The 57,671-nt window shown below is 36.7% G+C and carries 55 protein-coding genes, 2 tRNA genes and 1 pseudogene (1 of these 58 running past the window's edge); 21 read left to right on the top strand and 37 right to left on the bottom strand.

Annotated features, from left to right (window positions below):
• On the bottom strand, nt 1-707 hold the 5' portion of the coding sequence (locus B0E34_RS08160) for a type III pantothenate kinase (RefSeq protein ID WP_087708562.1). The gene continues 52 nt to the left of window position 1, outside the view; 707 of the gene's 759 nt are visible here — the first part of the coding sequence; its start codon is at nt 705-707; its stop codon lies off the left edge, out of view.
• A 146-nt stretch (nt 708-853) separates the two neighbouring features.
• Here B0E34_RS08160 and B0E34_RS08155 point away from each other — a divergent pair, with 146 nt between their 5' ends.
• A complete protein-coding gene (locus B0E34_RS08155) occupies nt 854-1,456 on the top strand; it encodes a hypothetical protein (protein ID WP_087708561.1) in 603 nt (200 codons plus the stop codon).
• An 89-nt stretch (nt 1,457-1,545) separates the two neighbouring features.
• Here B0E34_RS08155 and B0E34_RS08150 read toward each other — a convergent pair whose 3' ends face one another.
• From B0E34_RS08150 to B0E34_RS08140, 3 genes are all read right to left on the bottom strand, one after another.
• Nucleotides 1,546-3,387: a M1 family metallopeptidase gene (locus tag B0E34_RS08150; protein WP_087708560.1), complete on the bottom strand. Its 1,842-nt coding sequence runs from the start codon at nt 3,385-3,387 to the stop codon at nt 1,546-1,548.
• Nucleotides 3,388-3,521: 134 nt separating this feature from the next.
• Complete coding sequence (locus B0E34_RS08145) at nt 3,522-3,986, bottom strand: DinB family protein (protein ID WP_087708558.1); 465 nt, start codon at nt 3,984-3,986, stop codon at nt 3,522-3,524.
• 625 nt (nt 3,987-4,611) lie between these two features.
• Nucleotides 4,612-6,303: a DUF6909 family protein gene (locus B0E34_RS08140; RefSeq protein WP_087708556.1), complete on the bottom strand. Its 1,692-nt coding sequence runs from the start codon at nt 6,301-6,303 to the stop codon at nt 4,612-4,614.
• 382 nt (nt 6,304-6,685) lie between these two features.
• Here B0E34_RS08140 and B0E34_RS08135 point away from each other — a divergent pair, with 382 nt between their 5' ends.
• Nucleotides 6,686-8,881 carry a glutamine synthetase III family protein gene (locus B0E34_RS08135; RefSeq protein ID WP_076391403.1) on the top strand — a complete coding sequence of 732 codons (2,196 nt, stop codon included), beginning with the start codon at nt 6,686-6,688 and terminating at the stop codon, nt 8,879-8,881.
• A gap of 441 nt (nt 8,882-9,322) precedes the next feature.
• The gene (locus tag B0E34_RS08130; RefSeq protein WP_087708554.1) at nt 9,323-10,036 is read left to right on the top strand and encodes a C40 family peptidase; all 714 of its coding nucleotides are present in this window, start codon (nt 9,323-9,325) and stop codon (nt 10,034-10,036) included.
• Between the two features lie 376 nt (nt 10,037-10,412).
• On the opposite strand, the gene B0E34_RS08125 is transcribed toward B0E34_RS08130, so the two are convergent.
• The 6 genes from B0E34_RS08125 to B0E34_RS08100 all read right to left on the bottom strand — a co-directional run bounded on the left by B0E34_RS08125 (nt 10,413) and on the right by B0E34_RS08100 (nt 16,770).
• On the bottom strand, nt 10,413-10,991 hold the full coding sequence (locus tag B0E34_RS08125) for a pentapeptide repeat-containing protein (protein ID WP_087708552.1): 579 nt from the start codon (nt 10,989-10,991) through the stop codon (nt 10,413-10,415).
• Between the two features lie 116 nt (nt 10,992-11,107).
• Nucleotides 11,108-12,337, bottom strand: a complete 1,230-nt coding sequence (gene rodA, locus B0E34_RS08120) for a rod shape-determining protein RodA (protein ID WP_087708551.1) — start codon at nt 12,335-12,337, stop codon at nt 11,108-11,110.
• A complete protein-coding gene (locus B0E34_RS08115) occupies nt 12,334-14,367 on the bottom strand; it encodes a peptidoglycan D,D-transpeptidase FtsI family protein (protein WP_087708549.1) in 2,034 nt (677 codons plus the stop codon). Before B0E34_RS08115 ends, rodA begins: the two co-directional genes overlap by 4 nt.
• Nucleotides 14,364-14,870: a rod shape-determining protein MreD gene (locus B0E34_RS08110; RefSeq protein ID WP_076391393.1), complete on the bottom strand. Its 507-nt coding sequence runs from the start codon at nt 14,868-14,870 to the stop codon at nt 14,364-14,366. Before B0E34_RS08110 ends, B0E34_RS08115 begins: the two co-directional genes overlap by 4 nt.
• Nucleotides 14,863-15,717, bottom strand: coding sequence for a rod shape-determining protein MreC (gene mreC, locus B0E34_RS08105; protein WP_076391391.1), 855 nt, complete (start codon nt 15,715-15,717; stop codon nt 14,863-14,865). The genes B0E34_RS08110 and mreC overlap by 8 nt, the downstream gene beginning before the upstream one ends.
• A 27-nt stretch (nt 15,718-15,744) precedes the next feature.
• Nucleotides 15,745-16,770 carry a rod shape-determining protein gene (locus tag B0E34_RS08100; RefSeq protein WP_027381028.1) on the bottom strand — a complete coding sequence of 342 codons (1,026 nt, stop codon included), beginning with the start codon at nt 16,768-16,770 and terminating at the stop codon, nt 15,745-15,747.
• A 394-nt stretch (nt 16,771-17,164) separates the two neighbouring features.
• Here B0E34_RS08100 and hemA point away from each other — a divergent pair, with 394 nt between their 5' ends.
• From hemA to B0E34_RS08060, 8 genes are all read left to right on the top strand, one after another.
• On the top strand, nt 17,165-18,439 hold the full coding sequence (gene hemA / locus B0E34_RS08095) for a glutamyl-tRNA reductase (protein ID WP_087708547.1): 1,275 nt from the start codon (nt 17,165-17,167) through the stop codon (nt 18,437-18,439).
• Nucleotides 18,426-19,337, top strand: a complete 912-nt coding sequence (gene hemC / locus B0E34_RS08090; RefSeq protein ID WP_087708545.1) for a hydroxymethylbilane synthase — start codon at nt 18,426-18,428, stop codon at nt 19,335-19,337. The genes hemA and hemC overlap by 14 nt, the downstream gene beginning before the upstream one ends.
• 42 nt (nt 19,338-19,379) lie before the next feature.
• Entirely contained in the window at nt 19,380-19,961 is a 582-nt protein-coding gene (locus B0E34_RS08085; protein WP_087708543.1) for a DUF1287 domain-containing protein, read from the top strand.
• Nucleotides 19,961-20,620, top strand: a complete 660-nt coding sequence (locus B0E34_RS08080) for a peptidoglycan recognition protein family protein (protein WP_087708541.1) — start codon at nt 19,961-19,963, stop codon at nt 20,618-20,620. Before B0E34_RS08085 ends, B0E34_RS08080 begins: the two co-directional genes overlap by 1 nt.
• Nucleotides 20,620-21,303, top strand: coding sequence for a uroporphyrinogen-III synthase (locus B0E34_RS08075; protein ID WP_087708540.1), 684 nt, complete (start codon nt 20,620-20,622; stop codon nt 21,301-21,303). The genes B0E34_RS08080 and B0E34_RS08075 overlap by 1 nt, the downstream gene beginning before the upstream one ends.
• 40 nt (nt 21,304-21,343) lie before the next feature.
• A complete protein-coding gene (gene hemE / locus B0E34_RS08070) occupies nt 21,344-22,381 on the top strand; it encodes a uroporphyrinogen decarboxylase (RefSeq protein WP_087708539.1) in 1,038 nt (345 codons plus the stop codon).
• A gap of 104 nt (nt 22,382-22,485) precedes the next feature.
• On the top strand, nt 22,486-22,722 hold the full coding sequence (locus B0E34_RS08065) for a hypothetical protein (RefSeq protein ID WP_087708537.1): 237 nt from the start codon (nt 22,486-22,488) through the stop codon (nt 22,720-22,722).
• The gene (locus B0E34_RS08060; protein ID WP_087708535.1) at nt 22,719-23,039 is read left to right on the top strand and encodes a type II toxin-antitoxin system RelE/ParE family toxin; all 321 of its coding nucleotides are present in this window, start codon (nt 22,719-22,721) and stop codon (nt 23,037-23,039) included. Before B0E34_RS08065 ends, B0E34_RS08060 begins: the two co-directional genes overlap by 4 nt.
• Before the next feature lie 56 nt (nt 23,040-23,095).
• On the opposite strand, the gene B0E34_RS08055 is transcribed toward B0E34_RS08060, so the two are convergent.
• The 10 genes from B0E34_RS08055 to B0E34_RS08010 form a co-directional block, all read right to left on the bottom strand.
• Nucleotides 23,096-23,728: a nitroreductase family protein gene (locus B0E34_RS08055; protein ID WP_087708533.1), complete on the bottom strand. Its 633-nt coding sequence runs from the start codon at nt 23,726-23,728 to the stop codon at nt 23,096-23,098.
• Between the two features lie 84 nt (nt 23,729-23,812).
• A complete protein-coding gene (locus tag B0E34_RS08050) occupies nt 23,813-24,544 on the bottom strand; it encodes an ABC transporter ATP-binding protein (protein ID WP_087708531.1) in 732 nt (243 codons plus the stop codon).
• Nucleotide 24,545: 1 nt separating this feature from the next.
• Nucleotides 24,546-26,012 (bottom strand): DUF5687 family protein, encoded by a 1,467-nt coding sequence (locus tag B0E34_RS08045; protein ID WP_087708788.1) that lies wholly within the window; start codon nt 26,010-26,012, stop codon nt 24,546-24,548.
• 68 nt (nt 26,013-26,080) lie between these two features.
• On the bottom strand, nt 26,081-26,521 hold the full coding sequence (locus B0E34_RS08040) for a hypothetical protein (protein ID WP_123956573.1): 441 nt from the start codon (nt 26,519-26,521) through the stop codon (nt 26,081-26,083).
• A gap of 300 nt (nt 26,522-26,821) precedes the next feature.
• Nucleotides 26,822-28,471, bottom strand: a complete 1,650-nt coding sequence (locus tag B0E34_RS08035; RefSeq protein WP_087708527.1) for a DNA repair protein RecN — start codon at nt 28,469-28,471, stop codon at nt 26,822-26,824.
• Between the two features lie 62 nt (nt 28,472-28,533).
• Nucleotides 28,534-29,442 carry a type IX secretion system protein PorD gene (porD, locus tag B0E34_RS08030; protein ID WP_087708525.1) on the bottom strand — a complete coding sequence of 303 codons (909 nt, stop codon included), beginning with the start codon at nt 29,440-29,442 and terminating at the stop codon, nt 28,534-28,536.
• Between the two features lie 36 nt (nt 29,443-29,478).
• The gene (gene coaBC / locus B0E34_RS08025; protein ID WP_087708523.1) at nt 29,479-30,681 is read right to left on the bottom strand and encodes a bifunctional phosphopantothenoylcysteine decarboxylase/phosphopantothenate--cysteine ligase CoaBC; all 1,203 of its coding nucleotides are present in this window, start codon (nt 30,679-30,681) and stop codon (nt 29,479-29,481) included.
• Nucleotides 30,682-30,803: 122 nt separating this feature from the next.
• On the bottom strand, nt 30,804-31,127 hold the full coding sequence (locus B0E34_RS08020; RefSeq protein WP_034681463.1) for a DNA-directed RNA polymerase subunit omega: 324 nt from the start codon (nt 31,125-31,127) through the stop codon (nt 30,804-30,806).
• A gap of 41 nt (nt 31,128-31,168) precedes the next feature.
• Nucleotides 31,169-32,164, bottom strand: a complete 996-nt coding sequence (locus tag B0E34_RS08015) for an outer membrane protein assembly factor BamD (protein WP_087708522.1) — start codon at nt 32,162-32,164, stop codon at nt 31,169-31,171.
• Nucleotides 32,165-32,267: 103 nt separating this feature from the next.
• Nucleotides 32,268-32,897, bottom strand: a complete 630-nt coding sequence (locus B0E34_RS08010) for a TetR/AcrR family transcriptional regulator (protein WP_087708520.1) — start codon at nt 32,895-32,897, stop codon at nt 32,268-32,270.
• Nucleotides 32,898-32,995: 98 nt separating this feature from the next.
• Here B0E34_RS08010 and B0E34_RS08005 point away from each other — a divergent pair, with 98 nt between their 5' ends.
• The 4 genes from B0E34_RS08005 to B0E34_RS07990 all read left to right on the top strand — a co-directional run bounded on the left by B0E34_RS08005 (nt 32,996) and on the right by B0E34_RS07990 (nt 35,551).
• Nucleotides 32,996-33,622 carry a TatD family hydrolase gene (locus B0E34_RS08005; RefSeq protein ID WP_087708518.1) on the top strand — a complete coding sequence of 209 codons (627 nt, stop codon included), beginning with the start codon at nt 32,996-32,998 and terminating at the stop codon, nt 33,620-33,622.
• Nucleotides 33,615-34,340 (top strand): tRNA threonylcarbamoyladenosine dehydratase, encoded by a 726-nt coding sequence (locus B0E34_RS08000; protein WP_087708516.1) that lies wholly within the window; start codon nt 33,615-33,617, stop codon nt 34,338-34,340. Before B0E34_RS08005 ends, B0E34_RS08000 begins: the two co-directional genes overlap by 8 nt.
• A gap of 100 nt (nt 34,341-34,440) precedes the next feature.
• Nucleotides 34,441-34,815 carry a ribonuclease P protein component gene (gene rnpA / locus B0E34_RS07995; RefSeq protein WP_076391353.1) on the top strand — a complete coding sequence of 125 codons (375 nt, stop codon included), beginning with the start codon at nt 34,441-34,443 and terminating at the stop codon, nt 34,813-34,815.
• Nucleotides 34,816-34,942: 127 nt separating this feature from the next.
• The gene (locus tag B0E34_RS07990) at nt 34,943-35,551 is read left to right on the top strand and encodes a DUF4126 domain-containing protein (RefSeq protein WP_087708514.1); all 609 of its coding nucleotides are present in this window, start codon (nt 34,943-34,945) and stop codon (nt 35,549-35,551) included.
• A gap of 35 nt (nt 35,552-35,586) precedes the next feature.
• Here the strand turns inward: B0E34_RS07990 and B0E34_RS07985 are convergent, their stop codons facing one another.
• From B0E34_RS07985 to B0E34_RS07915, 15 genes are all read right to left on the bottom strand, one after another.
• The gene (locus B0E34_RS07985; RefSeq protein ID WP_087708512.1) at nt 35,587-35,778 is read right to left on the bottom strand and encodes a hypothetical protein; all 192 of its coding nucleotides are present in this window, start codon (nt 35,776-35,778) and stop codon (nt 35,587-35,589) included.
• A 15-nt stretch (nt 35,779-35,793) separates the two neighbouring features.
• Nucleotides 35,794-38,136 (bottom strand): DUF8458 domain-containing protein, encoded by a 2,343-nt coding sequence (locus tag B0E34_RS07980; protein ID WP_087708510.1) that lies wholly within the window; start codon nt 38,134-38,136, stop codon nt 35,794-35,796.
• A 1-nt stretch (nt 38,137) separates the two neighbouring features.
• Nucleotides 38,138-38,686 (bottom strand): LptE family protein, encoded by a 549-nt coding sequence (locus B0E34_RS07975; protein WP_087708787.1) that lies wholly within the window; start codon nt 38,684-38,686, stop codon nt 38,138-38,140.
• Entirely contained in the window at nt 38,676-39,365 is a 690-nt protein-coding gene (locus tag B0E34_RS07970; protein WP_087708508.1) for a hypothetical protein, read from the bottom strand. Before B0E34_RS07970 ends, B0E34_RS07975 begins: the two co-directional genes overlap by 11 nt.
• Before the next feature lie 18 nt (nt 39,366-39,383).
• Nucleotides 39,384-40,676, bottom strand: a complete 1,293-nt coding sequence (locus B0E34_RS07965; protein WP_087708506.1) for a sigma-54 interaction domain-containing protein — start codon at nt 40,674-40,676, stop codon at nt 39,384-39,386.
• A gap of 89 nt (nt 40,677-40,765) precedes the next feature.
• Complete coding sequence (locus tag B0E34_RS07960) at nt 40,766-41,197, bottom strand: hypothetical protein (protein WP_087708504.1); 432 nt, start codon at nt 41,195-41,197, stop codon at nt 40,766-40,768.
• A complete protein-coding gene (locus B0E34_RS07955) occupies nt 41,181-42,290 on the bottom strand; it encodes a PDDEXK nuclease domain-containing protein (protein WP_087708502.1) in 1,110 nt (369 codons plus the stop codon). Before B0E34_RS07955 ends, B0E34_RS07960 begins: the two co-directional genes overlap by 17 nt.
• A 3-nt stretch (nt 42,291-42,293) precedes the next feature.
• Nucleotides 42,294-43,733, bottom strand: a complete 1,440-nt coding sequence (miaB, locus tag B0E34_RS07950; RefSeq protein WP_087708500.1) for a tRNA (N6-isopentenyl adenosine(37)-C2)-methylthiotransferase MiaB — start codon at nt 43,731-43,733, stop codon at nt 42,294-42,296.
• 127 nt (nt 43,734-43,860) lie between these two features.
• Nucleotides 43,861-44,589: a hypothetical protein gene (locus B0E34_RS07945; RefSeq protein ID WP_087708498.1), complete on the bottom strand. Its 729-nt coding sequence runs from the start codon at nt 44,587-44,589 to the stop codon at nt 43,861-43,863.
• Nucleotides 44,582-44,998 (bottom strand): energy transducer TonB, encoded by a 417-nt coding sequence (locus tag B0E34_RS07940; protein WP_087708496.1) that lies wholly within the window; start codon nt 44,996-44,998, stop codon nt 44,582-44,584. The genes B0E34_RS07945 and B0E34_RS07940 overlap by 8 nt, the downstream gene beginning before the upstream one ends.
• Before the next feature lie 17 nt (nt 44,999-45,015).
• Nucleotides 45,016-45,504, bottom strand: a complete 489-nt coding sequence (locus tag B0E34_RS07935; protein WP_087708785.1) for a hypothetical protein — start codon at nt 45,502-45,504, stop codon at nt 45,016-45,018.
• Between the two features lie 83 nt (nt 45,505-45,587).
• Nucleotides 45,588-47,321 carry a thiamine pyrophosphate-dependent enzyme gene (locus B0E34_RS07930; RefSeq protein ID WP_087708495.1) on the bottom strand — a complete coding sequence of 578 codons (1,734 nt, stop codon included), beginning with the start codon at nt 47,319-47,321 and terminating at the stop codon, nt 45,588-45,590.
• A 160-nt stretch (nt 47,322-47,481) separates the two neighbouring features.
• Nucleotides 47,482-48,681 carry a diaminopimelate decarboxylase gene (gene lysA, locus B0E34_RS07925; RefSeq protein ID WP_185117447.1) on the bottom strand — a complete coding sequence of 400 codons (1,200 nt, stop codon included), beginning with the start codon at nt 48,679-48,681 and terminating at the stop codon, nt 47,482-47,484.
• A gap of 248 nt (nt 48,682-48,929) precedes the next feature.
• Nucleotides 48,930-50,153, bottom strand: a complete 1,224-nt coding sequence (locus B0E34_RS07920) for a 3'-5' exonuclease (protein WP_087708492.1) — start codon at nt 50,151-50,153, stop codon at nt 48,930-48,932.
• Between the two features lie 116 nt (nt 50,154-50,269).
• A complete protein-coding gene (locus tag B0E34_RS07915; RefSeq protein ID WP_087708490.1) occupies nt 50,270-51,802 on the bottom strand; it encodes a helicase HerA-like domain-containing protein in 1,533 nt (510 codons plus the stop codon).
• Between the two features lie 271 nt (nt 51,803-52,073).
• Between B0E34_RS07915 and B0E34_RS07910 the strand changes: the two genes are divergently transcribed.
• Nucleotides 52,074-53,483, top strand: a complete 1,410-nt coding sequence (locus B0E34_RS07910) for an MBL fold metallo-hydrolase (protein WP_076391316.1) — start codon at nt 52,074-52,076, stop codon at nt 53,481-53,483.
• 190 nt (nt 53,484-53,673) lie between these two features.
• Complete coding sequence (locus B0E34_RS07905; protein WP_087708488.1) at nt 53,674-53,973, top strand: thioredoxin family protein; 300 nt, start codon at nt 53,674-53,676, stop codon at nt 53,971-53,973.
• 58 nt (nt 53,974-54,031) lie between these two features.
• Here B0E34_RS07905 and B0E34_RS07900 read toward each other — a convergent pair whose 3' ends face one another.
• The gene (locus B0E34_RS07900; RefSeq protein WP_087708486.1) at nt 54,032-54,784 is read right to left on the bottom strand and encodes a nitrilase family protein; all 753 of its coding nucleotides are present in this window, start codon (nt 54,782-54,784) and stop codon (nt 54,032-54,034) included.
• A gap of 294 nt (nt 54,785-55,078) precedes the next feature.
• On the opposite strand from B0E34_RS07900, the gene B0E34_RS07895 reads away from it, so the two are divergent.
• From B0E34_RS07895 to B0E34_RS07880, 4 genes are all read left to right on the top strand, one after another.
• A complete protein-coding gene (locus tag B0E34_RS07895; RefSeq protein WP_076391310.1) occupies nt 55,079-55,519 on the top strand; it encodes a DUF6646 family protein in 441 nt (146 codons plus the stop codon).
• 104 nt (nt 55,520-55,623) lie between these two features.
• Complete coding sequence (gene rseP, locus B0E34_RS07890) at nt 55,624-56,973, top strand: RIP metalloprotease RseP (protein WP_087708484.1); 1,350 nt, start codon at nt 55,624-55,626, stop codon at nt 56,971-56,973.
• Nucleotides 56,974-57,052: 79 nt separating this feature from the next.
• Nucleotides 57,053-57,126 (top strand) — tRNA-Asn (locus tag B0E34_RS07885).
• Nucleotides 57,127-57,334: 208 nt separating this feature from the next.
• Nucleotides 57,335-57,408, top strand: a tRNA-Asn gene (locus tag B0E34_RS07880).
• 164 nt (nt 57,409-57,572) lie between these two features.
• On the opposite strand, the pseudogene B0E34_RS07875 reads toward B0E34_RS07880, so the two are convergent.
• A pseudogene (locus tag B0E34_RS07875) lies at nt 57,573-57,671 on the bottom strand (transposase); the annotation flags it as partial.

Raw genomic sequence — 57,671 nt, 5'->3', positions numbered from 1 at the left:
ATCACGTGAATCTTATCCGTTAGAGGTTTGTAGACATGAGAGACTCCGCCGGTTGCCACCACAAAACAATCATCGTTTACCTCATCGTTTATTCTGTCTATGAATCCTTCCACCATTCCCAGAAATCCATAGACCATTCCGCTCTGCATACAGGTTACGGTATCTAAACCCAAAACGGTTTTTGGCTTTACCAGCTCTATCTCAGGAAGCTGAGCGGTCTGACTAATCAGAGAATTAAGTGCAGTAACGATTCCCGGGGCGATAATTACTCCCAAAGTTTCTCCGCTTTCTGCAACACAGCTCGCCGTGAGTGCAGTTCCGAAATCCAGTACAATTTTTTTTCTGTCGGGATACATATTATGAGCCGCAACAAGATTTGCATAAATATCTGTTCCCATCTGTTTAGATTTTGCCTGAACTTCGGAAGGCGTATTTCTGTCAACAATCACAGGATGAATATTGTGGATCTTTTTTATTGCTGCACTCATCACTTTTGTAAGCTGAGGTACAACAGATCCGATAATGACTTTACTGATTTCTGCAGGCTCAATTTTATAGGTCTGATACAGCATCAGCATTTGTACGTATAATTCGTCTGCCGTTCTGTATGGTTTTGTATTAATTACCCAGGAAATATCACAGTTGTCTTCGTTAAAAAGTCCGAATCTGATATTGCTGTTTCCTATGTTTATTACAATTGACTTCATTTATTTATTTTCAAAAAGATGGAAATCTCCGATTAATTTTAAGGCACTAAATTTACTGATTTTAGTAAAACTACGGTTTAGATTTTCTTGTATTTAAGAAACTATTATTTATATTTAAACCTAAAATCACTTCAACTCAAATTTTCATGAAAAAACTGATTCTGCTATTTTTATTTCTTTCGGGAATTAACGCTTTCTCACAAACTGCCGCCGGCGCAAAAGAAGTATTTGAAAAGCTTAAAAAAGAATCAAAAACCGATGGAACCGACAAAACGGTGTATAATATTCTGGATGAGTTTTACAATAAAACTTTGCAGGCGGAAAATGATGAAATGACGGATGAAACTATAGGAAACATCCAGAATTTAATGTCCGATCCCGATACTAAAAATATCCACATTCTTATGCTTTTTTTGATGTATCAGCAGCACATCAGCCAGACTGCCGCTGTCGGGAAAAAATCTAATCCCGAATTTCAGATCGAAACAATGAGGCTGCTGGAAGAAGAAACAAAAAAAATCTATGGAAAAATCCCTGCCATCATTTATATCTACAAATACGAATCATTCGACAGTGGCGATAAAAAAGAAGAAGCCAAAGCTGCAGTTTTTCAGGGATTAAAAGAATATCCTGATTCTGTTCCTTTAAAAGTTTATAGTTATCTCAATACCAATGATGAAGCCCTAAAAAATGATTTGGTTAAAAATCATTCTAACCACTGGATGGTAAAGCAATTTGGAATTCAATAAAAATTCACTTTCAATTATCACGTAATATCATATAAAAAAATCCCTGAAAAAACTCTTCAGGGATTTATTATGCTTCATTAAATTTAATTTTATTTCACCTCAACGAAATTATCCGCCATATTCACATCAGCAAGTCTTTGGCTGAAATCTATTCCTAAAACCGATAACTGTGATTTTGTATAAGGAATGGTGATGGAGTATTCTTTCTGCGTCCAAGGCCAGTAAGGCATTGTTTTGAATTCTCCGTAAGCGTCTTTTTCCTTCCACGTACGAGTCATGTTCATAGGAATCTGATAATTGATTACTTTCTTATCGGTCGTCATTACACTGAAATCAATCGGCATCGGAACTTGTCCGTTATTCACCAAAGTAATGGTAGTGGATTTTGCATCATATTTTACGTCTTTGATTCCGTAATCTATTGTTTTTGTGGTATTGATCCAATAATTCTGAAACCATTTCAGATCCATTCCGGATACTTTCTGGGCAATGTGTAAAAAGTCTCTGTCTGAAGGATGTTTCAGCGCCCATTGATCGTAATACTGCTTCAATGTTTCCGCAAGATTCTGTTCGCCCATAATGTAGCCTAACTCAACCAGATACAATTCTCCTTTTACATAAGAAGCGTATGTATAGGAAGTTCCGTTATCATGATGATCTCCTAACCAGATTGCCGGTTCTTCGATACCTTTTTTTACAAAATTTCTGTAAGCATTCAAAGAATTGGCAAAAGGATTCGGAAGTTCTTTTGCAGGAGGAAATAACTGATTCATTACATATCCTTCCGCATAACTTGTAAATCCTTCATCCATCCACGGACGCATCGGTTCATTGGTCGCAAGAATTTGCTGATACCACGAATGCGCTCCTTCGTGAGCCATTAATCCCATCAATCCTTCAATATCATTTGCTTCACCTAAAATCATGGTACACATTCCGTATTCCATGCCTCCATCTCCTCCCTGAATGAAAGAATATGTCGGATACACATATTTCCCGAAATGGGAATTCATCAACTGATAATATTTTGTGATGTAAGGCTGTGCTTCTTCCCAGACTTTTGTTTTATCGTTATTCTGATATACTAAGAAAACTTTCGGACCTTGCGGAACGTCAAAACTTTTTACGATATAGTCTTTATCTGCAGCCCATGCAAAATCGAGGATATTTTTAGCGCTCCATTTCCATGTTGCTTTATTTTTATCTGCTTTAATTTTAGCATTAGCATCATACCCTTTTACTTCAGAAGGATTTTCCAGAATTCCTCCCGCTCCGATGACATACTCTTTATTGATTTTAATGGTTACATCAAAATCCGAGAACGGCGCGTGAAATTCTCTTCCGATATAATCAAATGTTGCCCAACCATCGTAATCGTATTCTGCGATTTTCGGATACCATTGCGTCATCGTCATATCAACTCCTTCCCTGTTATTTCTTCCGCTTCTTCTGATTTGCTGCGGAATTACCGCATCCCATTCTAAAGTAAATGTAGTGGACGAATTAGGTTTAATCGGTTCTGCAAGGTAAACTTTCATTACCGTCTCCTGAATCTCAAACTTCAGTATTTTCCCGTTCTGTTTGATCCAATGGATATTTTGCGCTCCTTCCTGATCTTTCGGGATCGAAGCTAATCTTGAAACACCGTCTTTCTGCAGTCTGGAATCTCCGTTTTTCCCTTGTCCTGCAACTCTCTGATCCATCATCGAATTGGGTTTAAAAGCATTCCAGTACAAATGGAAATAGACAACATTCAGTTCGTCCGGAGAATTATTCTTGTAATCTAAGGTCTGTTTTCCTTCGTAGGTAAACTTTTCAGCATTTACATCAATATCCATCTTGTATTTCGCACTCTGCTGATAATAAGCTCCCTGCTGAGCATGAAACTGTGAAATGATAAATGCAAACAGGATTGCAACCGATTTTTTCATTTAAAATTTTATTTTTTCTAAAGATAAGTATTTAAAAATAATAATCTATTTAAACACGAATATCACTAATATTCACACAATTTTAAACACAAATAAAATTCGTGTGATTCGTGAAAAATTAGCGTCATTTGTGTTTAATTCAAAAGTTTTTTAATCAAAGTAATCTGTCCCAGATGATAATAGCAATGCTCAATCATGCCATCTATATTTCTGAGATAGGTTCCGTACTTTTCGTCTACAAAACCCTCGTTCATTTTCGAATCGGGCATTTTTTCCAATAAATCTGCGAACTTTTTGGCATCGCTTAAAAATTTACTTTTCAGGTTCTCCCACTGTTCCGGAGATTCAATCGGAGGTAGGTCGAAGCTGAATTGATCCCTGATTTCTAAATCGCCACCTTCAAAAACGTTAATTAAACCGGCAATATAATAATCAATATGAAAAGTAAGCATTGCGATGGTATTTAAGGAACCTACTTTAGCTGTTGCCTTTTCCCAAGAAACATTGGAAAGCTGATCTTTAAAGTTGGTATTGGCAATCCATAAACCATCTAATGTAACCTCCCGGAATCTTTTGGCTAATTGTGCTGCTGAACTCATTTGTTTTAATTTTTCTTAAAGATATGTTCTTAACCACAAATTTCACAAATAAAAAACACAATTTTAGGCACAAATAAACTTAGTAAAATTCGTGTGCAAAATTCGCGCGGCTGAGTTTAGTTTCTTTAAAGCAAATGTCTTAAACACAAATTCCACAAATAAAAAACACAATTTTAGACACAAATAAACTTAGTGAAATTTCTGTAGAAAATTCGCGACGTTGAGTTTACTTTCTTTAGACAAATGTTCTTAAACACAAATTCCACAAATAAAAACCACAATTTTAGGCACAAATAAATTTAGTGAAATTCGTATGGAAAATTTGCGAGACTGAGTTTACTTTCTTTAAAGTAAATTTTCTTAAACACAAATTCCACAAATAATAAGCACAATTTCAGGCACAAATAAACTTAGTGAAATTTGCGACGTTGATTTTACTTTCTTTATAATAATGTCTTAAACACAAATTCCACAAACAACAAGCATAATTTTAGACACCAATAAATTTAGTGAAATTCGTGTAGAAAATTTGCGTCATTCGTGTTTGAATAAGCTGAATTCATGTTCCAACAAAAAACCTCAAATGAAAACATCCGAGGTTTATATTTACTTGAAATTAATCAAATTATTTTTTCGCTGAAGATTCTTTCTTTCCGCTCTGTAAGATCTTTTCTAAGATTCTTAAGGTGATAAGATACGTCGGTTTTACTCCTGTTAATCCTAAACCTCCCGAAGAAAGTGTACTTCCGGTTTCCAAAGGATTATCGGATGCGTAATAGGCATACATCACGAATAAATCCGGAGTAATGTGATGTCTGATCTTCGAAGCCACCTGAATGGCTTTCTGGTAATGCGCCCCTTCCATCTCAAGACCGATCGCTTTCCATGAAGTATTCATAAAATATGAAAGAATATCCCTGTTCTGAAGCGAAGTTCCCAAAACGGTAATCATCGGACCTTCGAAAGCTTTTAATTCATCATCTTTGAAATCGTCTAGTTTCAGGGCATTTTCGAACGGATAATTGTCTGCTGTTCCTTCAAAAATATGTGAAGTCGGGATCATGATGTCTCCTTTTCCACCGGCAAGAATTCCCGCTTTACCCATGATGGAAACAGATTTTACCTTCATCATGTACACTTCCCCTTTATGTTCGTAAGGTCTCAGCAATTCGTCCATTATTTCGTAAGCCTGTTCTCCGAATGCATAATCAAAAACCATTACGACATCATCTCCTGCAAATTTAATATCCTGAAAAGGCGTATTTCTGAGATCTGTTTTGCTGAGGTCGATGATCTGCACATCGATATTACTTCCGCTTTTGTCATTAATGTAGATCATTCCCTGTTCCAAAGCGTATTTGGAAACTTTATCGCGAAGTTCTTTTTTGTCGGAAATTTCTCCGTACATTTTGTAATCTACTTCTTTATGATCTTTTTTCTTCAATGCTTCGTTGGCATACAGCATATTTTTCACAGAGTGCATATTGGCAGAAATGATGTGAAGCGGTCTCATGTGAAGATTATTTTCAAACAAAACTTCTTTTACTTTATTCGCCCACTTTTCACCAAAATAGTGATGTCCTACCCTTTCCTTTAAGATAGCACTGAAATGAATTTCCCTTTCTCTGGTCTGTTTTGCATCTTCCAGACTTACTTTCGCAAGGTTGTAGATGATTTTGAATAAACGGTCAGGATTTTCATCATCCCCGAAAGTATTATAAGCCTTTAAAGTTTCATCAAACGTTCTTCCTATTAAAGAAGATAAATGAATAAGGGCAACTTCTTTTTCTCTTCTGCTGAATTTTTTCTCTCCTTTCACCACTTCTTCAATAATTTTGAAGGCTCTTGTCGGTTTCCAGTTTTCATCCTGAATGAAAGCCAGATTGCGAACTTTATCTGCCTCAATGAATAAAAAGGTAAGGTGGGTAAGAATATCATAAATTTCCGAACGCCCCAAAAGAACTTCAATGTTCATCTGGTGTTCATCGATTCTGTAACAGTTTCTTCTTCTTTTTTTAGGAACGATCGGTTCGAAACTTCCTTTATCAAAACCTTCGTCTGATGTAAGATGAATGAAAGCGCATTCTTCGATTCCTTCTGGAAGTCTGTCTAAAACATACATCAAACCATCGAGTTCCACTTTACTGGGTATACTCATGGTACCGTAAATTTCCGGATTGATCGTCTTCAACAAACTTCTAATGCTTTCTCCTGAAACTCCGCTCGGCTTGAAAAAACCTCTATAAAACAGGTGTCTCATAGATATGTATAGTCTTTCAATTGCCTCGGTGGTTTCTCTTGCTCTAGAATTTGTCATATATTTAAAATTTTTATAAAAAGTCTGCTAAGTTACGAAAAATATTTTAAATGATATTATTAATTTGCTAACCAGCATTTTAACACAATTGACGTAACAAACAAAAATTATTTTTCTGTCTTAAAATTAAGATTTTTGAGGTGTTCTTTTTTAAAGTATCAGCAATAAATTTTCTTAATATTAAAAGTTACAGTTTAAAGTTCGATTCATTTTCTCATATATTAATAGGTATAAAAATTTCAATTTGGGAATTCAAGCCCCTTTAAAAACTCATTATATTTTAAAATTATATTAAATTTCAAAAGCACCCCTTAAATTTTTAGGGTAAAATATTTTTCAATTCAATTTTTTTGTAAATTTGCCCCGTAAAAATTAACCTAATATGTCAACTTTAAGATTCAAAGCGTTAGAAACTTTACCATTCAAGGACTTCAGAAGAGATAATTCTGTAGAAGTTCCTGTAAAATTATCAGAATTATTCTGTCAGAATGTTTTCTCTGAGGAAACAATGAGAGAATATTTAACGAAAGAAGCATTCCAGTCTATTATGGATGCAGTAAAAAAAGGAAGCAAAATCCAGAGACACATTGCAGATCAGGTTGCGGTAGCCATGAAAGACTGGGCAATGAGCAAAGGTGTAACACACTACACACACTGGTTTCAGCCTTTAACAGGTTCTACAGCAGAAAAGCACGATTCTTTCTTCACTCCGATTGAAGGAGGAAGAGCGATCGAAAGATTCAGCGGAAATTTATTGATACAGCAGGAACCGGATGCATCTTCTTTCCCGAATGGAGGTATCAGAAACACTTTTGAAGCGAGAGGTTATACCGCATGGGATCCTACATCTCCTGCGTTCATCATGGGAACTACTCTATGTATTCCTTCGATCTTCATTTCTTACACAGGAGAAACTTTAGATTACAAAGCTCCTCTTCTAAGAGCTTTGAACGCGGTAGACGAAGCTGCAACCAATGTAATGCAGTATTTCGACAAAAATGTAACAAAAGTAACCCCAACTTTAGGTTGGGAGCAGGAATATTTCTTGGTAGATTCTGCTTTATATCAATCTCGTCCTGATTTGGTTTTAACAGGGAAAACTTTGTTAGGACACTCTCCTGCAAAAGGACAGCAGTTGGATGACCACTATTTCGGTTCAATTCCTACAAGAGTCATGAATTTCATGAAAGAGCTGGAAATCGAATGTATGAAATTAGGAATCCCTGTAACAACGAGACACAACGAGGTAGCTCCGAATCAATTCGAGCTTGCTCCGATGTTTGAAGAAGTAAACGTTGCTGTTGACCACAACTCTTTGTTGATGGACGTTATGGCAAGAATCGCTCACAGACATCATTTCCATATTTTATTCCACGAAAAGCCTTTCGCTGGCGTAAACGGAAGCGGAAAGCACAATAACTGGTCTTTGGCAACCGATACAGGTGAAAACCTTTTAAGCCCGGGAAAAAACCCTAAGAAAAACCTACAGTTCTTAACGTTCTTCGTCAACACAATTAAAGCAGTTCACGAATATGCAGATCTTTTAAGAGCAAGTATTGCTTCTGCAAGCAACGACCACAGATTGGGTGCAAACGAGGCTCCGCCGGCAATTATTTCCGTATTCATCGGAAGCCAGTTGTTCAGAGTTTTGGAAGAGCTTGAAAAAGTAACGGAAGGAAAACTTTCTCCGGACGAAAAAACAGATTTAAAACTAAATGTAGTTGGAAAAATTCCTGAAATCCTGTTGGATAACACAGACAGAAACAGAACTTCTCCATTTGCATTTACAGGAAATAAATTCGAGATCAGAGCGGTAGGTTCTTCTGCAAACTGTGCAGAATCTATGACGGTAATGAACACGATTGCCGCAAAACAATTAAACGACTTTAAAAAAGAAGTAGATGCTTTAATTGAAACAGGTCTTAAGAAAGATGAAGCAATCTTCAATGTATTAAGAGAATACATCAAGCAGTGTAAAAACATTATGTTTGAAGGAGATGGATATTCTGATGACTGGGCTAAAGAAGCGGAAAAGAGAGGTTTAAACAACTTAAAAACAACTCCGGAAGCTCTTAAGCAGGAAATGGATGAGAAATTCTTAGCGCTTTACGAAGAGATGGGAATTTTCACGCACAGAGAAGTTGAAGCAAGAAACGAAATCAAATTAGAAAAATATTCTACGGTTATTGATATCGAAGCAAGAGTGTTAAGTGACATCGCAAGAAACCACATTATCCCTTCCGCGTTAAATTATCAGAACAGACTGATCGAGAACGTAAAAGGGTTAAAAGAAATCTTCGGAGACAAAGAATTCAAATCTTTGGCAAAAGAACAGATGAGCTTAATTACAAGCATTTCCGAGAATGTTTCTAAAATTAAAGTAGGCGTTGAAGATCTTATTAAAGCAAGAGAAGCGGCAAAAGCAGTTACCGAGAGCCAAAAACAGGCTGAAGAATACTGTAATAAGGTAAAACCTTTATTCGACACCATCAGAGATGCATCAGACGATCTTGAAATGATGGTAGACGATGAGCTTTGGCCAATGACGAAATACAGAGAAATGTTATTTACAAAGTAACATTTGTAAAGTTCCATATTAGTGAAACTCTCCGATTGATCGGGGAGTTTTTTTATGAGGTATGAATGCTTTGTTAAAACGAAAACAACAGCCGTTATAAAAGCATTAAAAAGTAGAGTTAAAAACCTGAAACAACCGAAAAACCAATCATTTATTAACAAAATTTATAATGGGGTATTTTGAATTAATTTGATTGCCTATCCTTTATTTTACAATAATCCGCAATATTTTTGTTAAAGAATCTTAATAAAAAAAACCGCACACCTACCCAAAACAGGCGGTTGCGGTTTATTTTTTTTTAACATACGTAAAAATTATGTTAAAATGTGTTAAATAAAGAACCTGACAATTGTCATATCGGGGCTCTTTTACTTGGATTCTATATTTTTGTATTGCTTTTGAAAATATACTATCCTTTTTTAACACGGTAATCAAATATATATGAAGAAAAGAGTTTTGTTTTATCTAGTTGCTTTCGTCTCTACTGTATCGTTACAATCGTGTGTTACAAACTACGTAGTTTCAAAACCAGCAACTTACGCTAAAGAATACAAAACAGATGCCAAACTTGCCTCTCTTGAAACAAACAAAATGGAGCAGGATAAGCAGAAATTAATCAACTCATTTCTTGCAGAAAAGGCAGCTACTTTAGCCAACGCAAAAAATTCTATCAAAAATTCTGAGATTGCAAAAGCAATCAAACATAGCGCAACAATCGATAACATCTTAAACGAAGCACAGACTTATCTTGGAACGCCTTACCGTTACGGAGGAATGACAAGAAACGGGATTGACTGTTCAGCTTTTGTACTTTCAGTTTTCGGTGCTGCAGCAGGTCTTAGCTTACCAAGAGTAGCTGCTTCACAATCTGAAGAAGGTGAAAGAATAGAAAAAGAAAACCTTCAGAAAGGAGATTTGATTTTCTTTTCTCACGGAAGAAGAATTTCTCACGTAGGAATCGTAGAAAGCGTAACAGAAGACGGAGAAGTGAAGTTTATTCACGCCGCAACTTCAAAAGGAGTCATGATTTCTTCATTAAATGATTCTTATTGGGGTCCAAAATACAGATTCGGAAAGAGAATCATCAACGAAAACGGAGAAGCTTACAATAATCTTGCAACAACAACTCCGGCAGCAAACGCAGCAAGTTTTTAATTTTAAATAATTGATTTAAATAATGAAACCATCAAAAATTTTGATGGTTTTTTTATTGTTCCGTTTTTGACTACACCGTCTTTTGCTTCGCAAAATCCACCCCTTCAGAGAAGGGGAATTGCTTTTTTCTAATACTAAGATAAATAATTTGCTTTTAGTTTCACAGAGCCGTTTCACTCATAAAAGAGCTTAGATAATTTTTATCTCATTTTGTTATTAAAATTACTGTGAAATTGAACTCCTGCGGAGTTCTGATTCTACATTCTTCATTTATACTACACAGATACAATTCCTACGGAATATTTATGTACAGAAAATCCAAAGATAAAATGGTATTAGACAGCAAAACGATCAACGATTAACCATCAACAGTAACCTATCCGTTTTTATCAATTTCAATATCGAATTGATGAAGGAGTCCATGAATTTCAGAAAGCGAAAATTTAGCCTGTTTAAGCCTGTTTAAAGCCGGATTGATGGAATAACTGAACGATGTACGGAAATCCGCTTTTTCGAGGTTGGTATGGTCGAAAACAGCTCCTGAGAGATCGCATCCGGCAAATATTGCGTTCGATAAATCACATTCGGAAAAATCGACCTCAATTAATTTTGAATTTCTGAATAGTGTTTTTTTGATTGATGTTTTATAAAATATGGAATTGTTGAGAAGACAGCTTTCAAATGTAAACGATAATCCGAATTCATTGCAGTCGTTGAAATGCAGTCCAAACATTTTACACTCTTTAAAAACCACCTCGCGAAAAGCTGTTGAAACCAGATTCATCATGCTGAGGTTGCAGTCAATAAATTCGCAGTCGTTAAAATTGAATCCTGAAAGATTCGCGTATTCTAAATTACAGTTTCGGAAAGTACAGTTTTCGTATTCGCCTTTGTCTAAAGGCTGTGTGAAATTTCTGTTCTCGAAATGCTGATCGGAAAAATAGGATTCTTTCATAAACTTTGTTGAGAGTTATTTTATCTCACGAATTTGGCAGGTTACGCAGATCTCAATTATGAAAATTAAAACATACTATTTTGAACTTCCATCATCCAACTTCTATCCTCCAGCTTTTAAACCAGACTATTCTTATCCGAATAATTTAATTTAAAGAAAATAAAAGTCATCATTGAGAACGCCAGTAAAGAACTTCCTCCATAACTGAAATACGGCAACGGAATACCAACGGTTGGGAATAGCCCCATTACCATTCCTAAATTGATGGTAAAGTGCATTAAAAGAATCGAGGCAAAGCAATATCCGAAAACGCGGTTAAAGCCCGATTTCTGCTGCTCGGCGAGATAATAAATCCTTCCGATATACACCATATAACAGAGAATAAGAACAGCGCTTCCTACAAATCCCCATTCTTCACCTACCGTACAAAAAATATAGTCGGTTTCCTGCTCCGGAACAAATTTCCCCTGCGTAACGGAACCTTCACGGTATCCTTTTCCCCAAAGACCTCCGGAACCGATAGCCGTTTTAGAATACAACAAATTATATCCGGAAGTATCCCTGAATGCTTTTTCACCTTTAAAAAGAACCTCAATTCTTTCTCTCTGGTGTTTCGGAAGTTTTTCTAAAATATAAGGCGCACCGAAAGCCAGACCACATAAAAGCAGCACCGAACCTGCAATACTTGAAATGGAAATAATATTCCACGACATTTTGTAATAATTCATTGCAATGTACCCTCCGATAATCAGGATGATGGTAATCGCAACCCAGATCGGATCTATCGCCAAAGAGACGAGGAAAACCCCTGCAAAAAGAAATCCTACTCCAAACAGAACTCCGCTCAATCCTTCACGATACAAGGCAATAAAAAAGGCGATAAAAACCAACATGGAACCAACATCGGGAATGGCGAGAACCACAACAGCCGGAATTCCGACAATAGCCAAAGTGGTTAGTAATGACTTTCTGTTTTTCAGATTAAATTCCGGTCCGGAGACATAATTTGCGAGCATTAAAGCGGTTCCAATCTTTGCAAACTCAACGGGCTGCATGGTAAAACTTCCGAATTTATACCAGTTTTTCTGCCCGAGGATTTCTTTACCAAAAGGGAAAAGTCCTACGAGAAGCAATACTCCACCGATGTAAATAATTCCTGACATATTTTCGAAGAACTTGCTTCGTCCCACGAAAATCACCAATCCGACGAACAGGGAAATGCAGAAGAAAATAAGCTGTTTTTCTCCTAACTTTTGGTCTACACTATAAATATTTGCGATGGCAAAAGCACAAAGCAGGAAATATAAGCCAAGACCTAATTTATCTATTCCTTCTGCCCATTTCATTGTTTAGCAGGTTTTGTTTTATTATTTTTCGTTTCGATGTCTATCTGTTTCTGCAGTTTTGCTTTCTGCTCTTTTACAAATTTCAGGCTGTCCTGTATTCTTTTCTGCTTGAGAGAATCTACCGGTTCTTTGTACAATCCTTTACGCTTCAGATCGGCAATCCACTGTCTTTTATATTCAGGCATAAAGCTTGAGGAAGTCATTTTTTTGTAGAGATTTTCACGCTTCAGATCACCTGTAATAAATTTTTCGGCGATTACCGTTGAGGCTGGACCAGCCCAAGTCGCTCCAAATCCGGCGTGTTCCATTACCGCCGCAACTACAATCTTAGGTTTATCAGCCGGAGCAATCAAAACAAAAATGGAATTATCTTTTCCCTGCGGAACCTGTGCAGTCCCTGTTTTTGCCAACTGGGTAAAATCGTTGGATTTTAAGCCATGTGCCGTACCTCTTAAAACCACCGCTTCCATTCCTTTCAGCACCGGTTCAAAATGTTTTTTATCAACTAAAGTCTGATGCTTCTTTTTGAATCTCGGATCCGGATTGGGCTTTCCGTCGATCGATTTTACGATATGCGGAGTGTAATACCATCCTTTATTGGCAATTGCAGCCACATAATTGGCAAGCTGAAGCGGAGTTACCAATACGTCTCCCTGTCCCATTCCGTTGAAAACAGCCCCGGTTGCCAAAGGATCCCAATTTTTAGGATCTTTTTTAGAACCACTTGCTTTATAAATAGAAGCCATTCTTTTCTCATAAAATTCTCCGGTTGGAATTCTTCCTTTTGCACCTACCGCAAAATCATTATTTAAAAATTCCCCTACTCCGAAACTGCTCATGATCTTTTTCCATTCGTCAACCCCTTTCGAAGGATTTCCGGGATATTTATTAACGATCGCCAAATACGCGTAGGAAAAGTAACAGTTACTCGAAACCTGAATAGCAGGAATCAGCGGATCTGCGCCACCGTGACCTTTAATTCTCAACCCTCTGTAATTAAATCCGCCTCCACAAGGAAACACTGTATTTTCGTCCATTACACCCATCTGCATCGCAGACAAAGCGGTTAACAATTTAAATGTGGAACCGGGAGGATAAGCTGCCTGTAAAGACCGGTCGAAAGTCGGTTTGTTCTCGTAGATTGTATCTTTGGATAAAGCGTAGAGGTTTTTAGATTTATTTGGTCCGGTAAAAAGATTCGGATCGATATCCGGTCCGGTTGCAGCCACCAGAACTTCTCCGTTATTGGGATCAATCGCCACAATCGCACCGTGCTTATTAACAAGCATTTCTTCAGCAATTCTCTGCAGATCGTAGTCTATGGTAAGTGTAATGTCTTTTCCTGTGATAACGTCTTTGTCTAAAGATCCGTTTTTGTAAGGTCCTACATTTCTCAGTTTGATGTCCTTCTGAATGTATTTCATTCCTTTCACTCCTCGAAGTTCTTTTTCGTAGGCTTTTTCAACTCCTGTTTTTCCGATGAAATCGCCCGGTAAATAATAGGCAGAGTCTTTTTTAATTTCTCTTTCGTTAACTTCACTGGTATATCCCAAAAGATTTCCCGACGTAGAAACTTCATATTGTCGCTGAGGTCTTGAAACGATGCTGAAAGCGGGATATTTGAATATGATTTCCTGAACTCTCGCAATGTCTTCACGGCTTAGATTTTTCATGAAGGTCATGGGAGTCAGCTTGGAATAATATTTTTCTTTTTTAATATTTTCAATGGTTCTTACGAAATCATTTTTGGAAATCTTCATCAGGTTGCAGAATCCCACCGTATCAAAGTCAGGACGCATTAAAGCCTGAGTGAAGGAAATTTCATAAGCAGGCTGGTTTCCCACCAGAATTTTGCCGTTGCGGTCAAAAATGACTCCTCTTTGCGGAATAACGTATTCAATTTTAATGGAAGTATTCGCTGCATTTAAAGCATAACGATCCGTAAACAACTGTAAATAAGCAATTCTCGCCACAAAAATCAGAGCGATAACGATAAGAACGGAAAAGATTTTTAAATAACGTGTGTTCAAACTTTTTGTTTGATTTTAAAGATTAATGCGTAAATAACTATAAATATAAATGAAATTAAACTAGTTACCAATACATTAAGCAATATTTCAAAAAATCTGCTCAACTTGAAGAATTCAATGTACTGTACTAAAAGCTGATGCAAAAAGATACTTGAAAATAAAAACAGTAAAAACTGCGCCCACTGCAGGGACTGAAAAGAGAAAAAATCTGTAGAAGTATCTGTAGAAGTTCTGAAAATCAAAGTCCTGAAATAAGCAATCAAAGTGGTTGCAAATGCATTCATTCCCCAGGTTCCGAGAAATGCATCTACGGAAAGCCCGATAAGAAAACTTAGTGCTAAAAACTGAAATTTATTTCTGAAAAAAGGATAAAACATCACGAATACCGGATAGAGCACCGGAGTGTACTTTCCGAAAATGGTGATCCTGTTCAGTACAAAAACCTGTAATGCAACCAGAAAAATCATAATCAATATATCCGTAAATAATGTTCTGCTAATCATTTTCCTTTTTTATTACAGCCTGCATGGTGTCCTGAATCTTCTGAACTTCAGCTTTCTTGAGGTTTTTCACCACATAAACTTTGCTTAAAGCTCCCATTTTTTCACTTAGTTCCACCGAAATATCCCAGAATCCGGTTTTATTATCCACAGAATATCCTGCAATGGTTCCGATCTGTACGCCTTTAGGGAAAATCGCTGATTTTCCGTCGGTAACCACAGTATCGCCAATTTTCAGGGCAACATATTTTGGAATATCCGCCAAATGCATTACTCTGGAGTTGTCTCCGTTCCATGTTAAGGTTCCGAAATATCCTGAGTTTTTTAAAGCAGCATTGATTCTGATTTTATTAACACTTAAAACCGACTGAACCAAAGCATAGCTGTCTGTAGAGTTAATAACGATTCCGGCGATTCCTTTCGGAGCCATCACGCCCATTTGCGGAAAAACACCGTCTCTGCGACCTCTGTTGATGGTAAAGTAGTTATTTCTTCTGTTGATGCTGTTGAAAACAATCTCTCCGTCTACAAAAGTATAAATTTGTCCGCCTCCGATCGTATCATGAACTTTTCTGAACATTGGATTTTTCGCTCCCTGTTTTCCGTAAAGTTCAACCATCAAGGCTTTATTTTGTGCCACAAGATCTTCGTTGATCTGTTTCAGCTTAAGATACGAAACTCCTTCATCAATATATCCCGAAACCCAGGAATTGAAAGCAGCAGACTGCCCTGCAATCCATGATTGCTGCATGGCGTTTTTAGAGAATATCAGAACAAGAGCAATGATTTGCAGAAATATAAAGAAGACAAATAGCGCATTCTTTGAAAATAATCTCAGCAAAAATCCCATTCAGATGTGTTTCGTAAAAAGTTAGAATTATTTAATTAAGAAATTGAATTTATCCATATTCTTAAGAGCAATACCAGTTCCGCGAACAACCGCTCTCAACGGATCTTCTGCTACAAATACAGGAAGACCTGTCTTTTTGTGCAATCTGTCTGCAAGACCTCTTAATAATGCACCGCCACCGGCAAGATAAATTCCTGTCTTATAAATATCTGCCGCCAATTCCGGAGGAGTAAGAGAAAGAGTTTCCATTACCGCATCTTCAATTCTGATGATTGATTTGTCCAATGCTCTTGCAATCTCTTTGTAACCCACCATAATTTCTTTAGGCTTTCCTGTAATAAGGTCTCTTCCCTGTACCGGAATATCTTCGATATCTACGTCTAAGTCTTCAACGGCAGAACCAACTTCGATTTTAATTCTCTCCGCTGTTCTTTCTCCGATATATAAGTTGTGATGCGTTCTTAAGTAATAGGCAATGTCATTCGTAAATACATCTCCCGCAATTTTTACAGATTTATCGCAAACGATACCTCCTAAAGCTACAACAGCAATTTCTGTAGTACCGCCACCTATGTCGATGATCATGTTTCCTTCAGGTTTCTGTACGTCGATTCCAACCCCTATTGCTGCAGCCATTGGTTCGTATATTAAACGAACTTCTTTAGCGTTTACTTTCTGGGCAGAATCTCTTACCGCTCTTTTTTCAACCTCCGTAATTCCGGAAGGAATACAGATAACGATTCTTAACGCAGGCTGAATAAATTTCCCTTTAATTCCAGGAATTTTTTTGATGAATTCCTTAATCATGTGTTCAGAAGCGTGGAAATCGGCAATTACCCCGTCTTTCAACGGACGGATTGTTTTGATGTCCTCATGAGTTTTCCCCTGCATGTGTTTCGCCTGTTCACCCACGGCAATCGGTCTGCCTGTCGAACGCTCGATCGCGACAATAGACGGCTGGTCTATAACAATTTTATTATTATGGATGATAAGGGTGTTGGCAGTACCAAGGTCTATCGCAATTTCTTGCGTAAACATATCGAATAAACTCATACTTTTACTTCTGATTTTTTAAAGAGTTACAAAGATATAAATTTAAGACTATCAAAGAAATTCCGCGGGCATATAATTTGGTTAAATTTTTATTAAAATTTGCAATCGCCTATTAACTTTTGCCCTAAGCATTTACATAATTTATTTTAAGCTGGATTTAAGAGAAACACAGGCGCAATGCAGGTAAATGGACTGTCTTCACTTTTTCATTTTTTGTGAAATATTTTTGTGAAATAATTAAATGAAGAAAATCTGTGTTTTTCAACAATTATTTTTAACGTTTATTAACAACAAAACATTGTCATTGGTCATCTCCGAAATAGTTTTTTACGATAATTATCATATACATTATCAAGGAATGTTTTGCTAAAAAAAACGTAAATTTGCCACGCTTATGTTACAATATTCAAACATACATCAGACGTCTAATTTTGCTGTGCTTTCCGTTAGTTTCGAAAAAGCTGACGCAGAAACAAGGGGTAAATTTGCATTTTTTGATGAAAACATTAAGAATTTTGTTACCCGAATCCATAATGAAGATTTAGGGGATTCCTTTGTCGTTTCGACTTGTAACAGAACCGAAATTTACACCACTTCTCCCAACTATCTTTTGGTTGCGGAAGAATATTGTAAAACAATTGGGGTTAATCTGATGGATTTTCTTCAATTTGCCAATATTTTAACGAAGGAAGAAGCTTTAACTCACCTTTTCAGAGTTGCAGCCGGACTTGAAAGCCAGATTATCGGGGATTTTGAGATCATCGGACAGATTAAAAAAGCCTACAACCGTTTCAAAAAAGAAAGACAGAACTCCAATCCTTATCTGGAAAGAGCCATCAATTCCGCCATTCAGATTTCGAAAAGAATAAAAAATGAGACCGGAATTTCCAACGGAGCAGCTTCTGTTTCTTATGCGGCGGTTCATTATATTTTAAACAGCCAGAAAAGAATTACCGAAAAAAATATTCTTCTGCTTGGTGTAGGAGAAATCGGGCAGAATACAGTTGAAAATCTGGTAAAACACGTTTACCAGCCGAAAATAAAAATTGCCAACAGAACTCAGGAAACGGCAGCTAAGATTTCCGAGAAGTATAATATTCCGCATATTGATTACGCCGATTTTGATAAAGAATTGGGCAATACAGATATTCTTATCGTTGCTACCGGCGCAAGACATCCCATCGTGAACAGGTCTCATTTCCCGAACGGAAAAGAAACTTTGGTAATCGATTTATCCATCCCGAATAATGTGGATAAAAACGTAAAGGAGAATGAAAATGTAACGCTGATTGACGTGGATGAACTTTCCAAACAGATTCAGGAAACTATTCAGCAGAGAGAAAAAGAGATCCCGAAAGCCGAAAAAATCATCAAGGAAATGACGAAAGACTTCCTTGAGTGGGAAAAAAAGAGAAAACTCGCACCCAATATCCATCATTTCAAAGCGGTTCTTAAGAACATGGAACGCAATGAAATGCATAATTTTTACAAAAAAAATAAATACATAAACATCACGGATATGGAACTTTCTGATAAAATGATCCAGAAAATTACCAACCGTTTTGCAAAATATATCATCGATAATCCTTTAAAAGCCGAAGAAATTAGTAAATTAATGCACGAAATATTAGTTGAACAACCAAACAACGAATTCAATGAAAAGCATTAGAATCGGAACCAGAAATTCTGCACTGGCACTTTGGCAGGCTAGAGAAGTTGCGAGGCATCTTCAGAACAACAATTATTTAACGGAAATTGTTCCTATCGTCTCTTCGGGCGATAAAAACCTTACACAGCCTCTTTATTCATTAGGGATTACAGGCGTTTTCACCAGAGATCTTGATATTGCCTTATTAAATGACGAAATTGATATTGCCGTACATTCTTTAAAAGATGTTCCTACAAAACTTCCCGAAAACCTTGAGATCGTTTCTTATCTGGAAAGAGATTTTCCGCAGGATGTTTTGATTCGAAAGGAATCTGCAAAAAACAAAGAACTTCACGAGCTTAAACTCGCAACCAGCAGTTTAAGAAGAAGAGCATTCTGGCTGAAAAACTTCCCCAATGCTGAATTTTCGGACATTCGTGGAAATATTCAGACAAGGCTTCAGAAGCTGGAAGAAGGAGATTTTGATGCGACCATTCTGTCTCTGGCAGGAATTAAGAGAATGAAAATGGACATTGATTATGAAATGATTCCGTTTTTAATTCCGGCTCCTTCGCAGGGAGTGATTGCTGTCGCAGGACATTCAGACAAAACTGAGATCAATGATATCATCAGACAGTTTACCAATCATAAAAATACGCAGATCTGTGTGGAAATGGAAAGAAATTTCCTGAGCACTCTGGAAGGAGGCTGTACAGCACCTATCGGAGCATTTGCCGAGCTTTTTGAAGACCAGATCCGTTTCAAGGCAGCGCTTTGTTCTCTGGATGGTAAGAATAGCATCGCAACCGATGAAAGCTTCATGTATAATAATGAAGAAAATTTCGGGGAAAAATTTGCAAAAACTGTTCTTGAAAACGGCGGAAAAGAATTGATGGTGGAAATTAAAAGCCAGATCTAAAATTCACTTTTTACATTTTAACTTTTAAGGTTCCGGACTTCTATGAAGAAATATTTCTCAATATTTATTGTAGTTCTTTGCGTGTTTTTTGGAAAAGCACAGAATCAGTTTGCCCAAAAACTTTCTAATGCGGCTTTAAGCCTTACAAAAGACCGTGTAAGTTATGATCCCGCCTATTTCAACATCAAATATCCGAACGGAGACGTTCCTGCGGACAAAGGCGTTTGTACCGATGTTGTGATCAGAGCTTACCGAAAACTGGGGATTGATCTTCAGAAAGAAGTGCATGAAGATATGGCGAAAAATTTTTCAAAATATCCTAAAAAATGGGGACTGAAGAGGCCCGACACGAATATCGACCACCGCAGAGTTCCCAACCTGAGAGTGTTCTTTGCCAAATTTGGAAAATCAAAATCCATTGAAACCAAACCGGAATTATATGTTCCCGGAGATATTGTAACCTGGGATCTTCCGGGAAATTTAACGCACATCGGAATTGTAGTGAACAGAAAATCGGCGGACGGGAAAAGGTATTTAATTGTACACAATATCGGAGGCGGACAGGTTTTGGAAGATTGTTTGTTTAAGTTTACCATTACAGGACATTATCAATATCAGAAATAATGACGAGAAATGTAATATGCTTATTGGTTTTTATGTTGATGGGTTTTGCATCAGCTCAAAAAAATGAACTGAAAATCATCAATAAGCCCATTAATTATTCTGAAGAAAGAATTCGTTTAAGTTTGGAATATCTGAAAGAGCATCACGGTTTGGTTCAGAAAACACCGACGATTGTTCCGAAAATGATTGTTCTTCATTATACGGCAGGCGGAAATGTGGAGAGCAATTTTAAATATTTCAACAAAACGCATCTTGAAAACGCAAGAAATACCCTGAAAAAGCAAAGTACGCTGAATGTTTCTTCACAATTCATCATTGACAGAGACGGAACGGTTTATCAGTTGATGGAACCGAATCAGTTTGCCAGACATACGATTGGTTTGAATTACTGTGCCATCGGGATTGAAAATATCGGAAGTAAAAAAGAACCGCTTACGGACAAACAGGTTTCTGCGAATGCACAACTGATACGGTATTTAACCCAAAAATATAAAATAGAATACCTCATCGGACATTCGGAATACGGAATCTTCAGAAATTCAAAACTCTGGAGAGAATCTGATCCGAATTATTTCACAGGAAAAGAAGATCCGGGAAAGGATTTTATGAACAAAGTAAGGCTTCAGACTGCCGATTTACATTTAAAAGACCAACCGTAATGAATATTTTATTTACCAAAAACCTAGATCCGGCGATTGTAACCAAAGAATTGGGAGACGATGTTTCGTTTGACTGTGTTGAGGTAATTAAAACAAGTTCTATAAACACTGATGCTTTTGATCTCAAAGATTATTCATTGATTTTTACCAGCGCAAAAGGAGTAAGTTCATTTTTTAAAAACGGATTTAAACCTAACGAAGATTTTACGGCGAAAAACTACAATAAAATCTACTGCGTCGGTGAAAAGACAAAAAAAGAGCTGAGAAAAAACGGATTCGGAACGTTTAAAGTCCTGAAAAATGCCGAAGAACTTTCACGGTTTATCATTATGCTCTGTCAGCAGGAAAAATTCCTTCATTTCTGCGGAAATATCGCATTAGACGTGCTTGACAAAAATCTTCCCCTTCAAAACATCAGCTACAGAAAAATAACGGTCTACAATACGGAGGAAATCAATCCGCTGATTAATGAAAAATATCATGTCGCAGTGTTTTTTAGTCCGAGCGGAGTTCGTAGTTTTGCAAATCGAAATTCTTTTGGGGATATGATTCTGGTTTCCATTGGAGAAACGACAGCCAATGAACTCAGAAAGCATACTTCAAAGCCTGTTTTGGTTTCGGAAGGAAGCACATTACTTTCTGTTCTGAAGCTGATCCGAAAAGAGATTTTAAATAAAAATTGATATTTTAATTGTCATTCTTGGCAATAAAGTCTAGTATATTATGATTAAAAACGACCTATACTTAAAAGCACTTCGCGGAGAAACCGTAGAAAGACCGCCGGTTTGGATGATGAGACAGGCTGGAAGATATTTGCCGGAATTTATTTCATTACGCGACAAATACGACTTCTTCACAAGATGTCAGACGCCGGAACTGGCTTCCGAAATTACCGTACAGCCGATCAGAAGATTTCCTTTGGATGCAGCGATTTTATTCTCTGATATCCTTGTTGTTCCGCAGGCAATGGGAATTGATTTCAAAATGAAGGAATCTGTGGGTCCATGGCTGGATAATCCCATCAGAACGATGGAAGATGTGCAGAATGTGGTGGTTCCCGATGTGAATGATACTTTAGGTTATGTTTTTGATGCTATTGAACTGACTTTACAGAAATTGGATAATGAAATTCCGTTGATCGGTTTTGCGGGTTCTCCTTGGACGATACTTTGCTATTGTGTGGAAGGAAAAGGAAGCAAGGCTTTTGATATTGCAAAATCTTTCTGCTTTACACAACCGGAAGCGGCGCATTTATTACTTCAAAAGATTACTGATACAACGATCGCTTATCTTAAAAGAAAGGTTGAAAAAGGGGTTTCTGCGGTTCAGGTTTTCGATTCCTGGGGCGGAATGCTTTCTCCGGCAGATTATCAGGAATTTTCATGGAAATACATCAACCAGATCGTTGAAGCTTTAAGCCCTTTAACGCACGTTGTGGTTTTCGGAAAAGGATGCTGGTTTGCTCTGGAAGATATGGCGCAGTCTCCGGTTTCTGCTTTGGGTGTCGACTGGACGATTAAGCCTGAGTTTGCAAGAACTTTAACCAATCATACCATGACGCTTCAGGGAAATTTTGATCCTGCAAGACTGCATTCAACTCCTGAAACAATTAAAAAAATGGTTACTGAAATGATCAACCGTTTCGGAAAAGACCGTTACATTGCCAATTTAGGACACGGAATTTTACCGAATATTCCTGTGGAAAATGCTGAAGCGTTCATCAGAGCTGTCGTGGATTGGAAACCGAATGCTGAGTTTTAGTATTTAAATACATATAGAATAAAAATCCCTTTCAAAAAACCAATTGAAAGGGATTTTAATTTTAAAATAATTTTTATACATTTGATTATCAAATATTTCTAAAAATGGATATCCAAAGCAGAAAATTAGCTTTTATACAGGCTTTCCTCAACCTTCAGAGTGAGGAAATGATTGTTCAGTTTGAAAAACTCATGAAGAAAGCTAAAAATATGGATGAAGAAAATCAATTTAAACCTTTCTCCACAGAAGAAATGAATGAAAGAATTTCAAGATCTGAAGATGACTTCAACAATAAAAAATTCAAAACCACTTCTGAACTTCTGTCAAAATACGAAAGGTGAAATATAAAATCATTTGGTCGGAATTTTCAGAAAAGCAGATTGATGATATTTTTAACTACCATGAGTTGACATCAGGAAGCTACAAAGTTGCTTTGAAAATTGTTACGAGAATTCTAAAAGCTCCGGATAAATTAATTGACAACCCCAAAATGGGTCAGACAGAATTTTTACTTGAAAACAGAATCATCAAATATCATTATCTTGTAGAATCGAACTATAAAATTATTTACTCTGTAGACGAGGAAAATCAGTTGATTAAAATTGCAGATGTTTTTGATACAAGACAAAATCCTAAAAAGATAGATCGCGAAAAATAAATAAAACACCCTTTCAGCAATTGAAAGGGTGTTTCTATGAGTAAAATAATCAATAATTACTTGATTTCTGTAATGAATTCTTCTTTTGGTTTTCTTACTTTGGTTAAATTCACTAACCAGTCATTGGAAGCATCTCTGTACCCGATTGGTAACAAAAGAACGCTTTTTAAACCTTTTTCCTGCAGGTTTAAAACCTTATCAACTTCTTCCGGAACAAAGCCTTCCATCGGGGTAGAATCTACCTCTTCGAAAGCGGCTGCAATAATCGCTGCTCCAAAACCGATATAAGCCTGTTTTGCGGCATGAGTGAAGTTTTCTTCTGCAGATCTTTGCGGATAAGTATTTAAAAGACTTTGTCTGTAATTTTCCCAACCTTCATTTTTAAATCCTCTTATTTCATTGGTAAGATCAAACATTGCATTGATTCTTTCTTCTGTGTAAGTATCCCACGCTGCAAAAACCAATAGATGCGAACAATCTGTAATCTGCGGCTGATTCCATGCATGAGGCTTGATCTGTTCTTTAACTTCCTGATTGGTAATCACTATAATTTCAAAAGGCTGTAGACCGCTTGATGTAGGAGCCAGTCTTGCTGCTTCTAATATTCTATCCACTTTTTCCTGTGGTACTTTCTGACCGTTCATAGCTTTGGTAGCGTATCTCCAGTTCAGTTTTTCAATTAATTCCATAGATTAAATTTTAACTTTCACAAAATTAAATGATGTACCACAATTTTTGATGCATGATTTTCAAATTTGATGTATTGGTATTATCTATAATGCAGAATTCTCTTCTGCCGGACTTGAAATCTGATCGGCAAAATACTGTTCCAGATCTTTCAGAGTTTCAGGATTGGTCTGAATATCTTTTACCAATTGCCCTTTGTTTACGACTACAATTCTGTTGCAGACTTCTGTGGTATGCGAAAGATCGTGGCTGGAAATAAGGAAAGTCACCCCATCTTGTTTAGACAGTTCTTTAATTAAATTTTTAAGCTTGATCTGTGTGGAAGGATCCAGATTGGCAAAAGGTTCATCCAGAATAATGATTTCGGGATTTCCGATGATGGCTCCTACAATTCCAACTTTTTTCTGGTTTCCTTTGGAAAGATCGCGGACGTATTTTCCGGAGTTTAAAATTTCTCCGCTGAAAAGATCATGAAACTGTTTTAAAAAGGCATCAACAGAAGCTTTGTTCTGTCCTCTCAGTTCCCCGATGAAATAGAAATATTCTTCCGGTGTAAGATATCCGATGAGGAAAGAATCATCTACAAAAGCGGAAACTTTGTTTTTCCATGCTTCAGATTCATTTACTTTTATCCCGTCGATGCTTACAAATCCCGTAGAAGCCTGAATAAGATCAAGCATTAAGCTGAAAAGAGTGGTTTTTCCGGCTCCGTTGTTTCCTACAAGACCGAACGTTTCCCCTTTCGGGATTTCCAGATGTTCTATATTTAAAACGGTTGCTTTACCGTATGTTTTTGTTAAATTATTAATGGTGATCATATTAATCTTTGTTTTTGAATGCTTCTAATGTGCTGTATTTTTCTACCTTGTAATGTTTTACGATAATATCGAATATCTTTTCCCTGATAAAAAATCCGATTACTCCCAGAACTCCGATACTGATAACTCCCGCTGTAATACTGAAAAATTTCTGCATCAATGCGAAAACAAGCATCGGAAGAAACATCTTTGGAATTAAAAGTAGAAGCGCTTTCACGTTAAAGCTGTTTTTCTGTCCGAATCTTTTTTCTTTGGCATTAAGATCCATCTGCGTTTTGTTAAAAGCGCCCGACCAAAGTGTAAACTGGGAATTTACCCCGATATTGTAAATTCCGGCAGTTAAGAAGGTAAGATACATTTCCCAGCCGAAATAGGCATAGCAAACCGCCAGAATCATAGAAAAAGCGGTGACAATATTCATCAGCCACCATTTTGCTTTCAGATATTCTTTGTAAGGAACATTCAGCGTCATCATCAAAGGATAATAAGAGCTGTCGAAAGCAGGAACCCTCTGTCCGAACATAAACTGAAATCCTCCGGTTACAAATAATCCCATGAACATCATCATCGCAGGTGTTTTGTAAATCGGTGACGAAAACATCAGCAATCCGTAGAAAAGAAACATAATGCTTCCCCACAAAATTCCTTTCGTTACCTTATTGCGTTTCAGCATTTTAATATCGTTATTGATGAACGTTCCGATTGCACCGTATTTGTTGAGAAAGGTAATATTCTCGGTTTTTCCGATTTCTTTTTTAGCTTCCAGACCTTCATCCAGATAAAATATTTTTCGGATATGATTGTAGCAGATTTTACACAGCCCGAAAAACAACCCGATTGAAATCACTACAAAATAAGGCCTTTCAAAAAAATTATAAAAAAACTGCTCAGAATTATCCAGAACCGGAACAATATTGTAATACGCCAATCCTGCAACCGCTGCAAAAATACATCCGACAACAATGGCAATGGTTTCTTTATCGTTAAAAAGAATGTTGATAAAATTATTGAGGTAAAATAACAGCGAAATCCCGATCAGCCATCCCACAACGCCTAAAACATCATATCCGTTGAATAATGCAATGATGGAAAAAGTAATCAGGAACAGGGAATTGAACCAACTGAAAGCAGACAGAAATGTTTTTCCCAGCATATAATTCACCAATGTCTTTTTGGGAATATTGAGCGTAAGAAACGGCTTTATATTCTGTGTCGGCAATTCCTGCCATATGTATTTGACAATGAGGTCAACCGCCCAGGCTGCAATCATGAATTTTGAAACCACTTTTATGGGATTCTGATGCATTTCTTCCTGAATATAAAAAAATGCGCCGAAAGCTCCTCCCACAAGACAAGCCATAAAATAAAGAATCCCGATAAATCGAAGAATCTTCATTGCCAGATTGATCCCTAAAGAACTGCCCCGAAAAAAGCTTTTGATTTCTAACCTGAGGAATTTTAAAAACATAGCCATCTTTTATTACATTAGTTTGTATAAAGATAGAATTGTTACAGAAATTATATACAGGAGCTTAATTAGTTACAATCTTTGGCTGTATCTAAAAAGATTTTTTCCTTTTTCCAGAAATTTCTGGAATCTTTATATTTTAGCTGCATGGATAGTATTCCTTTTTTAAACTGAAAATTTTCAAACAATTCTTCTGCATACAATATATCCGAGTTTTTCAGCGTATTTTCAATTTTATTTTGAGAAACTTTTATTCTGCAAGATTGATTGGTATTGAGATTAGTAAATAATACTTCATCATTTCCCGACATTGTCAATACATAAGGATTCTTGGAAGAATCATCGCTAAAAATTGCAGTTCCCAGTTCAGCAATCTTTTTCCCTGTTTCTTTGCTGTAAAGAATATATTCATGAGGATCACAACATCCGGAAGCCTTGCTGTTTTCTATCAAAAATGAATTTTTATATTCAGTCCACTGAATGTATCCTAATCTGGTCGTAAATTCCATTGTCTTTTTATCCAGCGAATATATTTTACGCCGAATTTTCCCTTTTTGAAACGTAATCCAGGAAGCATTGCAGTTGTATTCCCAATATATTTTTGCTTTATTTTTAAATACTGTCGGTTGACAGGAAATTAAGCTTTTTAATTCCGGCTTTTTTGAACAGCCACAGTTTTGACTGTACACTAAATGTAAAAAGAGCGAGAATATGACAATTAATAATTGCTTCATGATTATAGATAAAATTCAAATATAAAAAAAGACCTCTGAAATCCAGAAGTCCTATATCTTTTATTTCGTTAAAAATTATCCTATCAATTCTTTCGCCTGCGCCAAAGCCGCTTCGGTAATCTTACTTCCGGAAAGCAACTGGGCAATCTCGTTCAGCTTTTCTTCGTCACTTAATGGAACTATAGTAGACTGGGTTTTTCCGGCGATGTCTTGTTTCAGCACTTTATAATTGTTGTTCCCTTTTGCGGCAACCTGCGCTAAGTGAGAGATGACGATTAGTTGCATATCGGCAGACATTTCACGCATCAGATTTCCGATCTCTTCGGCTACTTTTCCGGAAACTCCGGTATCGATTTCGTCTAAAATTAAGGTTGGAAGTTCATCACTTTCTGCAATGATCTTTTTTACCGCCAACATTACCCTTGATCTTTCACCACCGGAAATTGCCGTTTGAATAGGCTTTAACGGAAATCCTGAGTTTGCCTGAAACAAAAGCTGGATATTTTCTTTTCCAAATGGGTTGAAATCCGAAGAATCGTGCAGTTCAATATCAACTCTGGCTTTTTCAAGACCTAGTTTTTTCAGTAAAGATTCTGCTTTTTTGATGAAAACAGGAATGCTTTTCTTTCTGTTTTTCGAAAGCTTTTCAGCCAAAGACTGAAGTGTTTTTTCCTTTTTGGAAATATTTTCTTCTACCTCCTCAATCTGAGCCTCCAGTTCGGACGCACCTTGTTGTTCTCCGGCTAACTGATCTCTGATTTCTTTGAGTTCTGTAAGATCGGAAACGTTATGTTTTACAAAAAGATTATTGATTCTGTTATTTAATTCAACCAGTAATGCTAAATTTTCAGGATTTACTTCTATGCTTTCCGCTTCATCTTCCAGCTCGGAGATAATGTCTTTTAATTCCACAAAAGACATTTCAAGCCTTTCATCAAGTTCCGCAAAACTCTGGGAAACTTCAGCAATTTTGGCAAGTTTGTTCTTCGCTTCATTAAAAAAGGATAAAATTCCTACTTCTTCCTGATGAAATCTTGATAAAACCTGAGCCAGATTATCGGAGATCATTTCCGCATTTTCCTGAATGGAAAGCTGATTCTGAAGTTCTTCATAATCTACATTATCCAGATGAAGTTCCTCAAGTTCGTTCAGAAGAAATGCTTTATAGTCACTTTCTTTATTGGAATCCGAAAGCTGCGTCTGCAATTTTTTAAGCTGTGTTTTAAGACTTTGAAAATCTGAAAATTCATTCTGATACTCATGAATGATCTGCTTGTTTTCAGAAAGTCCGTCGATGATTTTAAACTGATATTCTGCCGTAAAAAGATTCGACGTTTCAAACTGGGAGTGAATGTCGATCAACTGAGAAGACAGTTCCTTTAAAATATCCAGCGTCACAGGAACATCATTAATAAATGCCCTCGATTTTCCGGAAGGTAAAATTTCACGACGGATGATCGTTTGATGTTCATAATCAAGATCATTTTCGATAAAGAATTTTTTGAACTGGTTATTCAGGGAAAATTCTGTTTCTACGATGCTTTTTTCTTCTGCTTTTGAGATTGATTTTACATCAGCTCTTTCGCCCAAAATCAGTCGGAGCGCACCTAAAATAATAGATTTTCCCGCACCGGTTTCTCCGGTAATCACCTGTAAACCGTTGTGTAATGATACTTCAAGGGTATCAATAAGGGCAAAGTTTTTAATGTAAATTCTCGAAAGCATTGATAATAGCGATTATTTGGCTATTGCAAATATAGAACTTTAGATTTCAGAATTCAAGAGAATTACTGTTTCCATTTATTCCATCTTGCTTCGGTATTTTTCGGCGAAAGGATGATCATTTCATTCTTAAGATCTCCCAGAACAATTCCTCCGTTATTTCCGGTATTGAAGATATTGAAAATCTCATCTGCTTTGGAATCCATGAAAAGATTGAAGAAATAAGCCTGCTGAAAAGAGTTTTCGTATTGTTTAAGCTGCATTAAAGTATCAAAAATCACTTTTTTCCCCTGACTCTGATCCTGATTGAACAGATTATCCAGTCCCGCTCTGTGATAAGAATAAATGGTTGCGCGAAGCTGGCTCCAGTTCGGGCTCATGATTTCTTTGATGAGGATAGAACGGCTTCTCGGTTCATTGATCTGCTTCCAGCCATCATAGGTATTCTGAGATTCTCCGTTCTGCGCAATCTGCTGTGCTTTCTGATACCATTGTGTTCCCGCCATCGACTGAAAACTGTCTGCATCCATTCCCAAAATGACATAAACGTAAAAACTGATGACATCAATCAAATTTTTTCCGGAAAACTGTCTTTCGTTGAAGATAAGGTTTTCATTTTCCACATAATCAAAAGAAAATCTTGTATCCTGAAGGTTAAGCAAAGGAGATTCATACGTGGTGTTGAAAACCGGACGAACTGCCTGTACCACAATACTTCCTCTGAAACGGTTTCCGTCTCTTTCGCTGATCACAATCGCGAAATTCGATTTTATTTTTTCAAAATTCTGAAGTCTTTTTCCTGTCCAGCTTGTATTGTTGATGAAATCTCTCAGACTTTTCTCCAGAGCTTTGTAGGCAGACTGGTTACTTCCACCCAATTGCTGGGAATTTACCTGTACGGTTGCCAGTAACTCCTGAGAAAAACTCTGACTGAATAAAAACAGAAGTAAAAATATGCTTAAAAATTTTTTCATTATCTACTAAAAATTGAGAACGGAAATTTATTAAAATTATTTTAAAAGTTGAGACTCAACAAAATCCAAAATGTCTTTTGCCACTTCATCTTTAGATTTCAGATCAAATTCTGTTTTTCCCGTTTTGGTAAATATTTTTATTTTATTGGTATCATTTTTAAAACCGGCACCTTCATCACGAAGCGAATTAAGAACAATCATATCCAGATTTTTCTTTTCCAGCTTTCCTTTGGCATTTTCCTCTTCGTTCTGAGTTTCCAATGCAAAACCGACTAAAAACTGATGGGTTTTCTTTTCGCCCATCGTTTTAAGAATGTCCGGATTTTTAACCAGTTCAATCGTTAAATTTTCGTCATTCTTTTTAATTTTTTCTTTGGCAATTTCTTTCGGAGCGTAATCTGCAACGGCTGCACTCGCAATTCCGATGTCTGTTGTATCGTAAAACTCCAGAACTTTGGATAACATTTCTTTTGCTGAGGTTACCTTATGCAGCTCAATATTTTCGTTATTGATTTTCTGAGCACTCGGTCCGGAAATTAAAATTACTTTTGCGCCTCTTTTAGCAGCTTGTTCCGCCAGAGAAAACCCCATCTTTCCAGAGGAATGATTTCCGATGAATCTTACAGGATCAATGGCTTCATACGTTGGACCGGCTGTAATTAAAACCGTTTTCCCTGCTAATGTTTTTTTAGTTTTGGAGTCAAAAAAATCTTCGATTGAATGTACTATCGTTTCCGGTTCTGCCATTCTTCCCTGCCCGATTAATCCGCTTGCCAGTTCACCGCTTTCCGCCGGAATAATATGGTGTCCGAAACTTTCTGCCAATTCCAGATTTTTTGTTGTGGACGGATGCGCATACATGTCCAGATCCATTGCAGGAGCAATAAAAACAGGACATTTTGCAGACATATACGTTGCAATTACAAGATTATCGCATAACCCATGAACCATTTTAGACAATGTACTTGCCGTGCATGGCGCAACAATCATTACGTCTGCCCACAAAGCCATTTCCACATGGCTGTTCCACGTCCCGTTATCACTGTAAAAGTCTGAATAAACGGGCTTTTTAGACAAAGTGGAAATACTGAGTTTCGTAACAAAATTTTCTGCATCAGGCGTCATAATCACCTGAATTTCGGCTCCTTTTTTTACAAAATCACGGATCAGAAAATGAATTTTATAGGCTGCAATTCCTCCGGAAATCGCGATGAGAATTTTTTTACCGGAAAGACTCATTCAATTTTAATTTTTTAAGAATACTAAATTACTTATTTTTTCTCACAAAGCCGTCTAAACAACAAAGGTCATAAAGAAAAAGATTTCCTTATGACCTTCATATATAAAAAATACACTGATTTTTATTTTCTCTCTTCAGTTTTTCTGAAGTACACATCTTCGTTCAGCCATTCTTCGATTGCAATAGAAGTTGGCTTTGGAAGTTTTTCGTAATGTTTAGAGATCTCGATCTGTTCTCTGTTTTCGAAAACTTCTTCCAATGTAGAATTATGAACAGCAAACTCGTCTAGCTTATTGTGAAGTTCTGTACGAATTTCAGCGTTGATCTGCTCTGCTCTTTTTCCCATGATAACAATCGCTTCGTAGATTGAGCCTACCTTGTCTTCAATCTTATCCTTATCGTAAGTAATGGTATTTACTTCTGCTTTTGTATCTTTTACACTCATTTTGAGAATATTAATTTTATTTAAGTTCGCAAATTTACGAATTATCTTTTAATTTTGAAAGTCGCCGCCGGCGGAGGTGTGCTAATTGCTGCACTGTCCCTCTGGATCTGCATTGCTTTCTTTTCTGCTTCTACCTGATCTTTCTCCTGCTGAACGGTTTTTGCCTGTTCCGCATTCTTCGCTTCAAGCTTTTTCTGTCTTTCCGTTAAAACGGCAATTCTTGCTTCTGTATTTTTCTTAACTACAGCAAATTCTTTCTTTTCTTTTTCAAGCTTACTTCTGATCTCCAAAGCAGTTTTAGAAACTTCGGTGTTCGGCATTTCCTTTTCGATCTGTCTTGTGAAGGCCAATGCGCTTTCTATACGTTCATCTTTAAGATCATACACCGATTTTGTAGCCAGTTCGTAACGGGACTTTACGATATAATCATAAATCTGCGGACGAAGTTTTGTACTCGGGAAATCTTCCAGAACGTTTTCAAATGCTACATTGGCAGCTTTGTATTCTGCCATTTTGTAGTATTGTCTTGCATTTTCGTACGCTTTGAACTCAAGCTTATAAGACAGTTCGTCAATAAGCGTATTGATATTTTTAGATCTTTCGGAGTTCGGATAATTATTTAAGAAATCCTGAAGTTCGTTAATTGCTGTTTGTGTGGTAGACTGATCCAGATTATAATCCATTGAACCTTCGTAGTAACACAGAGCAGACATATATGCCGCCTCTTCCCTTCTTTTATCCTGAGGAAAGCTGATTGCAAAATTTTTAAACTGATTTCCCGCTAATCTGTAATTTTTGTCATAATAATTCGCATACGCCGAATTAAAAACCACATTGGGAGCATCATCTGTACCTGCAACAAGGTTTGGAAGCCTGTCGTAAAGTGCTAAAGCGTTTTTCCACTTCTTTTTAGCAAAGTTTTCATTGGCAGTTTTTAAGATAAGATTTTTATCCGCACTTTTCATTGCTCTTTCCTGCTTACTTACGCACGAAGCTACTACTGCTACAGTAAAAATACCTAAAATATATTTTTTCATATAAAAAGTTCAACAGTTTTCGGATTATTCAGCCGATTTACTAATTTGCAAAAATATAACTTTTTTGCCAATAGATTTTTTTTTATGATTATTTAACGTAAATTTAGTCTGCAGCGTATCCCAAAATGGCAAAAACGGTCATTAAAAGATTCATTCTCACTTTTTTCTCAGCTTCCTTTGTGTAGGTTTCCTCGCTTTTGTTAGGAACATACAATTCATAAAAATTCCGGTTGCGAATTACGAATAAAGTGGAACCGATAATGGTTGTTAAAATATCTTCAGGTTTGGGAGTGAAGGTAAAAACACCTGAAGCCACTCCTTTTTTAATGACTTCGTCTAATTTTTTAACGAAAAGCTGATAAAAATCCAGCAGTTCATCTTTTAAATTTTCTGTATGGCGAAGTTCCTGTGTAACAAACCCATGGAAATAATTATATTTAAATAACTGGGAAACAATATATTTAATAATTTCTTTGAGCTGCATTTCCGGTTTCCCATCTTTAATGGTATCTGCAAATTCTGAAAAAGTCTCTCTTGTTTTTAAAACCCTGTACTGATAAAGATACGACATCATCTTTTCTTTCGAGCCAAAATAATAGGAGATCATAGCCACATTAATATTCGCCTTCGAACAAATATCTCTGACGGAGGTTCCCTCATATCCTTTTTTTGCAATAAGTTCTTCCGCGATATCTAAAATATGTATTTGCTTTTCTGTAAATTTTTTCTTCATGAAGTGTAGTTTAAGTAAAGTTATGAAATTTTTAACAGATTTATAAACGTTCGTTTAAGAAATTTACGTTAAATCTAAATTAATACTATTTTTGAGGTATGGATTTTTTTGATTTTCATCATCATAAAAAAAATATACCAAACGGAATTTATAATCTGAATATTGAGCAGATTCCGCCGGATGTTCCGTATTCAATAGGCATTCATCCGAAAGATATTGATGTAAATAATCTTGATAATCAGTTTAAATGGATGAAAAACATGATTTTTGAAAACTGTTTTGCAATTGGTGAATGCGGTCTGGATTCTTTTGCTGAAACTGAAGAGAAAATTCAGGAAGAAGTTTTTTTAAGACAGATAAGGCTTGCAAATGAGGTTAAAAAGCCAATAATCATTCACTGTGTACGGAAGTTTTATGAAGTGGTTTCTTTTAAAAAATATGCAGAACAGCCCATGATTATTCATGGTTTTAATAAAAAGGAAAGGATTGCGGAAGATCTTCTGAAAAATAATTTTTACCTGAGTTTTGGAAAAGCGGTTTTGTATAATTTATCTTTGCAAAATACTTTGAAAATTACTCCTTTAGATAAAATCTTTCTGGAAACCGACAACGACGATTTCAGCATCGAAGAATTGTATGGGAAAGTATCTGAAATAAAGGGAATTTCGCTGGAAAATTTAAACAAACAGATTTCGGAAAATTTAGAGACAATAAAAAATGGATAAATACTGGTTGGAAAGAACGGAGCTTCTCGTAAAGGAGGAAGGTTTGGAAAAGTTGAATAAAGCAACAGTTCTTGTTGTCGGTTTAGGTGGTGTCGGTTCTTTTGCTGCAGAATTTCTTGCAAGAGCCGGAGTCGGAAACATGACGATTGTGGACGGTGACACGGTAGATATTACAAACATTAACAGACAGTTACCCGCCTTGCATTCCACAGTAGGAAAACACAAAGTAGAAGTAGTTGCCGAAAGGTTGCTGGATATTAATCCGAAACTTAACCTCATCAAAATCAACGAATTCCTGAATCCTGAAAGAATGGAAGAAATTCTTGACAACGGAAAGTTTGATTATGTTCTGGACTGTATCGACAGTGTAACGCCTAAACTTTGCCTGATAAAAGCGGCAAAAAAGAGAAAAATAAAACTTGTAAGTGCCATGGGAGCCGGAGGAAAAACCGATCCGAGCAAAGTGATGGTGAAAGACATCAGCAAAACCCAGAACTGCTATCTCGCAAAACAGGTAAGAAAAAGACTTCGAAAAGAAAAAATAAACAAAGGATTTAAATGCGTTTTTTCTGATGAGCTGCAAAAAGACGACAGTTTAAAAATGACGGACGGAACGAATTATAAAAGATCTTTTTACGGAACCATCAGCTTTATTCCTGCAATTTTCGGACTGTATGCCGCAGCGGAAGTCATCAATTATTTAACCAAGAAAAATTAATTTTTTCCCGCAGATTTTACGAAAGTTTCGGATATCTTTGTCTGAATTTTTAAAATCTGTGGGAAAAACATCATACAAATCCTATCTTTACAGTCCGTAAATGACAAACTTCAGATATCCCAGAGCCGAAAAACTCAAGAAAAATACCGAGATCTCTTTACTTTTCGAAAAAGGTAAATGGAGAACGAATGGGAATCTGCGAATCATTATTCTTAAAAACAAACCGACAACTCCTGTTGAAAGCACGAAATTTGCGGTTTCGGTTTCCAAAAAATATTTTAAAAAAGCGGTTCACAGAAACCGTATCAAAAGACTTTTAAGAGAATGTTACCGTCTGAATAAAGATCTTTTTAAAGAAGCTTTCGGCGATAAAACAATGGCAATGATGTTTTGGGCTTCCCCGGAAATGCCTGAAAAATTTCAGGATGTAGAAGCGCAGTTTATCAAACTTTGTCAGGCTCAGAAGAAGTCTTAATTTTTTTTATCCCCTATTTTTGTTGAATTTCTTAGGCTGAATTTATGTAAGGGAATATTTTTATCAGAAAATTTCTCAGAATTTATTTTTTTGTACCTTAGGGAAAACAATCAATCTGAAAATTAATATGTTAGATAACGTTCCCTTCTTACCTTATGTTTTGAGTGCGTTTATTGGCATCGGACTGGCTGCAGCAAGCGGATTCCGGGTATTTCTTCCGATGTTTGCCGTAAGTCTTGCTTCTTATATGCACTGGATTCCCATGAACGAAAATTTTGAATGGCTTTCCGGACTTCCCACTTTAATCACAACCGGAATTGCGACCATTGTAGAAATTTTAGCCTATTACATTCCTTTTATAGACCATTTGCTGGACACGATTTCTGTTCCGATGGCGACGATTGCAGGTTCTGTTCTGTTTGCCAGTCAGTTTGCAGATCTGGGAACTTTTCCACAGTGGGCTTTAGCTTTAATTGCGGGAGGCGGAACCGCAGCCACCATCAGTTCTGGATTTACGGGACTTAGGGCTGCATCTACGGCAACAACGGGAGGTTTGGGAAATTCCGTCGTCGGAACCGCAGAAACAGCCGGAGCGGGAATCATGGCTTTTTTAGCGATGGTCGCTCCAATTATTGCAGGAATCTGCGCTATTATAATCGTTATAGGTGTTATCGTGTTCGGACGAAGATTATGGCGGAAATTCAGGAAAAATAAAGAACTTCCTCAACAGACATAAAAAATAAAGAGCGGAAAATTTTTCCGCTCTTTTATTTATTTTATTTTCCTGTTATAATTTCCAAGAAGAATTCCTAAAGGACCTATGACGGGAAAAAGGATTAACGCCATATAAGGCAGAATTCCAGATTTTGTTCTCAACAGAACAGCAATTGCCGCAATGTATAAGATGATGACCGCAACCGCACCAAAAAGGATATGAAAAGCGTTAACAGACAATAAGCTCATTGTTTCGTTTTTAGGTTATCCTTTGGTTCTGAAATCTTTAATTTCCTGAATTTTACCTTCGTAATATTTTTTCTTTTCAGGGGTTTTCTTGATCAGAATTTCAAATGCTTTTATGGCTTTGGTGTATAATTTCTGTTCAAAATAAAGATTTGCCAGTGTTTCTGTCATCAAGTGAGAAATATCGTCTCCTTTTTCTTTCACGACAAAAGTACTTTCTTCTTTTAACTGACTGATTCTCGGATTGTTTTCGATAAAAGTCTCAATCACTTTTGTTTTCAGATCGGGTTTCTCCTCTTTAGGTTTTTCTTCCGTTCTGTCGATTTTCAGCCAGCTTTGCCATGTATTGATGAATCCCGGAACATTGCTGTCGAAGACATTCGGTTTGGCTGTTTTTGCAGGTTTTTCCACAGGAATTTCAACTGTTTTTTCTTCTTTGCTTTCCTGTTTGGGTTCTTCTGTCATTTTTTCTTTTTCTGGTTGAGGAATTGTCCATCCCGATCCGAAAAACGAAACGTTCATTACCGGAACTTCCTCTTTATTTTCTTCTGAAGTCTCAGAAACATTCTCATCCGTGTTTTTTTCAACGGTATCTTCAGAGATTTCGGAAACTACACTTTCTTCCTCAGAATTCGGCTCAGTTTCTGTTTCTGCTATTTGCTTCTGCTCTCCAATTTCCGGTTGCTGAATTCCCTCTGTTTTATCTGCTTTAAGCCCTTCTGTTTCAGGCTGTACAACTTCAGGAGATTTACTGATCAGAGAATCCGGGAGATTGGAATCAAAAGACATAGGTTTCCATGCCGACTTCGCCTCAGTTTCTTCTTTTAGTGGAATTTCTTCTTTTTCTTCAGTGATTTCAGCTTTTGGTTCTTCAATCTGCTCAGCATTGTTTTCTGCTACCGGATTTTCCTTTGCTGTAGCTTCTTTAGATTCTGTTTCAACAGGTTTTACTTCAAAACTTTGGGTTTCGGCAAAACTGATGTCGTGACCGATATTTTCAGGCTCTTCTTCTTTTTTATGTTCTTCCGCAGCCGCTTTTTCCTTCATTTTCTTCTCCACTTCCTCAATCAGACGGCGCATTTCGTCTTCATGTTTATTGAGGTTAAGCTGAGGAGCTTCCGTAATTTTTTCTTCTGTATTTGCCTGAATTTTCACTTCCGGAAGGAAAGATTCTGTTCCGTGGAAACTTAGCTCAGCATCATTCTGAACAACCTTTTCTTCTTTCTCGGATGAAATTTCATCTTCATCAATAATGGTTTCAGGCGTAAATTCTGCGGACTCTTCTGATGCGTTTATTTCTGAATTTTCAGACTGGCTGCTTTCATTTTTTGGTTCTTCAACAGATTCATTTGCAGAGACCTGTACTTCAGGAAGAAAAGCTTCTGTTTCATGGAAGCTTAATTCTGATAGGTCTTCAACTTCTTCTTTTTCAGTTTCAGCATTTATATTTTCCTCTTCAACAATGGTTTCTGGGGTAAATTCTGAAATTTCTTCTGCCGGTTTTAGATCTTCGTTTTCAGCTTCATCTGAAATATGATCAGACTGCTCTTCTGTTGATTTATTTTCTTCTTCCTGAATCTGAATCTCGGATACAGTTTCCTCTTTAGAAGATTCCGACTCTGAATTATCTGAAATTTCCTCTTGTTGAGCTTCAGAATTTACGTTTTCTTCTTCAACTGTAGTTTCAGGAATGAATTCCTCATTTTCTTTTACAGCCGGAATATTTTCAGCCGGTTTTTCTTCCGAAACAGGCTCTTCTTTTTTCTCAGCTTTCTGGGTTACGATAGAACCGGATTCCAGTGTAGATTCAAGATCAATTGTTTCAAAAGTATTATCTTCCAGGAAATTTTCTTCTCCTTCGAACAGAATTCTGTTTCGCTCTCCGTTTACATACAAATGTTTAATTTCTTCTCTCGGAGGCGGAAGAATACGATCTGTTTCTTTAGTTTCTGCAACGTCTGGTAGAGATTCCTCAACAGTTTCCGGTTGAGGTTCGCTTGCAGGATTTTCCTCTCTTTTAAGTGGAAAACTTCCCGCTTTTTTCTGATATAGAATTTTAAGCGGATTTTCCGAAGGAATATTTTTTTCCTTTACCGTTTCCAGTTTTATTTCAGGTTTTGGCTTCTGCTGAATTTTACCGTTAATCAGCTGATAAAGGATTTTTTTATCTGTGGTATAAGCGGCTGTTGTAGAAAGTACTTTCTGATAATTGTCTTTATCATACAGATGCACCCCATACAAATACAACGCTCTGATATTCTGAATATAGGGAAAAGAATTAATCTCTTCTTTCAGAAGATGGAGATCTTCTGACTGAATGTTTTTCGGGGTCTTTAATAATTCTAAAACTCTATGATTCATCTTACCAGTTCGCTACAATATCGTTAAATATCTTGTTTATAATTCTGTCTGTTGCAATTTTCACCTGAGAAGATTCTATCTCAGACTGGGAAAGATTGCTGTTGAACACCGCTTCATCACTGTATGTTCTGTCGAAACTAAGCTCCGGATGAAGCTTATTCTCGTAATGTACTTTTACAGTAATGGTAAGTTTATTCTGGGATTCCTGTATTACACCTCCTGAATTGGTAGAAACCGTATTGGAACTGATGGTTGTGGGTGTAATAGAATAATCTGTAATTTCACCTTCTACCAAAATGTCCGGATTTTCCTTCGTTCCTTTTAAAGTGGTTCTCTGAAGGAACCTGTTTTGGATATCCGTAGAAAACTGCTGAGACAATGTAGGATTCACCAAAGGAGCGTTGTTGGGAAATTCATTGATCTGAATTGTTTTTTCATCTTTAAGTGATGACCCCGTAAAACTGTAACACGAATTAAGCACTGATAAACACAGCACTAAAAGCCAAAATTTCGGCTTTCCGATTTGACTATTTTTAATTTTAAAATTCATTTTTAATTCCAATTTCCTGAATTTCGTCATAAGTAACCTGCTTTAATGCATCTTCGTATGCAAAATAATGAGAAGCATATGCAAAAGGTATTGTAAAAATCAAGCCAATAAAACATGCTATAACTCCTAACTGAGATAAAAATCCTACCGCCAGTGAATATAAAAAGATGGACCAAAGGTTTCCTTTACTCATCACCGAAGAGATTTTCCATGCCTGTTTAATCTCTGTAACTCCTGCAAGTGAAATTAAAGCGGGCATATAAAAACCTTTCAGGGCTACAAATAAAATCCCAACATACACAAAAAACATATAAATGAAAAAAAATGCGGACGGTCCGGCGGAAGGATCCTGTTCTCCCATTGCGACCATCATAATAAACATGGGAATATAAATAACCATTATTCCTGCGAATAAAATAAGCTGAATCATAAAGTAAGGCGTGAAATTATCAAAATTGAAAATATCTCCTGCGCTTACCTGTCTTCCGGCTCTTAAATCACGGCAATATTTATAAAAATTTCCCACTGCCAAAAGTCCGCAAAAAGGAATGATTGACATTATCATTGCAAGGAAGAAAGCGCCCAACAAATTTCCAAAATTTGCTTTGTAGAATTCGTATCCGTCGCTGATGTAATCTCCTAATTTGAAATTGACAGGTTTTGCATTAATTTTCACCATGATTTAATTTTTAGTTTATTATTCTTCTAAGTTATACTGTTTTATTTTTCTGTACAAAGTTCTTTGGGAAATTCCCAGTTCATCCGCTGCCTTATTTCTTCTTCCTTTATGCTTTTCCAATGCTTTGATAATCAAATCTTTTTCGTTATTCTGAAGCGATAAAGATTCCGGTCTGTTTTCTTCAATTTCAATATCTTCAATATCTTCGTAGCTGTTGTCCGGCTCAGAAATAATTGTCGGATTCTGAACTACCGGATTATGATTATTATTGTTTTCAAAATACAGTAAAGAACCGGGAGCCACATTCTGCTGTGTTTCAGGAGTGTAAATTCTGTTGATTAAATTTTTCTCGTGACTGCTCAGATCAGATGTTCCTCTGTTTTTTATCAATTCCGAAGTTAAGGATTTTAAATCATTAATATCGTTTCTCATGTCAAATAGAATTTTGTATATGATTTCTCTTTCGCTTCCGAAATCGTTCTGCTTTGGCGTATTCGGAGTATTGACAACCATGGGAAGATGTGATTCCATGGGAATATATTCCGCCAGTTTTTCAACTTCTACGTGTCTGTTTCTTTCCACGACCGTCATTTGTTCTACCAAATTTCTCAACTGACGGATATTTCCGGGGAACGTATAATTTTCAATATAATGTACCGCACTTGGCTCAAGTTCAAGTTCCGGCATTCTGTATTTTTCAGCAAAATCGATGGCAAATTTTCTGAAAAGCAAATGAATATCCCCTTTTCTTTCGCGTAAAGGCGGCATATCGATCTGCACTGTATTGAGACGGTAATAAAGATCTTCACGGAATCTTCCGTCCTGAATTGCCTTCATCATGTTCACATTCGTGGCAGCGACAATTCTTACATTGGTTTTCTGAACCTGCGAAGAACCTACTTTCATAAACTCGCCGCTTTCCAAAACACGAAGTAAACGAACCTGCGTCTGTAAAGGAAGTTCTCCCACCTCATCTAAAAAGATCGTTCCGCCATCCGCAACTTCGAAATATCCTTTTCTGGTTGCTGTAGCTCCTGTAAATGCTCCTTTTTCGTGTCCGAACAATTCGGAATCAATGGTTCCTTCGGGAATTGCTCCACAGTTAACGACAATATAAGGCTGATGTTTCCTTTTGGATTCTGAATGGATAATTTTCGGAATAAACTCTTTGCCCACTCCACTTTCCCCGATAACAAGGACTGAAATGTCGGTTGGTGCGACCTGTATGGCTTTTTCCAAAGCACGGTTTAAAGCCGGAAAGTTTCCGATAATTCCGAAACGGTTTTTTATATTTTGAAGCTCGTTGCTCATAAGTAAATTTTTAGATTATTGATTTGAATATGATTTACATTAATTAATTGTAAATCTGCTGTTTAGTTTAAAAATAATTGAGTTTAAATTTAACTTACAACTTCCAAATAATCTTTATTTCTGACTTTTGAAACTCTGGTTTTAAAATATAAAATTTCAGCGAAGAGTGTTTCTCTGCTGTTCTTTTCAAAATTTTTCAGGAGCTGATCATGTTTTTCTTTTTCAGAAAAATCGGTTTCTGTTTTATCGTGATGAAAATTGTTCTTTTGTTTATGGAAGAAAATTTTACCGATAAGATCAATTGCAGGATGCTTTTGATTGATCGTTATATTCTGTACAGGATTTTCTTTTGTACAAGTTTCCTGTAAATCTTCACAACCCTGATTTAAAATCCGGTTATAAAGCTCATAAAGCTGTTTACAGTCTTCACTTTCGGCTGTTCCGTTGGAAATTTGAGCCGAAATATTGCTGCAGATTATTACCAACAATACACTTAGGCAATATTTATGAAATTTTTCCATTGTCTGAGTTTAAAATGTTAATAAAATCTTGTTTACTTGGCAATATGGTAAAATATTTACTTGCAAAAATCTGTTCGTTATCTTCCGGTAAAGTATATCTTACCAAAGCTTCACTTTTATCCTGACAAAGAATAATGCCTATGGTTTTATTTTCACCTTCAAGGCGTTTTTCTCTATCGTAATAGTTGACGTACATCTGCATTTGCCCGATATCCTGATGTTTGAGTTCGCCGATTTTTAAATCAATTAAGACAAAACATCTCAAAACCCTGTTGTAAAACACCAAATCTATACGGAATTGCTTTTCATCAAAGGTTATTCTGTCCTGTCTTGCAACAAAGGTAAATCCGGTTCCTAATTCCAGAAGAAAATGTTCCAGTTTATCAATTAATTCGGACTCTAATTCGTTTTCAGAATAATAAGGTTTTTCAGACAGTCCCAGAAATTCCAAAACATAAGGATCTTTGATGAGGTCTTTGGGCTTTTCTATAATTTGTCCTTTTTCAGCAAGCTGAAGAATTTCTTCTTTATTTTTGCTTAAAGACAGTCTTGCATATAAAGCAGAATCGTACTGCCTCTGTAATTCTCTTAGGCTCCAGTTATTTTTATAACTTTCAATTTCGTAGAACCTTCTCTCATTAATATCATTGATTCTCATTAATTTCAGATAATGAGACCATGAAAGGTTGAATTTTATAGAATCTTGCCGGGTTGGTTTTTGATTTGTTATTACTCCTGATTCGTCAGACAGTGTTTGTCTTTTTTCATTATGCTTATCCAAATCTTGCAAAAAGACAGACGGTGTTTGTCCTTTTGAATAGACAATATAAAATTGCCTAATTTGTTTAAGATTTGAAACAGAAAACCCCTTACCAAATCTTTCTGTAAGATGTAATGACAAATCTTTAAGAACAGCTTTTCCATATTCTGCTCTGTTTTCCCCATTCTGTTCATCTTCCACAATCATTCTTCCTATTTCATAATAGGTAAGAACGATGGTTTGATTAACGGCAACAACAACTTTATTTCTGGCATTTTCCAATAACGCAGAAATATCATTTAAAAGTTGCTTTGTCGTTAAATCGTCAGACATATTTTATTTTGAAACCGTTTCCCCTAAAAGTGTGCCCTGTGTATTGTCAAAAACAAAAACGTCCACAATGTCACCAATTTTCTGACCTTCCAGTTTATCGAAAACGCAAACCGCATTCTGGGAGTTTCTTCCTTTCCACTGGTTTTCGTTCTTTTTGGAAGTTCCTTCAATTAAAATCTGGTGAACTCTTCCTACATAAGATTTCATTCTTTTTCTGGACAGTTCTCCCTGTAAGGCAATGACTTCTGCCAAACGTCTCTGTTTAACGTCTGCCGGAATATTGTCCTCCATCTTTTTGTGAGCGGGAGTTCCCGGTCTTTCTGAATAAGCGAACATATAACCGTAGTCGTATTCCACTTCTCTCATTAAGCTTAATGTATCTTGGTGATCTTCTTCTGTTTCGCTGCAGAAACCGACGATCATATCCTGAGAAAAAGCAACTTCGGGAACGATTTCTTTTGCTTTTTTAATTAAATCTAAATATTCTTCGCGGGTGTGCTGTCTGTTCATGGCTTCCAGCATATTGTTGCTTCCGCTCTGAACCGGAAGGTGAACATATTTACAGATGTTATCGTGTTTTGCCATCATTCTGAATACATCCAGACTCATATCCTGCGGATTGGAAGTAGAGAAACGGATTCTCATTTCAGGAACGGCTTTTGCAACCAAATCAAGCAACTGGGCAAAATTTACTGCTGTAGCTTTCTGCATTTCAGATGCTTTGGCGAAATCTTTTTTAGGACCGCCTCCATACCAAAGGTAAGAATCTACGTTTTGTCCTAATAAGGTAATTTCTTTATACCCGCTTTCCCAAAGGCTTTTACATTCATCCAGAATAGAGTGCGGATCACGGCTTCTTTCTCTTCCTCTCGTGAAAGGAACAACGCAGAACGTACACATATTATCGCAGCCTCTTGTAATCGTTACAAAAGCTGTAACCCCATTTCCGCCTAAACGAACCGGATTGATATCTGCATATGTTTCTTCTTTGGAAAGGATTACGTTAATCGCATCTCTTCCGTCTTCTGTTTCTTTTAAAAGATTGGGTAAATCTCTATACGCATCGGGACCAACCACAAGATCCACCAACTGTTCTTCTTCTAAGAATTTGGTTTTCAGTCTTTCTGCCATACAACCCAAAACGCCAACCGTCATGTTCGGTTTTTCTTTCTTCAGGTTTTTGAACTGTGAAAGACGCATTCTTACGGTCTGCTCGGCTTTTTCACGGATGGAACAGGTGTTTAAAAGAATTAAATCTGCTTCTTCCGCTTTTAAAGTGGTATTATACCCCTGTTCATTAAGTATGGATGCCACAATCTCAGAGTCAGAGAAATTCATCTGACAACCGTAGCTCTCCAAGAATAATTTCTTTGAGTTTTCTGCTTTTTCCGCAATGGCAAAAGCTTCTCCCTGTTTTGTTTCGTCTATATATTTTTCCTGCACGATAATCGAATTTGAGGTTTAAAATTTAACGTCTAAGGTTCTACACATACAGGTTTGAACTCAAAACATTAAATTCTGAACTTATTGAATTTGCAAAGATACAAAATATTGTGACAGAATGTCAGGATTATCTTTCATAGAAATTTATAGAAAAATTCATGGGATAAACTATTTTATCTTTTATAGGGATATTAGAATATAAAGCTGGTTTCCAGACTTTTTTAAGTCGAGACAAAGTTCTCAGAAAATCGATATTAAATTTTGGATCATAAATCTCAGGATAGATTCTGGGATTTGTAATTTCTCCTTTTTGATTGATATAAAACTCCAGATTAACGTTGCCATTAATGTGATAGTCTGTAAACAAACTCATAAACTCATCATGAAAATCCTTTCTAAATCTCTCGTAGCCTTTTGGATACTGTGCAGACAAAACATAATTATTCGCGTTATATCCTTCTTTATAATTTTCCATAACATCATTCGGATACAATATGAATTCTGCCAAAGCACCGAATTTTCCTCCTTTTACTTCCGCGGGTTTCCAGTGTTTCAGATTTTTCAGAAGTTCAAGCGACAGATCGTATGCGCATCTGTTTTTTGCAATATTTGCAGTGTCGTTATCTTTAACCAGTTTCACAACCGCATCTTTTGTTACCACAAATCTTGGCTGATAAATTTCCTGATCACTGCATTTTTTAAAATTACCTTTAGACAAATAATCATGCGCTTCTTTGTAGAAATTTACCATTCCGCCTTCATAAAATTCCTGATTTTTAGGGTATTCATCTAAAACCTGAGCATGAGATACAGAAAATATGACGATTGCAGAAAAACTCAAAAACTTTTTAATCATGGTCGTAAGTATTGGTACTGAAATTCACCTTCATAACAAATTTTGAATCGACCGGAACGCCGTTCTTCTTTGCGGGAGTCCATTTTCCTTTTACTTTTTTCGCCGCATATTTCATATCGTCGATAAACATTTCATTGTTTTTGAATTTCGGAAGAACATCGATCTGGCTGATTTTTCCTCTGGAATCAATATTAAACACAAAGGTAACTTTTCCCTGAATGGCATACAGAGCCATATCGATATAGGCATGGACCATATTCATGAATTCTTTCTGAAAAGCCTGATCGCCTCCCGGAAATTCTGCTTTCTGGTAACTTTCCGCTGTCTGCTGAACCTGAGTTGTATTTTCCTGAGAAAAGCCTTTACCGCCAATAAGCAATAAAGGTAAAATTAAAAGATATTTTTTCATGGTTATTAAAAGTTGTCTTATACATCTGTTGCTATGGAAGACAGATTCATTTTTATTTTGATCTGAGATGTTACAGGCTGTCCGTTGCAGCTTGCAGGAATCCAGTTTTTCTTGATTCTTCTTACGACATATTTCATATCATCAAAAAACACCTGACTGTTTGAAACTTTCGGGCTTCCTTCGATATTGGTGACTTTTCCGTTTTGGTCTACGGTAAGGGTAAATGTGAAATCACCGTTCAGCACATAAAAATCTGTATTCAGGTAATCGTACATATACTTTCTCAGCATTTCTTTGTAAGCCGGAATTCCGCCTTCGAAACTTGCCGCCTTAAAATCGTTACAGTTTTTTACGGCTACCTGCAACAGAGGCTCTTTTATATCTATTTTGAGAATATTTTTATTGTTCTCCGTCATAAAATTATCGTCTCTTTCTTCTACATCATTAAATTGGGCAAAAGCAAAATTTGATGCAAAAAACGTAAGAAGTATTAGTATCGTTCTCATAGGATTTTTCATTAAAATTAAATTTACTTAAACAAAGATAATACTTAAACCAATGAGAGAAAAGCATTATCTGATGATGGATATTACAATAGATCTTTAATGTGTTTGTAATTGCTTTTCACAGTGTCGAGTGCTTCTTCCATTTTTCCTCCCAACATAAGCTGAGCCATGGATTTTGTCATTCCTAAAACCTGCGCGGCTTCAATTTTCGGCGGTAAAGCCAGTGCATTCGGATTGGTAAAAATATTTAAAAGATAAGGACCATTATAATTTAGACATTCTTTAATGGCAGCTTCCACATCTTCAGGTCTGTTTACATTTTTTCCGGGATATCCCATTGCATGAGCAATCATTGCAAAATCCGGATTAATCATATCTGTTTCATTGTCCGGCATTCCTCCAACTTCCATTTCCAGTTTTACCATTCCTAAAGACCGGTTATTGAACACAATAATTTTCACTGGTAGTTTATACTGAAAAATCGTTGCCATATCTCCCAAAAGCATGGATAAACCTCCGTCGCCGCATAAAGCTACAACCTGCCTTTCAGGATACGCTAAAGACGCTCCAATTGCCATCGGCATCGCATTCGCCATAGAACCGTGATTGAAAGAACCGAGCATTTTCCGTTCTCCGGTTCCTGTGATGTATCTCGCGCCCCAAACACAGCACATTCCTGTATCTACGGTAAAAATTGCATCTTTTTTTGCCAGTTTATCCAATGTATGGGTAACAAACTCCGGCTGAATGGCATTTTCAGTTCCAGGATCTTTCACATACGTAAGCTGATTTTCTTTAACCTTTTCATAAAACTCAAGCTGCTGTTTAAGGAAATTGCCGTCTGTTTTTTCTTTCAATAATGGTAAAAGTGCTTTGATGGTTTCTTTTACATCGCCCGTTAATCCCAATTCCAGCTTTGCTCTTCTTCCCAATCGTTCAGGAGCTTCATCAATTTGTACAATTTTGTTTTTGACGGGCATAAATTTCTCGTAAGGGAAATCTGTCCCCAGAAGAATCAGAAGATCGGCTTCGTGCATGGCATGATAAGCAGAAGGAAGTCCCAGAAGTCCGGTTAACCCGACTTCATTGGGATTATTGGGTTGAATAGACATTTTTCCGCGGAAAGAATATCCCACCGGAGCTTTTAAATATTTTGAAAGTTCCACAACTTCCGGATTGGCATTTTCCGCACCGATTCCGCAATAGATCGTTACTTTTTTACTGTCGTTGATTAAATCTGCGAGTTCTTTTAATTCTTCATCTGAAGGACGAATAACAGGATTTGTTCTGAAAATTTTATTGGAAGTCACCGCTTCTTCTGCATCCAGCTCCGAAACGTCTCCCGGAAGACCGATTACCGCAACGCCTTTTTTGGAAATTGCATGCTGAATTGCCGTCTGTACCGTCCGCTGAACCTGTTCCGGTCTTGTAATCATTTGGTTATAATGACTACAATCGTCGAATAACTTAATGGTGTTTGTCTCCTGAAAATAATCCATCCCCATTTCTTCACTTGGAATCGTGGAAGCAATAACCAGCATCGGAACATGAGAACGGTGTGCCTCATAAACACCATTGATTAAATGAACGTGTCCCGGTCCGCAGCTTCCGGCGCAAACTGCAAAACCATCCAGTTCCGCTTCCGCAGCAGTGGCATACGCTCCTGCTTCTTCGTGTCTTACGTGAATCCATTCGATGCTGCTTTTTTTAACGGCTATATTTAAATGGTTTAAACTGTCGCCTGTAACGGCATAAATTCTTTTCACATTGGCGTTTTCGAGCATTTCTACAATTTGCTCTGCAATATTTTTAGCCATATTTTGATGTTTTAGTGTTGATGTTTCAGAAATATTTTGGAATGGACTGATAATGTAGAGATGTAAAGATTATGCCAAGAGTTTAAAATAAATATTAAAAAACAATAAAAAAAGCTCCGCAAAAAATGCGGAGCTTCCATATATCTTCGAGCGGAATTAACTACAACACCTCGATCTGATTTTTCAAAAGATCTTCGAATTCATCTCTTTTTCTGATAAGGTGGGCTTTTCCGTCCAAAAACAGAACTTCGGCAGGTTTTAACCTTGAATTAAAGTTGGAACTCATCTCAAAACCGTAAGCTCCTGCATTGTGGAACGCCAGAATATCGCCTTCTCTTACTTCATTAAGCTTTCTGTCCCATGCAAAAGTGTCTGTTTCGCAAATGTTTCCTACCACGGTATAAATTCTTTCCGCTCCTTTCGGGTTCGATAAATTTTCGATCACATGGTAAGAATCGTAGAACATCGGACGGATCAGATGGTTGAATCCTGAATTCACCCCGACAAAAACAGTTGCCGTTGTTTGTTTAATCACGTTGGCTTTCACCAGTAAATATCCGCTTTTTCCGACAAGGAATTTCCCCGGTTCGAACCATAATTCGAATTTTTTTCCGGTTGATTTTGAAAATTCGGAGATTACTTTTTCCACTTTTTTTCCTAATGTTTTTACGTCGGTTTCTTCTTCGGTGTCCTGATAAGGAATTTTGAAACCACTTCCCATATCCAGATATTTCAGATTCGGGAAATGTTCGGATAATTCCAGCATGATCTCCAAAGCCTGAAGAAAAACATCCGGATCTTTGATCTCGCTTCCGGTGTGCATATGAAGACCTTCCACATTAAGGTTGGTAGATTTCATCACTCTTTCGATATGACGAACCTGATGGATGGAAATCCCGAATTTACTGTCGATATGTCCTGTAGAAATTTTATAGTTTCCGCCGGCAAAAATATGCGGGTTGATTCTTACTAAAATCGGGTAAGAGTTTCCGTATTTGTTCCCGAACTGCTCCAGAATAGAAATATTATCGATATTGATGTGCACCCCGAAAGTCATCGCTTCTTCGATCTCGGCGAGATCCACACAATTGGGTGTAAAAAGTATTTTTTCTTTTGGAAAACCTGCTTTTAAACCTAGTTTTACTTCATTGATGGATACACAATCTAATGAAGCTCCCAGATTTTTCACATACTTCAGGATGTTGATATTGGTAAGCGCTTTCGCTGCGTAGAAAAACTTTGTGTGTTTTAGGAAAGAAGAGGTAAGTTTCTCGTATTGTGTTTTAATGGATTCGGCATCATAAACATACACCGGGGTGCCAAACTCATTGGCAATCTTTAATAATTCTTTTGAATTCATAATTTCTTTTTAGCATAAAAAAGGCAGATTCTTCGAAAAAAGAGTCTGCCATTCATAATTATTTTTTATGCAATACAACTCTTTTATACATTCCAAACCTTAGAGAACTTTACAGTTCCCTTTTTACCGGTTTTATGTTGTTTAAAATTTAGCATTGCTTTCTTTAATTTTTTACAAAAATACTAATTCTTTTTTACTTTTAAAAAACTGATTTTAAAATGATTCCTTTCAGATTCAGCAGGGTTCTACTATTTCGGTAAAGGCAGGGTTTCAAAATCCCCCCTGAGCAAAGCCAACTGCAGCTCATTAACGAGGTCTGCAGATTGTGAAAGCAGATCGATCTTTAATTTATTAAGCTTGCTTAAGGTTTGAATCTGCGTGAAAAGTTCATAAAAACCGTAAGAAACCACTTTTCCGTTTTCGATAATCAAAAACAGTTTTTCGCCCAGTTTTCGGCCTTGTCCTAACCAGAGTTCATTTCGTTTTCTAAATTCGATTTTCTTTTTAAAAACTTCTATATCATTATATTCTTCGAACTTTCCGATGAACTGTACCGCTTTCGAGCCTTGTGTAAAAGACCTGAATTTTAAAATCGGTTTTTCCAGTTTATTCAGCTTGTTTTTTTCCACGACGTATTTTCCGTTTCTGCAATACAGACCGAAAGGAAGGATTTCTCTTTTTTTAATTCCTTTTGAATTCAGAATCAGCTTGGCAATGATATCCGTTCCGGTAAGTTCGTAGTTGATCTGTTCAACGTCTTTCTGAATGGTTTCCCACTTTTTAGATTTGGAATTAAAAACTTTTTTTGAAAATTTATTAATATCCTGAACATGATCGGAAAAAATGATCTTTCCCGCTTCATTCTGAAAATACACAAAGCCTTTTTCATTCGGAAGATCCTGCGTTAATTCCTTGATTTTGTTGATGTAAGTCTTGGAATTGGTTTCATCATGCTGTTTCTGAATGATTTCATTTTCCGTGTCTTTTGAAATCAGAAGTTTGAATAATTCCAGCGTCGCTCTTGCATCGCCTTCTGCTCTGTGATGATTGGTTAGAGGAATTCCTAAAGATTTTACCAGTTTTCCGAGAGAATAGCTAACCTCATCCGGAATCAGCTTTTTAGCTAAAGGAATTGTATCTAAAGTATTGATTTTAAATTCATAGCCTAATCTTTGAAACGACTGGCGAAGCATTCTGTAATCAAAATCGATGTTATGACCTACCAAAGTTGTATTTGCAGTAATTTCAACAATTCTACGCGCAATTTCATGGAATTTCGGGGCAGTTTTAACCATTTTCGGGGTAATATTGGTTAATTTCTGCACAAAAGGGGTAATATCACTTTCGGGGTTTACCAATGAAATAAACTGGTCCACAATTTTCTGACCGTCATATCTGTAAACCGCAATATCGATAATGCATTCTTTTCTGTAACCTGCACCATTACTTTCTATGTCTATTATTGAATACATTTAAATTTTTTACAACTTCTTTTGGATTAACGATTCATTTCCTTTACATCTGGAAACATAACTTATGCCAATACATCAATAGGAATAAGGCAATTCTGCTAAAATAATAAAAATATTTATCTTCGTCTTCCTCCCAGACCAAGCATTCCCAGGATTGCTTTTGCTCCTTCACGCATCAGTGTGCTGGTAAACGTTCTTCCCGCCCTGCTCTGTAAAACCTGCTCGAAAATTCCGGGTTCTTCTTTTACAGGCTTTGTCTTCTGGTTAGAACTCTGCGATGCTTCCTGTGCTGCCTGTTCCATTCTGCCCACTAAAATTTCATATGCAGATTCATTATCCACTACTTTATCATATTTGGCAACTAAAGCTGATCTTTTTGTTAAATCTGAAATTTCCGCGTCATTCAGAACGTCCATTCTGGATTCTGGTGAAATTAAATAGGTATGAACCAGCGGTGTAGGAATTCCTTTTTCATCCAGAGCGGTAACGAAAGCTTCCCCGATTCCCAGATTCTGGATCAGCGTTGGAGCATCATAAAATTCTGTAGTCGGATAGTTTTCTACTGCTTTGGAGATTTCCTTTTTATCTTTAGCGGTAAAGCCCCGCAATGCGTGCTGAATTTTCAGACCGAGCTGAGAAAGCACCGATTCGGGAACATCACCCGGAATTTGCGTGATAAAATAAATTCCGACTCCTTTTGAACGGATCAGTTTTACCATGGTTTCAATCTGTGAGACCAAAGCTTTTGAAGATTCATCAAAAATTAAATGCGCTTCATCGATAAACAAAACCAATTTCGGTTTTCCGCTGTCGCCTTCCTCCGGAAAGGTCATGTAAATTTCTGCAAAGAGGGAAAGCATAAATGTTGAAAACAACTGCGGCTTGCTTTGAATGTCTGCAACTCTCAGAATGTTTACCACTCCTTTTCCGTCTCTTGTTTCCAGTAAATCGTGAACGTCAAAACTCAGTTCTCCAAAGAAACCGGAAGCTCCCTGCTGTTCCAATGCAACAATGGATCTTAAAATTGCGCCCAGAGAAGCAGAAGCTATCGAACCGTAATTAGAAGAAAGTTCAGCTTTTCCCTGTGGATTTTCTGTGACGTACTGAAGGACTTTTTTCAGGTCATTCAGATCAATTAAAGGGAGACCTTTATCATCACAATATTTAAATACAATCGACATGATGCTTTGCTGAGTATCATTCAACTGTAAGATTTTACTTAATAAAACCGGACCGAATTCTGTAACAGTGGCTCTTAATTTCACACCTCTTTCGCCGGAAATGGTCATTAATTCTACAGGAAAAGCCTGCGGATTGTACGGAAGCTGCGTTTTGGTATATCTTTCCTGAATGGCAGGATTTTCAGTTCCCGCTTCTGCGATCCCCGAAAAATCTCCTTTAATATCCAAAACCAGAGAAGGAATTCCCTGATGTGAAAGCTGTTCTGCGAAAACCTGTAATGTTTTTGTTTTTCCGGTTCCGGTTGCTCCGGCAATTAATCCGTGGCGGTTGATGGTTTTTAACGGAATGGTAACATTAACTTCCGGAACGACTTCGCCATCCAGCATTCCTTTTCCTAATATAATATGATCTCCTTTGGGAGTGTATCTCGCATTTAATTCTTCAATGAATTGTGTTTTGTCTGCCATTTGCTCTTTTTTAACCTATAAATATAAAGTTTTTTGTAAAATCTGACCATGAAGAACCGTTAAATTAATTTTGGTTCTGAAATATTTCATATAATCAATAAATTCACCAATTCTTTCAGGAATTTTCAGACAGGAAATCGTAAATTAGAACAAATAAAAACTTTATAGATTTATTCTATCAGTATCCATTTTTTATTTTGGTGGTATTTAAAAAAATAAATCCGATTTTTGTATTTCAAATATAAAACATTAAAACGGTTACAATCACATAATGAAAGTCGAACAAATATACACGGGATGTCTGGCTCAGGGTGCGTACTACATCGTATCTGAGAATGAAGCAGCGATTATCGATCCGCTAAGGGAAGTAAAACCTTATCTGGATCGGTTGGAAAAAGACGGTGTAACTTTAAAATATATTTTTGAAACGCATTTCCATGCAGACTTTGTCTCGGGACATTTGGATTTAAGCAAAAAGACAGGAGCGCCTATTGTTTACGGACCTACCGCTCAGCCTGAGTTTGAAGCCATTATTGCAGAAGACAGCCAGGTTTTTGAAATCGGAAAAGTAAAAATAAAAGCTCTTCACACTCCCGGTCACACGATGGAAAGCACCACTTACCTTCTGATCGACGAAAAAGGAGTTGAAACAGCAATTTTCACAGGAGACACTTTATTTTTAGGAGACGTGGGAAGACCGGATCTTGCCCAGAAAGCAGGAAGTATTACTCAGGAAGATCTTGCAGGAATTTTATATGACAGCCTTCACACGAAAATTATGCCTTTGGATGACAGCATTACAGTTTATCCGGCTCATGGAGCGGGTTCTGCGTGTGGAAAAAATATGCAGAAGGAAACAGTTGATATTCTGGGAAATCAAAAAAGAACAAATTATGCTTTAAATCAGCCAGATAAAGAATCTTTTATCCGCGAAGTTTTAGACGGTTTAACGGCTCCACCGAAATATTTCGGGATGAATGTTGCCATGAACAAAGGCGGTTATGAAAGTCTTGATGCGGTAATGGATAAAGGTTTAACAGCGGTTTCCGTTGAAGATTTCGAAGCGTTTGCTGAAGAAACAGGCGCGTTAATTTTAGATACCAGAAGTCCGGGAGAGTTTTATAAAGGATTTGTTCCGAATTCTGTAAATATCGGATTAAAAGGAGATTTTGCACCTTGGGTAGGAACTCTGATTGTGGATGTAAAGCACCCTTTACTGCTTATTGTAGATGAAGGCATGGAAGAAGAAGCCATCACAAGACTGAGCCGTGTTGGATTCGACAATGTTCTTGGCTATCTTAAAGGAGGTTTTGAAGCATGGAAAAACAGCGGAAAAGAAACAGATGAGGTAAAAAGAATTTCTTCTGCAGAATTTGCAGAACTTTATAATGAAAACTCAAAAGTAATTGACGTTCGTAAGATCTCGGAATATTCTGCGGAACATATTGATAATGCTTACAACAAACCTTTGGATGTAATCAGTGACTGGGTTCACACGATTGATGATTCTGAGCATTTTTTCCTTCATTGTGCAGGAGGCTACAGAAGCATGATTGCGGCAAGCATCCTTAACTCTAACGGAATCAGAAACTTTACTGAAATAGAAGGAGGTTTCGGCGCAATTAAGAAAACGGAAAAATTCCCGACTTCGGATTTCGTATGTCAGTCGAAAACGATGTAATTCCAATTTTTTTGGAATTATTATTGTACTCAACATAAAGTCTTGACACTTTAGTTTATTGATAGAAAAGTATTTAACGACACAAAGATTTCGGTAACCTTCGATTTTTTTTTTTAAGTGAATTTAAACTAGTAAGCTTTTCGGATCATTAAACTAAAGTGTTTCTTTTTTTTATTAAAAACCAACAACTATGTCTCAAGCATTTCAGGAAATCATCAACTCCGAAAGACCTGTTCTTATCGACTTTTTTGCAACGTGGTGTCAACCGTGCAAAGTACAGTCATCTGTTTTAAATACGGTAAAGGAAAATATAGGAACTGCAGCTAGAATTATTAAAGTAGATGTGGATCAGTATCCCGCTCTTGCCAATCAGTATGGCGTTCGTGGTGTTCCGACATTAGCTATTTTCAAACAGGGAGAGATGCTGTGGAAAGAAAGCGGTGTGCATGATGTAAATACATTGACTCAGCTTCTAAAGCAGTATGCATAAAAATAAAGATTAAGGCTAAGATTGAGAAAATTTTAGCCTTAATTTTGATATATTTCCTTTAAAATTCAATTAAAAATGAATCGCGATCATTTAAAAACTGAAAATGGCTTCTGAAATCTTTCAGTTCTTCTAAATTTAATTCTGCTGTTACAAGATTTCCGTTTTTCTGTGAAATTTCTTTTCCGTCTGCAAAAAAACAGTGTGAACTTTCCTGATAAAACAGGTTATTTCCATCGGTCCCGATTCTGTTTAATCCAAAAACAAAGGACAGATTTTCAATAGCTCTCGCTTTTAACAGATGTTCCCATGCTCCCACTCTTTTCTCAGGCCAGTTTGCCACATATAAGACCGCATCATAATCGTCATTATTTCTTGCAAAAACCGGAAAACGAAGATCATAGCAAACCTGCAAAAGAATTCTGAACCCCAGATAATTTACAATCACCCTTTCTTTTCCGGGAGTATACACTTTATCTTCCCCCGAAAAAGAAAAAAGATGTCTTTTATCATAAAAATCAATCTGAGAATCGGGCTGCACAAAATACATTCTGTTGTAGAACTTTCCGTTTTCTTCAACCGGAGCACTTCCGCAAAATGCAGCGTTTTTTTCCTTCGCCATTTTTTTTAAAAACTCCAGCGATTCCAGATTTCTATCGGAAACTTCGGAAGCATCCATACAAAAGCCTGTGGAAAACATTTCAGGCAAAAGAAAGAGATCCGCTTCCTGATTCTGTAATTCCTTTTCAATGAGGTTAAAGTTTTCTGCTTTGTTTTTCCAGATGATATCTAAATTAAGTCCCGTAATCTTCATAAACTTTGTTAAAAAACTTCCCTAAAAATACGATTTTTCAATGATTTCGGTTTTATTTTTGTTGCGGATATTTTTCTGTTGGTTAATCGCAGAGACGCAAATTTTTATTCAATTGATGGTTTTAAGGCGCAAGGATTTTATCTTCGATAAAATTTGACACTGTAAACTTGGTGAAAATCTATGATTTTCTTGCGTCTTAAAACGTCATGATAGTCAAAAACTTTGCGTCTTTGCGATTAACCAACAATTAAAGAAAAGGCAAAATCATTTTAATAATTAGTAAAAAGTAAAATTATGAAGAAGTTGTTTTTTATGTTTGTTCTCATGCTTGCGGGAACATTTGTCAATGCTCAGGCGTGGACAGGAAAAGGAGATCAGAAAATCAATGCCGGACTGAGCGCATGGGGTTACGGAACAGGAATTACAGGAACCTATGATTATGGATTGAATAAATTAATTTCTGTAGGAGCCGGATTAAATATCTATTTTGATAATTACAAAGACAATGATGATAAAAACCGTGCTTTTGTGTTCGGAAGAATCAATTTTCATCTGAAAGACGCTCTACAGCTTCCTGAAAAACTTGATATTTATCCGGGTGCAGATGTGGGAGTTGTAGGCAGTAATTTCGGGTTGGGAGCTCACATCGGAGCGAGGTACTTTTTTACTGAAAGAATCGGCGTTTTTGCAGAAGTCGGCAACAATGGCAGTCTCGGAGTTTCGATTAATTTATAATAAATCATCACATTATATGACAAAGCTTCTCGTTTCGGGGAGCTTTTTTATTTGGCATAGTTTTGATAATTGTTACCTTTGCAAATTAAACATAAAAAGCATTAATGGAAATAGCAATCAAACTGTTTCAATTTATATTGAGCATTTCTATCCTGGTTATCCTACACGAACTTGGGCATTTCTTACCCGCCAAATACTTTAAAACCAAAGTTGAAAAATTCTATTTGTTCTTCGATCCGTGGTTTTCTTTAGCCAAGAAAAAAATTGGAGAAACGGAATACGGAATCGGATGGCTTCCTTTCGGAGGATATGTAAAAATTGCCGGAATGGTGGATGAAAGCATGGATACCGAACAGTTGAAACAGCCTGCACAACCATGGGAATTCCGTGCAAAACCGGCTTGGCAAAGACTGATTATCATGTTGGGCGGTGTTACAGTTAACTTTTTCTTAGCCTGGTTAATTTACTCGTGCCTTTCGCTTTTTAACGGTGAAACATACACAGATCTTACCAAATTCAACAACGGAATCGGGGTTACCGAAGCCGGAAAAAAAATGGGATTCCAGAATGGTGATAAGATCATTAATATCGACGGAAAACCCGCTGAAAGGTTAGAAAATGCTTCTATTAACATTCTTTTGGGAGATAACGTAACGGTACTTAGAAACGGAAAAGAAGTAACCTTCCCTGTTAATAAGGATGGGGTTGCAGAAGTTTTAAAACAAAAAGAAGCCAAACTTTATATTACGCCGAGATTTCCAATGATTATCGATTCTCTGGCAACTCCTGCTTCTCAGGCTTCAGGGCTGAAAAAAGGGGATCAAATTGTTGCCATCAATGGAAAACAGACGCCTTATTTTGATGAAGTAAGTTCTTCTTTATCTGAAAATAAAGGAAAAACAGTAAACATAGAAGTTGTAAGAAACGGAAAACCTGAAACAATTGCTGCGTCTGTTGATAAAAACGGGAAATTAGGTGTTGGTGTAGATCAGAAAGCATTAGCGAACGTTATTACGGATAAAAAATATTCTTTCGGAGAATCTATTCCCAGAGGTTTTGAAAGATCTATTGAGTCTTTAACAATGCAGGTGAAGCAGTTTAAAATTATGTTTAACTCTAAAATTCAGGGATACAAAAATGTAGGAGGACCGATTGCTATTGTAAAAAACATGCCGGTAGACAGAAATGCCAATGGCGAAATTTCGATCAACTGGGCTGCATTTTGGGGTTTTACTGCAATGTTCTCGGTTTGGCTGGCATTCCTAAACCTGATCCCTATTCCGGGATTGGATGGAGGACACGTTCTTTTCACGCTTTACGAGATGATCGTGGGTAAACCTGTTCCTCAAAAAGTTTTGGAAAACGCACAGATGATCGGTGTTATCTTCCTGTTAGGCTTGATGTTACTGATTTTCGGAAGCGATATCTTCAAGATCTTTGCCGGAAAACTATAATATTTTTACAAAATTTTAAAAAATATTTGCAGGGTATAAATATTCGTCCTATATTTGCACCACTTAAAACAAAGGACATTCCTCCTTAGCTCAGTTGGTTAGAGCATCTGACTGTTAATCAGAGGGTCGCTGGTTCGAGCCCAGCAGGAGGAGCAGAAAGACTTACAGAAATGTAGGTCTTTTTTTATGTGGTCTCATCAAATATTTTTTTTGCAATTATCATTAAATTTAATTATCTGATAAATAGTCAAATAGCTTTAAAACACCCATTATCAAAGGAAAAATTTAAATATTTTTAAAATAAAAATTTGTTTGATATTAATATTCCTGTTATATTTGCACCACTAAAACAATAGGAAATTCCTCCTTAGCTCAGTTGGTTAGAGCATCTGACTGTTAATCAGAGGGTCGCTGGTTCGAGCCCAGCAGGAGGAGCAAAAAGACTTACAGAAATGTAAGTCTTTTTTATTTATACTTTTTGAGTCCGATCAACTGAAAAGTAATTATTTTAAACGGATCAATCGCAAAACTTGGGGGCTATGCAAAAAGTTTAGTTAATCTGAATAGAAAGAAAGTGGATCAATCGCAAAACTTGGGGGCTATGCAAAAAGTTTAGTTAATCTGAATAGAAAGAAAGTTCTGTCTTTTACCCCTCGAAGTTGTAGTCTGAAGTTTTTAATTTTCGCATTAAAAGATTC

Origin of the sequence: Chryseobacterium mucoviscidosis, from assembly GCF_002177115.1 — a bacterium.
Lineage (GTDB): Bacteria > Bacteroidota > Bacteroidia > Flavobacteriales > Weeksellaceae > Chryseobacterium > Chryseobacterium mucoviscidosis.
This window is presented reverse-complemented; position numbering and strand designations above follow the sequence as displayed.

What these genes read in the sequence shown, in the direction of transcription:
- B0E34_RS08015 (WP_087708522.1), bottom strand. Translation starts at nt 32,164, where the DNA reads ATGAAAAAATATATTTTAGGTATTTTTACTGTAGCAGTAGTAGCTTCG.
- B0E34_RS08145 (WP_087708558.1), bottom strand. Translation starts at nt 3,986, where the DNA reads ATGAGTTCAGCAGCACAATTAGCCAAAAGATTCCGGGAGGTTACATTA.
- B0E34_RS08110 (WP_076391393.1), bottom strand. Translation starts at nt 14,870, where the DNA reads ATGATTAGCAGAACATTATTTACGGATATATTGATTATGATTTTTCTG.
- B0E34_RS08045 (WP_087708788.1), bottom strand. Translation starts at nt 26,012, where the DNA reads ATGTTTTTAAAATTCCTCAGGTTAGAAATCAAAAGCTTTTTTCGGGGC.
- B0E34_RS07930 (WP_087708495.1), bottom strand. Translation starts at nt 47,321, where the DNA reads ATGGCTAAAAATATTGCAGAGCAAATTGTAGAAATGCTCGAAAACGCC.
- B0E34_RS07940 (WP_087708496.1), bottom strand. Translation starts at nt 44,998, where the DNA reads ATGAAAAAATATCTTTTAATTTTACCTTTATTGCTTATTGGCGGTAAA.
- B0E34_RS08055 (WP_087708533.1), bottom strand. Translation starts at nt 23,728, where the DNA reads ATGGAATTAATTGAAAAACTGAACTGGAGATACGCTACCAAAGCTATG.
- B0E34_RS07895 (WP_076391310.1), top strand. Translation starts at nt 55,079, where the DNA reads ATGAAGAAGTTGTTTTTTATGTTTGTTCTCATGCTTGCGGGAACATTT.
- B0E34_RS08000 (WP_087708516.1), top strand. Translation starts at nt 33,615, where the DNA reads ATGGATAAATACTGGTTGGAAAGAACGGAGCTTCTCGTAAAGGAGGAA.
- B0E34_RS07980 (WP_087708510.1), bottom strand. Translation starts at nt 38,136, where the DNA reads ATGAATCATAGAGTTTTAGAATTATTAAAGACCCCGAAAAACATTCAG.
- B0E34_RS08155 (WP_087708561.1), top strand. Translation starts at nt 854, where the DNA reads ATGAAAAAACTGATTCTGCTATTTTTATTTCTTTCGGGAATTAACGCT.
- B0E34_RS08020 (WP_034681463.1), bottom strand. Translation starts at nt 31,127, where the DNA reads ATGAGTGTAAAAGATACAAAAGCAGAAGTAAATACCATTACTTACGAT.
- B0E34_RS07910 (WP_076391316.1), top strand. Translation starts at nt 52,074, where the DNA reads ATGAAAGTCGAACAAATATACACGGGATGTCTGGCTCAGGGTGCGTAC.
- B0E34_RS07935 (WP_087708785.1), bottom strand. Translation starts at nt 45,504, where the DNA reads ATGAGAACGATACTAATACTTCTTACGTTTTTTGCATCAAATTTTGCT.
- B0E34_RS08010 (WP_087708520.1), bottom strand. Translation starts at nt 32,897, where the DNA reads ATGAAGAAAAAATTTACAGAAAAGCAAATACATATTTTAGATATCGCG.
- rnpA (WP_076391353.1), top strand. Translation starts at nt 34,441, where the DNA reads ATGACAAACTTCAGATATCCCAGAGCCGAAAAACTCAAGAAAAATACC.
- porD (WP_087708525.1), bottom strand. Translation starts at nt 29,442, where the DNA reads ATGAAAAAATTTTTAAGCATATTTTTACTTCTGTTTTTATTCAGTCAG.
- B0E34_RS08100 (WP_027381028.1), bottom strand. Translation starts at nt 16,770, where the DNA reads ATGAGTTTATTCGATATGTTTACGCAAGAAATTGCGATAGACCTTGGT.
- B0E34_RS08130 (WP_087708554.1), top strand. Translation starts at nt 9,323, where the DNA reads ATGAAGAAAAGAGTTTTGTTTTATCTAGTTGCTTTCGTCTCTACTGTA.
- B0E34_RS08040 (WP_123956573.1), bottom strand. Translation starts at nt 26,521, where the DNA reads ATGGAATTTACGACCAGATTAGGATACATTCAGTGGACTGAATATAAA.
- B0E34_RS08050 (WP_087708531.1), bottom strand. Translation starts at nt 24,544, where the DNA reads ATGATCACCATTAATAATTTAACAAAAACATACGGTAAAGCAACCGTT.
- B0E34_RS07975 (WP_087708787.1), bottom strand. Translation starts at nt 38,686, where the DNA reads ATGAATTTTAAAATTAAAAATAGTCAAATCGGAAAGCCGAAATTTTGG.
- B0E34_RS08080 (WP_087708541.1), top strand. Translation starts at nt 19,961, where the DNA reads ATGACGAGAAATGTAATATGCTTATTGGTTTTTATGTTGATGGGTTTT.
- B0E34_RS08125 (WP_087708552.1), bottom strand. Translation starts at nt 10,991, where the DNA reads ATGAAAGAATCCTATTTTTCCGATCAGCATTTCGAGAACAGAAATTTC.
- hemC (WP_087708545.1), top strand. Translation starts at nt 18,426, where the DNA reads ATGAAAAGCATTAGAATCGGAACCAGAAATTCTGCACTGGCACTTTGG.
- B0E34_RS07990 (WP_087708514.1), top strand. Translation starts at nt 34,943, where the DNA reads ATGTTAGATAACGTTCCCTTCTTACCTTATGTTTTGAGTGCGTTTATT.
- hemA (WP_087708547.1), top strand. Translation starts at nt 17,165, where the DNA reads ATGTTACAATATTCAAACATACATCAGACGTCTAATTTTGCTGTGCTT.
- B0E34_RS08075 (WP_087708540.1), top strand. Translation starts at nt 20,620, where the DNA reads ATGAATATTTTATTTACCAAAAACCTAGATCCGGCGATTGTAACCAAA.
- B0E34_RS08065 (WP_087708537.1), top strand. Translation starts at nt 22,486, where the DNA reads ATGGATATCCAAAGCAGAAAATTAGCTTTTATACAGGCTTTCCTCAAC.
- B0E34_RS07900 (WP_087708486.1), bottom strand. Translation starts at nt 54,784, where the DNA reads ATGAAGATTACGGGACTTAATTTAGATATCATCTGGAAAAACAAAGCA.
- B0E34_RS08005 (WP_087708518.1), top strand. Translation starts at nt 32,996, where the DNA reads ATGGATTTTTTTGATTTTCATCATCATAAAAAAAATATACCAAACGGA.
- B0E34_RS07915 (WP_087708490.1), bottom strand. Translation starts at nt 51,802, where the DNA reads ATGGCAGACAAAACACAATTCATTGAAGAATTAAATGCGAGATACACT.
- mreC (WP_076391391.1), bottom strand. Translation starts at nt 15,717, where the DNA reads ATGGGATTTTTGCTGAGATTATTTTCAAAGAATGCGCTATTTGTCTTC.
- B0E34_RS07965 (WP_087708506.1), bottom strand. Translation starts at nt 40,676, where the DNA reads ATGAGCAACGAGCTTCAAAATATAAAAAACCGTTTCGGAATTATCGGA.
- lysA (WP_185117447.1), bottom strand. Translation starts at nt 48,681, where the DNA reads ATGAATTCAAAAGAATTATTAAAGATTGCCAATGAGTTTGGCACCCCG.
- B0E34_RS08085 (WP_087708543.1), top strand. Translation starts at nt 19,380, where the DNA reads ATGAAGAAATATTTCTCAATATTTATTGTAGTTCTTTGCGTGTTTTTT.
- B0E34_RS08140 (WP_087708556.1), bottom strand. Translation starts at nt 6,303, where the DNA reads ATGACAAATTCTAGAGCAAGAGAAACCACCGAGGCAATTGAAAGACTA.
- B0E34_RS07955 (WP_087708502.1), bottom strand. Translation starts at nt 42,290, where the DNA reads ATGTCTGACGATTTAACGACAAAGCAACTTTTAAATGATATTTCTGCG.
- rseP (WP_087708484.1), top strand. Translation starts at nt 55,624, where the DNA reads ATGGAAATAGCAATCAAACTGTTTCAATTTATATTGAGCATTTCTATC.
- B0E34_RS07945 (WP_087708498.1), bottom strand. Translation starts at nt 44,589, where the DNA reads ATGATTAAAAAGTTTTTGAGTTTTTCTGCAATCGTCATATTTTCTGTA.
- B0E34_RS07905 (WP_087708488.1), top strand. Translation starts at nt 53,674, where the DNA reads ATGTCTCAAGCATTTCAGGAAATCATCAACTCCGAAAGACCTGTTCTT.
- B0E34_RS08035 (WP_087708527.1), bottom strand. Translation starts at nt 28,471, where the DNA reads ATGCTTTCGAGAATTTACATTAAAAACTTTGCCCTTATTGATACCCTT.
- rodA (WP_087708551.1), bottom strand. Translation starts at nt 12,337, where the DNA reads ATGAAATGGGCAGAAGGAATAGATAAATTAGGTCTTGGCTTATATTTC.
- B0E34_RS07985 (WP_087708512.1), bottom strand. Translation starts at nt 35,778, where the DNA reads ATGAGCTTATTGTCTGTTAACGCTTTTCATATCCTTTTTGGTGCGGTT.
- B0E34_RS07970 (WP_087708508.1), bottom strand. Translation starts at nt 39,365, where the DNA reads ATGGTGAAAATTAATGCAAAACCTGTCAATTTCAAATTAGGAGATTAC.
- B0E34_RS07920 (WP_087708492.1), bottom strand. Translation starts at nt 50,153, where the DNA reads ATGTATTCAATAATAGACATAGAAAGTAATGGTGCAGGTTACAGAAAA.
- coaBC (WP_087708523.1), bottom strand. Translation starts at nt 30,681, where the DNA reads ATGAGTCTTTCCGGTAAAAAAATTCTCATCGCGATTTCCGGAGGAATT.
- hemE (WP_087708539.1), top strand. Translation starts at nt 21,344, where the DNA reads ATGATTAAAAACGACCTATACTTAAAAGCACTTCGCGGAGAAACCGTA.
- B0E34_RS08150 (WP_087708560.1), bottom strand. Translation starts at nt 3,387, where the DNA reads ATGAAAAAATCGGTTGCAATCCTGTTTGCATTTATCATTTCACAGTTT.
- B0E34_RS08135 (WP_076391403.1), top strand. Translation starts at nt 6,686, where the DNA reads ATGTCAACTTTAAGATTCAAAGCGTTAGAAACTTTACCATTCAAGGAC.
- B0E34_RS07960 (WP_087708504.1), bottom strand. Translation starts at nt 41,197, where the DNA reads ATGGAAAAATTTCATAAATATTGCCTAAGTGTATTGTTGGTAATAATC.